Annotated in this window: 54 protein-coding genes and 1 riboswitch (2 of these 55 only partly in view); of the genes, 28 read left to right on the top strand and 26 right to left on the bottom strand. The window is 73.5% G+C overall.

Going from position 1 to position 55425, the window contains the following annotated elements; genetic code table 11:
- A protein-coding gene (locus tag ACFWVC_RS09920; protein ID WP_384281166.1) for an SCO0930 family lipoprotein crosses the window boundary here: on the top strand, positions 1-822 show its 3' portion. Its footprint begins 111 nt before the window's first position; the window shows 822 of its 933 coding nt (coding positions 112-933); the start codon falls outside the window, past its left edge; it ends in the stop codon at positions 820-822.
- A 72-nt stretch (positions 823-894) separates the two neighbouring features.
- On the opposite strand, the gene nagA is transcribed toward ACFWVC_RS09920, so the two are convergent.
- Complete coding sequence (gene nagA / locus ACFWVC_RS09915; RefSeq protein WP_384281164.1) at positions 895-2091, bottom strand: N-acetylglucosamine-6-phosphate deacetylase; 1197 nt, start codon at positions 2089-2091, stop codon at positions 895-897.
- Positions 2034-2927: an ROK family protein gene (locus ACFWVC_RS09910; RefSeq protein WP_384281161.1), complete on the bottom strand. Its 894-nt coding sequence runs from the start codon at positions 2925-2927 to the stop codon at positions 2034-2036. Before ACFWVC_RS09910 ends, nagA begins: the two co-directional genes overlap by 58 nt.
- Before the next feature lie 124 nt (positions 2928-3051).
- On the opposite strand from ACFWVC_RS09910, the gene ACFWVC_RS09905 reads away from it, so the two are divergent.
- On the top strand, positions 3052-3309 hold the full coding sequence (locus ACFWVC_RS09905; protein WP_384281158.1) for a DUF3263 domain-containing protein: 258 nt from the start codon (positions 3052-3054) through the stop codon (positions 3307-3309).
- Between the two features lie 57 nt (positions 3310-3366).
- On the opposite strand, the gene ACFWVC_RS09900 is transcribed toward ACFWVC_RS09905, so the two are convergent.
- The 3 genes from ACFWVC_RS09900 to ACFWVC_RS09890 form a co-directional block, all read right to left on the bottom strand.
- On the bottom strand, positions 3367-6096 hold the full coding sequence (locus ACFWVC_RS09900) for an FtsX-like permease family protein (protein WP_384281394.1): 2730 nt from the start codon (positions 6094-6096) through the stop codon (positions 3367-3369).
- A 176-nt stretch (positions 6097-6272) separates the two neighbouring features.
- Positions 6273-7028 carry an ABC transporter ATP-binding protein gene (locus ACFWVC_RS09895; protein ID WP_384281153.1) on the bottom strand — a complete coding sequence of 252 codons (756 nt, stop codon included), beginning with the start codon at positions 7026-7028 and terminating at the stop codon, positions 6273-6275.
- A 365-nt stretch (positions 7029-7393) separates the two neighbouring features.
- Positions 7394-10219 (bottom strand): ATP-binding protein, encoded by a 2826-nt coding sequence (locus ACFWVC_RS09890; RefSeq protein ID WP_384281149.1) that lies wholly within the window; start codon positions 10217-10219, stop codon positions 7394-7396.
- A gap of 393 nt (positions 10220-10612) precedes the next feature.
- On the opposite strand from ACFWVC_RS09890, the gene ACFWVC_RS09885 reads away from it, so the two are divergent.
- The 3 genes from ACFWVC_RS09885 (at position 10613) to ACFWVC_RS09875 (ending at position 12735) form a co-directional block, all read left to right on the top strand.
- Positions 10613-11302 carry an alpha/beta fold hydrolase gene (locus tag ACFWVC_RS09885; protein ID WP_384281145.1) on the top strand — a complete coding sequence of 230 codons (690 nt, stop codon included), beginning with the start codon at positions 10613-10615 and terminating at the stop codon, positions 11300-11302.
- A 338-nt stretch (positions 11303-11640) separates the two neighbouring features.
- Complete coding sequence (otsB, locus tag ACFWVC_RS09880) at positions 11641-12540, top strand: trehalose-phosphatase (RefSeq protein ID WP_384281139.1); 900 nt, start codon at positions 11641-11643, stop codon at positions 12538-12540.
- A 27-nt stretch (positions 12541-12567) separates the two neighbouring features.
- Positions 12568-12735 (top strand): hypothetical protein, encoded by a 168-nt coding sequence (locus ACFWVC_RS09875; RefSeq protein ID WP_384281132.1) that lies wholly within the window; start codon positions 12568-12570, stop codon positions 12733-12735.
- Here the strand turns inward: ACFWVC_RS09875 and ACFWVC_RS09870 are convergent.
- Positions 12721-13392 (bottom strand): response regulator, encoded by a 672-nt coding sequence (locus ACFWVC_RS09870; RefSeq protein ID WP_384281391.1) that lies wholly within the window; start codon positions 13390-13392, stop codon positions 12721-12723. The genes ACFWVC_RS09875 and ACFWVC_RS09870 overlap by 15 nt on opposite strands.
- A 52-nt stretch (positions 13393-13444) precedes the next feature.
- On the bottom strand, positions 13445-14557 hold the full coding sequence (locus ACFWVC_RS09865; RefSeq protein ID WP_384281126.1) for a sensor histidine kinase: 1113 nt from the start codon (positions 14555-14557) through the stop codon (positions 13445-13447).
- A gap of 135 nt (positions 14558-14692) precedes the next feature.
- Between ACFWVC_RS09865 and ACFWVC_RS09860 the strand changes: the two genes are divergently transcribed.
- Genes ACFWVC_RS09860 through ACFWVC_RS09850 form a run of 3 tightly spaced genes read left to right on the top strand, consistent with a single transcriptional unit; the run spans position 14693 to position 16740 of the window.
- Positions 14693-14920 carry a hypothetical protein gene (locus tag ACFWVC_RS09860; RefSeq protein ID WP_384281123.1) on the top strand — a complete coding sequence of 76 codons (228 nt, stop codon included), beginning with the start codon at positions 14693-14695 and terminating at the stop codon, positions 14918-14920.
- A 35-nt stretch (positions 14921-14955) separates the two neighbouring features.
- Positions 14956-16212: an SLC13 family permease gene (locus ACFWVC_RS09855; RefSeq protein ID WP_384281388.1), complete on the top strand. Its 1257-nt coding sequence runs from the start codon at positions 14956-14958 to the stop codon at positions 16210-16212.
- Positions 16213-16230: 18 nt separating this feature from the next.
- Entirely contained in the window at positions 16231-16740 is a 510-nt protein-coding gene (locus ACFWVC_RS09850) for a universal stress protein (protein WP_384281118.1), read from the top strand.
- 440 nt (positions 16741-17180) lie between these two features.
- Here ACFWVC_RS09850 and ACFWVC_RS09845 read toward each other — a convergent pair whose 3' ends face one another.
- A complete protein-coding gene (locus ACFWVC_RS09845; protein ID WP_384281111.1) occupies positions 17181-17438 on the bottom strand; it encodes a type II toxin-antitoxin system VapB family antitoxin in 258 nt (85 codons plus the stop codon).
- Between the two features lie 323 nt (positions 17439-17761).
- Between ACFWVC_RS09845 and ACFWVC_RS09840 the strand changes: the two genes are divergently transcribed.
- Entirely contained in the window at positions 17762-19735 is a 1974-nt protein-coding gene (locus ACFWVC_RS09840; RefSeq protein WP_384281104.1) for a LamG-like jellyroll fold domain-containing protein, read from the top strand.
- A 72-nt stretch (positions 19736-19807) separates the two neighbouring features.
- Here the strand turns inward: ACFWVC_RS09840 and ACFWVC_RS09835 are convergent, their stop codons facing one another.
- Entirely contained in the window at positions 19808-20695 is an 888-nt protein-coding gene (locus ACFWVC_RS09835; protein ID WP_384281098.1) for a hypothetical protein, read from the bottom strand.
- A gap of 312 nt (positions 20696-21007) precedes the next feature.
- Between ACFWVC_RS09835 and ACFWVC_RS09830 the strand changes: the two genes are divergently transcribed.
- Positions 21008-21706 carry a DUF2993 domain-containing protein gene (locus ACFWVC_RS09830; protein WP_384281096.1) on the top strand — a complete coding sequence of 233 codons (699 nt, stop codon included), beginning with the start codon at positions 21008-21010 and terminating at the stop codon, positions 21704-21706.
- Between the two features lie 2 nt (positions 21707-21708).
- Here ACFWVC_RS09830 and ACFWVC_RS09825 read toward each other — a convergent pair whose 3' ends face one another.
- Both ACFWVC_RS09825 and ACFWVC_RS09820 read right to left on the bottom strand, forming a co-directional pair.
- Positions 21709-21900, bottom strand: a complete 192-nt coding sequence (locus tag ACFWVC_RS09825; RefSeq protein WP_384281094.1) for a DUF397 domain-containing protein — start codon at positions 21898-21900, stop codon at positions 21709-21711.
- Positions 21897-22715 (bottom strand): Scr1 family TA system antitoxin-like transcriptional regulator, encoded by an 819-nt coding sequence (locus ACFWVC_RS09820; RefSeq protein WP_384281090.1) that lies wholly within the window; start codon positions 22713-22715, stop codon positions 21897-21899. Before ACFWVC_RS09820 ends, ACFWVC_RS09825 begins: the two co-directional genes overlap by 4 nt.
- A 115-nt stretch (positions 22716-22830) precedes the next feature.
- On the opposite strand from ACFWVC_RS09820, the gene ACFWVC_RS09815 reads away from it, so the two are divergent.
- Positions 22831-23223, top strand: a complete 393-nt coding sequence (locus ACFWVC_RS09815) for an ATP-binding protein (RefSeq protein ID WP_384281087.1) — start codon at positions 22831-22833, stop codon at positions 23221-23223.
- Positions 23220-23636: a hypothetical protein gene (locus ACFWVC_RS09810; protein WP_384281083.1), complete on the top strand. Its 417-nt coding sequence runs from the start codon at positions 23220-23222 to the stop codon at positions 23634-23636. Before ACFWVC_RS09815 ends, ACFWVC_RS09810 begins: the two co-directional genes overlap by 4 nt.
- Here ACFWVC_RS09810 and ACFWVC_RS09805 read toward each other — a convergent pair.
- Both ACFWVC_RS09805 and ACFWVC_RS09800 read right to left on the bottom strand, forming a co-directional pair.
- Positions 23615-24535 carry a CU044_5270 family protein gene (locus tag ACFWVC_RS09805; RefSeq protein ID WP_384281080.1) on the bottom strand — a complete coding sequence of 307 codons (921 nt, stop codon included), beginning with the start codon at positions 24533-24535 and terminating at the stop codon, positions 23615-23617. The two genes, ACFWVC_RS09810 and ACFWVC_RS09805, sit on opposite strands and share 22 nt — an antisense overlap.
- Positions 24532-25140, bottom strand: coding sequence for an RNA polymerase sigma factor (locus tag ACFWVC_RS09800; protein ID WP_384281076.1), 609 nt, complete (start codon positions 25138-25140; stop codon positions 24532-24534). The genes ACFWVC_RS09805 and ACFWVC_RS09800 overlap by 4 nt, the downstream gene beginning before the upstream one ends.
- A gap of 186 nt (positions 25141-25326) precedes the next feature.
- Between ACFWVC_RS09800 and ACFWVC_RS09795 the strand changes: the two genes are divergently transcribed.
- Entirely contained in the window at positions 25327-25914 is a 588-nt protein-coding gene (locus ACFWVC_RS09795; RefSeq protein WP_384281074.1) for a TetR/AcrR family transcriptional regulator, read from the top strand.
- 19 nt (positions 25915-25933) lie between these two features.
- Here the strand turns inward: ACFWVC_RS09795 and ACFWVC_RS09790 are convergent, their stop codons facing one another.
- Both ACFWVC_RS09790 and ACFWVC_RS09785 read right to left on the bottom strand, forming a co-directional pair.
- Complete coding sequence (locus tag ACFWVC_RS09790) at positions 25934-27394, bottom strand: trehalose-6-phosphate synthase (RefSeq protein ID WP_384281070.1); 1461 nt, start codon at positions 27392-27394, stop codon at positions 25934-25936.
- A 274-nt stretch (positions 27395-27668) separates the two neighbouring features.
- Positions 27669-28640, bottom strand: coding sequence for a glucosyl-3-phosphoglycerate synthase (locus tag ACFWVC_RS09785; RefSeq protein ID WP_384281066.1), 972 nt, complete (start codon positions 28638-28640; stop codon positions 27669-27671).
- A gap of 157 nt (positions 28641-28797) precedes the next feature.
- Positions 28798-28925, top strand: a riboswitch (SAM riboswitch).
- An 18-nt stretch (positions 28926-28943) separates the two neighbouring features.
- Here ACFWVC_RS09785 and thrC point away from each other — a divergent pair.
- The 4 genes from thrC to groL all read left to right on the top strand — a co-directional run bounded on the left by thrC (position 28944) and on the right by groL (position 33196).
- Entirely contained in the window at positions 28944-30236 is a 1293-nt protein-coding gene (thrC, locus tag ACFWVC_RS09780; protein WP_384281063.1) for a threonine synthase, read from the top strand.
- A gap of 43 nt (positions 30237-30279) precedes the next feature.
- Positions 30280-30558 carry a ubiquitin-like small modifier protein 1 gene (locus tag ACFWVC_RS09775; protein ID WP_384281059.1) on the top strand — a complete coding sequence of 93 codons (279 nt, stop codon included), beginning with the start codon at positions 30280-30282 and terminating at the stop codon, positions 30556-30558.
- Positions 30559-30984: 426 nt separating this feature from the next.
- Positions 30985-31191: a cold-shock protein gene (locus ACFWVC_RS09770; protein WP_384281057.1), complete on the top strand. Its 207-nt coding sequence runs from the start codon at positions 30985-30987 to the stop codon at positions 31189-31191.
- 382 nt (positions 31192-31573) lie between these two features.
- Complete coding sequence (gene groL, locus ACFWVC_RS09765; protein ID WP_384281054.1) at positions 31574-33196, top strand: chaperonin GroEL; 1623 nt, start codon at positions 31574-31576, stop codon at positions 33194-33196.
- Positions 33197-33472: 276 nt separating this feature from the next.
- Here the strand turns inward: groL and ACFWVC_RS09760 are convergent, their stop codons facing one another.
- A complete protein-coding gene (locus ACFWVC_RS09760; RefSeq protein ID WP_384281052.1) occupies positions 33473-34180 on the bottom strand; it encodes a copper homeostasis protein CutC in 708 nt (235 codons plus the stop codon).
- A gap of 59 nt (positions 34181-34239) precedes the next feature.
- Here ACFWVC_RS09760 and ACFWVC_RS09755 point away from each other — a divergent pair, with 59 nt between their 5' ends.
- From ACFWVC_RS09755 to ACFWVC_RS09740, 4 genes are all read left to right on the top strand, one after another.
- Positions 34240-34917, top strand: a complete 678-nt coding sequence (locus tag ACFWVC_RS09755; protein WP_384281050.1) for a hypothetical protein — start codon at positions 34240-34242, stop codon at positions 34915-34917.
- Positions 34918-34957: 40 nt separating this feature from the next.
- Complete coding sequence (locus ACFWVC_RS09750; RefSeq protein WP_384281048.1) at positions 34958-35569, top strand: maleylpyruvate isomerase family mycothiol-dependent enzyme; 612 nt, start codon at positions 34958-34960, stop codon at positions 35567-35569.
- A 135-nt stretch (positions 35570-35704) separates the two neighbouring features.
- Positions 35705-36061: a VOC family protein gene (locus ACFWVC_RS09745; protein WP_384281045.1), complete on the top strand. Its 357-nt coding sequence runs from the start codon at positions 35705-35707 to the stop codon at positions 36059-36061.
- A gap of 62 nt (positions 36062-36123) precedes the next feature.
- Positions 36124-38514: an ATP-binding cassette domain-containing protein gene (locus tag ACFWVC_RS09740; protein ID WP_384281043.1), complete on the top strand. Its 2391-nt coding sequence runs from the start codon at positions 36124-36126 to the stop codon at positions 38512-38514.
- 101 nt (positions 38515-38615) lie between these two features.
- Here ACFWVC_RS09740 and ACFWVC_RS09735 read toward each other — a convergent pair whose 3' ends face one another.
- Both ACFWVC_RS09735 and ACFWVC_RS09730 read right to left on the bottom strand, forming a co-directional pair.
- On the bottom strand, positions 38616-38897 hold the full coding sequence (locus ACFWVC_RS09735) for a DUF4031 domain-containing protein (RefSeq protein WP_384281041.1): 282 nt from the start codon (positions 38895-38897) through the stop codon (positions 38616-38618).
- A 2-nt stretch (positions 38898-38899) separates the two neighbouring features.
- Complete coding sequence (locus ACFWVC_RS09730) at positions 38900-39295, bottom strand: hypothetical protein (RefSeq protein WP_384281039.1); 396 nt, start codon at positions 39293-39295, stop codon at positions 38900-38902.
- 84 nt (positions 39296-39379) lie between these two features.
- Here ACFWVC_RS09730 and ACFWVC_RS09725 point away from each other — a divergent pair, with 84 nt between their 5' ends.
- Together ACFWVC_RS09725 and murQ are read left to right on the top strand one after the other, a co-directional pair.
- The gene (locus ACFWVC_RS09725; protein WP_384281386.1) at positions 39380-40276 is read left to right on the top strand and encodes a MurR/RpiR family transcriptional regulator; all 897 of its coding nucleotides are present in this window, start codon (positions 39380-39382) and stop codon (positions 40274-40276) included.
- Positions 40273-41202 (top strand): N-acetylmuramic acid 6-phosphate etherase, encoded by a 930-nt coding sequence (gene murQ / locus ACFWVC_RS09720; protein ID WP_384281037.1) that lies wholly within the window; start codon positions 40273-40275, stop codon positions 41200-41202. The genes ACFWVC_RS09725 and murQ overlap by 4 nt, the downstream gene beginning before the upstream one ends.
- Positions 41203-41220: 18 nt before the next feature.
- Here the strand turns inward: murQ and ACFWVC_RS09715 are convergent, their stop codons facing one another.
- The gene (locus ACFWVC_RS09715) at positions 41221-43413 is read right to left on the bottom strand and encodes a HelD family protein (protein WP_384281035.1); all 2193 of its coding nucleotides are present in this window, start codon (positions 43411-43413) and stop codon (positions 41221-41223) included.
- Between the two features lie 158 nt (positions 43414-43571).
- Between ACFWVC_RS09715 and ACFWVC_RS09710 the strand changes: the two genes are divergently transcribed.
- A complete protein-coding gene (locus ACFWVC_RS09710; RefSeq protein ID WP_384281033.1) occupies positions 43572-43739 on the top strand; it encodes a hypothetical protein in 168 nt (55 codons plus the stop codon).
- An 18-nt stretch (positions 43740-43757) separates the two neighbouring features.
- Here the strand turns inward: ACFWVC_RS09710 and ACFWVC_RS09705 are convergent, their stop codons facing one another.
- Positions 43758-45389, bottom strand: coding sequence for a DNA repair helicase XPB (locus ACFWVC_RS09705; protein WP_384281032.1), 1632 nt, complete (start codon positions 45387-45389; stop codon positions 43758-43760).
- Between the two features lie 682 nt (positions 45390-46071).
- Positions 46072-48498: a helicase-associated domain-containing protein gene (locus ACFWVC_RS09700; protein ID WP_384281031.1), complete on the bottom strand. Its 2427-nt coding sequence runs from the start codon at positions 48496-48498 to the stop codon at positions 46072-46074.
- Positions 48499-49244: 746 nt separating this feature from the next.
- Between ACFWVC_RS09700 and ACFWVC_RS09695 the strand changes: the two genes are divergently transcribed.
- On the top strand, positions 49245-50081 hold the full coding sequence (locus ACFWVC_RS09695) for an HAAS signaling domain-containing protein (protein WP_384281029.1): 837 nt from the start codon (positions 49245-49247) through the stop codon (positions 50079-50081).
- 21 nt (positions 50082-50102) lie between these two features.
- Positions 50103-50720: an HAD family hydrolase gene (locus tag ACFWVC_RS09690; protein ID WP_384281026.1), complete on the top strand. Its 618-nt coding sequence runs from the start codon at positions 50103-50105 to the stop codon at positions 50718-50720.
- On the opposite strand, the gene ACFWVC_RS09685 is transcribed toward ACFWVC_RS09690, so the two are convergent.
- Entirely contained in the window at positions 50696-50935 is a 240-nt protein-coding gene (locus tag ACFWVC_RS09685) for a hypothetical protein (protein ID WP_319662973.1), read from the bottom strand. The genes ACFWVC_RS09690 and ACFWVC_RS09685 overlap by 25 nt on opposite strands.
- 188 nt (positions 50936-51123) lie before the next feature.
- Here ACFWVC_RS09685 and ACFWVC_RS09680 point away from each other — a divergent pair, with 188 nt between their 5' ends.
- Positions 51124-51507, top strand: a complete 384-nt coding sequence (locus tag ACFWVC_RS09680) for a cold-shock protein (protein WP_384281020.1) — start codon at positions 51124-51126, stop codon at positions 51505-51507.
- A 49-nt stretch (positions 51508-51556) separates the two neighbouring features.
- On the opposite strand, the gene ACFWVC_RS09675 is transcribed toward ACFWVC_RS09680, so the two are convergent.
- The 4 genes from ACFWVC_RS09675 to ACFWVC_RS09660 all read right to left on the bottom strand — a co-directional run bounded on the left by ACFWVC_RS09675 (position 51557) and on the right by ACFWVC_RS09660 (position 55059).
- Positions 51557-52417: a 1,4-dihydroxy-6-naphthoate synthase gene (locus ACFWVC_RS09675; RefSeq protein WP_384281016.1), complete on the bottom strand. Its 861-nt coding sequence runs from the start codon at positions 52415-52417 to the stop codon at positions 51557-51559.
- Positions 52414-53115, bottom strand: coding sequence for a futalosine hydrolase (locus tag ACFWVC_RS09670; RefSeq protein ID WP_384281012.1), 702 nt, complete (start codon positions 53113-53115; stop codon positions 52414-52416). Before ACFWVC_RS09670 ends, ACFWVC_RS09675 begins: the two co-directional genes overlap by 4 nt.
- Positions 53116-53129: 14 nt before the next feature.
- Positions 53130-53600: a hypothetical protein gene (locus ACFWVC_RS09665; RefSeq protein ID WP_384281009.1), complete on the bottom strand. Its 471-nt coding sequence runs from the start codon at positions 53598-53600 to the stop codon at positions 53130-53132.
- A gap of 136 nt (positions 53601-53736) precedes the next feature.
- A complete protein-coding gene (locus ACFWVC_RS09660) occupies positions 53737-55059 on the bottom strand; it encodes an MFS transporter (protein ID WP_384281381.1) in 1323 nt (440 codons plus the stop codon).
- A 287-nt stretch (positions 55060-55346) separates the two neighbouring features.
- Between ACFWVC_RS09660 and ACFWVC_RS09655 the strand changes: the two genes are divergently transcribed.
- Positions 55347-55425 carry the beginning of a DUF3027 domain-containing protein gene (locus ACFWVC_RS09655; RefSeq protein ID WP_384281005.1) on the top strand. 824 nt of this gene lie beyond the right edge of the window, so the window shows 79 of its 903 coding nt (coding positions 1-79); the start codon lies at positions 55347-55349; its stop codon lies beyond the right edge, outside the window.

Below are 55425 nucleotides of genomic sequence, written 5' to 3'. Positions count from 1 at the left end.
GAGCAGCCGGTGGTGAACGCGGTGTCCGGCTATCCCAGCCTGGAGGACACGGAGTCGGCGGCCCCGCCGGTGACGGAGGCGGCGTCCGGACTGGCGCTGCGCACCGACGCCAAGCTCAAGACGATCGTCGTGGACGGCAAGGGCAGGACCGTCTACGTCTTCAACAAGGACACCACGCCGGGCACTTCTAGCTGCGAGGGCGACTGCGCGGTGCAGTGGCCGCCGGTCCCCGCGGACGACACGCAGACCGCGAAGGGCCTGAACCAGGACCTGCTCGGCTCCATCACCCGCACCGACGGCTCCGAGCAGCTCACCCTGGCGGGCAAGCCGCTGTACTACTTCGCCAAGGACACCCAGCCCGGCGACACCAACGGCCAGGGCGTCAAGGGTGTTTGGTGGGCCGCGGAGCCCGACGGCTGGAAGGCCGGCGTGAAGCGTCCGGCCCTCGGGGTGCTGAACGACCCGAAGCTCGGGAAGATCCTTCAGGACAAGGACGGCCGGACGCTGTACCTGTTCACCAAGGACCAGCCCTGGCCGATGAAGACCGCGTGCGACGCGGCCTGCCTGGAGAAGTGGACCCCCACCGCTCCGGTCACGGCCGCCGACGCCCAGGCCGCCGGCCTCGACCCCAAGGCGCTGTTCACCTTCAACACCCCGGGCGGCACCCAGCAGGAGGCCTTCAACTGCTGGCCCGCCTACACCTTCAAGGGCGACAGCCGGCCCGGCGACACCAACGGCCAGAACGTCAAGGGCGTGTGGTTCGCGATCAAGAAGGACATCACGATCGACCGCGGCAAGACCGTCCCGGCGGCCAAGGGCTGACGGCCCGTCCCGTCCTCGGTCGACGCGCGGGCCCTGCTGCGCCACGTTGCGCAGCCGGGCCCGCCCGCGCGGCTACGGCTCGACGACCCACTGCCCCTTGCGCATGACGCCGACCAGGTCGTACGCCTCGTTCAGCACCACCAGGTCGGCGTCCTTGCCGGGCTCCAGCGAGCCGACGCGGTCGTACGCGCCCAGCAGCCGCGCCGGGTTGACGCTCAGGGCGCGTACGGCGTCGGTGACCGGGAGCCGGTCCACCGTGACGGCCCGCTTGAAGGCGGTGTCCAGGGTCAGGGTGGAGCCGGCGATGGAGCCGCCCTCGACCAGCCGGGCCACGCCGTCGGTGACGTCGACCTCCATGGGGCCGAGCAGGTAGCGGCCGTCGCCGAAACCGGCCGCGTCCATGGCGTCGGTGATGAAGGCCACCCGGTCGGCGCCCGCGCTGCGGAAGGCCAGTTCGAGGACGGCGGGGTGCAGGTGGACGCCGTCGTTGATCAGCTCGACGGTGACCCGCTCGTCCTCCAGCAGCGCGGCGATGGGGCCGGGCCGGCGGTGCAGCAGGGTGGGCATCGCGTTGAAGAGGTGCGTGGCGACGGTGGCGCCGGCGTCGATGGCCTCCAAGGTGGCCTCGTACGCGGCGTCGGTGTGGCCGACGGCCGCGATGACGCCGTGCTCGGCCAGCAGCCGTACGGAGTCGAGCCCGCCCGGGAGTTCCGGCGCCAGGGTCACCATCTTCGCGGTACCGCGGGCGGCGTCGATGAGCTTGCGGACGTCCGAGGGGTCCGGGTCGCGCAGCAGCGACGGCTTGTGGGCCCCGCAGCGGTGCGGGGAGATGAAGGGCCCCTCGAAGTGGATGCCCGCCAGGTCGCCCTGCTCGACCAGTTCGGACAGCAGCGCGGCCTGCCGGGCGAGGTCGTCCAGCTCACCGGTGACCGTGGAGGCGACCATGGTGGTAGTGCCGTGCCGGCGGTGGGTGTCGACGCCGGTGAGGACGTCCTCCGCGCGGGCGGCCGAGAAGGACGCGCCGCCGCCGCCGTGCACGTGGATGTCCACGAAGCCGGGGACGATCCAGTGCCCGGACAGATCGCGGGCGGCCGCGGGCCGGCCCGGGTCGTCCGCGACGATCGAGGGGCCCTCGACCGTGACCCGGCCGCCGTCGACGACACCGTCCGGCAGCACTACGCGGGCACCGGTCAGCACGGTTGGTTCCGCAGTCAAGCGGTCACCTCCAGGGAGAGAAGATCCCAGGCCAGCAGCCCTGCGCCCAGGCATCCGGCGGTGTCCCCGAGGGCCGCCGGCACGATGAGGGGGAGTTTCTGGAACGTCAGCCGTTCCTCGACGGCCGCGCGCAGCGGCGCGAAGAGCGTGTCGCCGGCCTCGGCCAGCCCGCCGCCGATGATCAGCGTCTCCGGTGTGAGCAGGGTGATCCCGGTGACCAGGCCGTCCGCGAGGGCGGCGACCACCTCGTCCCACACGGCGATGGCGCGCGCGTCGCCCGCGGCGACGGCGACGGCGCACTCGGCGGCCTCGGCGCCGAAGGCGCGGGCCACGGCGGAGGCGGCCGCGATGGTCTCCAGGCAGCCGTGCTGGCCGCAGCCGCACGCCGCGCCCCCGGGGCGGACGACGATGTGCCCGAGTTCGGTGGCCTCGACCCGGCCCTCGATGCCGATGGCGCCCGCGATGCCGGTGCCCAGGGCCACGAAGAGGAAGCGCTCCGCGCCGCGCCCGGTGCCGAGCCGGCCCTCGGCCAGGCCTCCGGAACGCACGTCGTGGCCGAGGGCCACCGGCGTGCCGTCCAGGCGCCGGGAGAGCAGGTCGCGCAGCGGCAGGTCGCGCCAGCCGAGGTTGGCGGAGAACACCGCCACGCCGGCCCGCTCGTCCACGAGTCCGGGCACGGCCACGCCCGCCGCGGCGGCGGGCTCGCCGAGGACGTCCGCCCCGTACGCCCGCAGTTCCGCGGCGAAGTCGAGCACGGTGTCGACGACGGCCTCGGTCCCGCGGTCCCGGCCGGTCGCCCGGCGTGCCTCGTGGAGCAGCGTGCCGTCCGCCGCGACCAGCGCGGCCTTCATGCCGGTGCCGCCCACATCGAGGGCGATGACGTGTCTCACGAAGGACAGTCTCGCGTGAGACAGCACAAAAGGTCTAGTCCACTCGGCGAAAGAGATCGTGTCCGGCCTCCCGCCAGGCACGCGAGCGGCGCCGCGCAAGGAAAACAGGTGTGGTGCAGACCTCATGTGTCCCTCGGCACGGGGCTATCGTGACGAGGTGAGCCTCACCGACCAGGACCGCGCGGTCCTCGACATCGCCGGCCGCGCGTGGGCGGGCCCGGGCGCGAAGGAACGGGCCATACGCGAACGGCTCGGGATCTCGCCGACGCGCTTCTACCAGCTCCTGAACGCGCTCCTCGACGATCCCGAGGCGCTCGTGCACGCCCCCGTCACCGTCAACCGCCTCCGCCGCACCCGCGACACCCACCGCACCACCCGCTAGGCCGACAGGGCCCGGGTGCCCGGCGCGGTGGGCGGGCGCGGCGTGCTCCGGTCCCTCCTACGCCTGGGCCCGCCGGCCCAGGTGGCGGTGGGAGCGGGTGACCAGGGCGGCGAGCAGGGTCGCCCCCAGCGGCACCAGGACCAGCAGCATGCCGATGGTCGCCCAGGGCACCACCACGGGCACGTCCACCCGCGTGAACACGCCCCCGTGGCCCTGTTCCAGCGTCTGCCTGGCGATGTCCAGCTGCTGCCGCCGGTCGATGCGCCGCAGCGCGACCGCGGGCAGGATGCCCGCCGCCGACCCCAGCAGCACGCCCATCGTGGCGACGGCCCCGCACTGGAAGCCGGAGAGTGTGCGCCGCACCCGGCCCGGGGCCCCCACCGCGGCCAGGGTCCTGAGGTCGGCCTCGGCGTCGGCCTGGGCCAGCCCCGTCGCGACGCCCGCCGCGCCGATCGTCACCAGGCCCGCGAAGAGGGCCAGCGCCGCCAGTACGACGCCGTACTTGTCGGTGTATCCGTGTTCCAGGTAGACGTCGGCCTTGACGCCCAGCTTGGCGATGTCCTGTGCCAGCGCCTGCTGTTCGGAGTCGGAGGGCATCCGCGAGGTGCTGAAGAGCGCGCCCAGCGGCACCGTTTTCAGCCCCACGGAGGCGGCGGCCCGCTCCGGTACGACCGCCCTCACCCCGTACGACCGGGCGGTGCTCAACCGCACCGGCAGCGTCTCGACCGTGTGCGCCGTCTTCGAGGCGTCCGGAGTCACCTGGAGCTTGAGAGTGCCGTGATCGGCGTAGGTCCGGTCGAACAGCACGGTCTGCCCGCGGGCGAGCGCCCGTTGCGCGGCGGGGTCCTGGATCCCCAGCTCCCGCAGTACCTGCGGCCCGCCGACCAGGATGCCCCCCTCCCCCCAGATCGCCGGCATGGTGCCGTCCTGCCGGCACCGCCAGTCCTTGGCGAAGGCCCGCAGTCGGGCCGGGGTGAACGTCCCGGCGGCGCCCTCGACATCGGGCGGGCACTGGTTCGCCTCGGGTTGTACCGGCATGACGGCGCCGCAGCCCGCCTGCGCGCTGTACGCGTCGCAGATCCGCGTCCCGGCCATCAGCCGCGACACGTCCGCCCGCCGGCCGACCGGGAGGCGCTTGTCCACGCTCTGCCGCACCGCCGCGATGCCCCGGCCGCCCTCCGAGGGGAGGCTGACCGCGAGGACGCCGCGCGGCGCCCTGGCGACGTACGCGTTCCGGTTCTGCTGCTCCTGGCTCGCCGCGTACGTGGCCACCGCGACCGTACCGGCCACGGCCGCCAGCACCGCGGCCACGGCGGGCGCGGTGCGGCCGCGGTTGCGCACCGCGTCCCGCAGGGCCAGCCGCGGGGCGAACGGCAGCCACCCGCCGAGCCGGCCGAAGCCTCCGACCAGCAGGGGGGTCAGAGCCACCAGGCCCAGTTCGGCGACGGCGGAGCCGCCGGCCACCACGTAGGTGCTGTCGCCGCGCACCGATCCGTAGACGGCGATCAGCGTGCCCAGGCAGACCGCCACGACGCCCGCCGCCGGCAGCGCCCGCCCGGCCCGGCGCGTCCCGCGCCGCCCGGTGAGCGAGGCGAGCACGCTCTGCCGGGAGGCGGTGAACGCGGGCACGGTCGCGGCGAGCAGTCCGGTGACCACCGCGAGGGCGGCGATGCCCAGCAGCTCCGCGGGCCGCAGGGCGATCCCGCCGAACCGGGCGCCGGCGTACTCCTCCAGCCGCGTCCGCAGCAGCAGCGTCAGCGCGATGCCGGCCGCCGTGCCGACGACCGCCGCCGCGGCCCCGATCACCAGGCCGCCGGAGAGCACGATCGCCCGGATGTGCCGGCGGTCGCCCCCGTTGGCGCCGACCAGCCCGAGCTGGCGCCGCGAGCGCCGGGCGCCGACCGCGAAGGCGGGGCCCGCCAGCAGACAGACCTCCAGCAGTGCCATGACCGCGATGGTCGCCCCCGCGGTCAGCGCCGCGCGGTCCTCGACCGGAGCGCGCTTGCCGGAGTCCGGGAGGCCGTAGAGCGGTACCTGCGCGTCCGCGGGCGGCTCGAGCGTCACCGCCCGCGAATGGACCAGCACCCCGAGGGTGTTGGCGTGCCGCACCATGTCCCAGGTGAAGCCGCCCGGCACCGCGATCAGGTACGACGACGCCGGCTCGCCCATGTCCGAGCCGGCCGCCTTGCGCGCGGCGAGGTACCGGCCGATGAAAGCGCCCGGACGGAAGTCCAGTTGAGCGGTGTCGAGCTTGCCCGGCAGGTCGTAGGCCCCGACGACGCGGTAGGCGCGGTCCAGCCCGTGGGCCCGGACCTCGGAGCCGACGCCCAGCCCGCTGCGCGTCAGGAACGCGTTGGTGGCGATCACCTCGTCGGGCGAGGCGGCGAAGCGGCCCCGGGTCAGATCCATGATCCCGGCGGCGATGGGGTCGGCCGCGTCCAGTTCCCTGACCTCGGTGCCCAGGATGCCGGACGTGGTCGTGACCTCGGCGTAGGAGGTCGTGTCGGGAATGGCCCGGGCTCCCGCGGGCGCCGCCGTCCTGGGGTCGACGCCGGGCGGGGCCGCCTGCTGGGAACCGCCGGAGTCCTTCGCAGGCTCGGTCTGCCGCGCCAACGCGAAGGTGTCGCCCCGCGGTGACTGCAGTATCGCCTGACGGCCCTGGCCGGCGTCCTCCAGCCGTGCGTCGGCCGCCCCGATGTCGCGGGCGATCGTCTGCCGCGGGGTCAGTTGGGAGCTGCGAATGGTGACGTCGGCGGCGCTGACCCCGGCGACCGGTACGGCGATCATCGCCAGCACCATCAGGCTGCGGGCCTTGGCGCGCCAGGCGTCGCGCCGGGCGATCCGGATCGCGACCCGCAGGCTGTGGAAGGAACCAAAGGAGGCGGCTCCCGGAAGGCGCCGGGGAGCCGTGGGAGCCGTGGGAGCCGTGGGAGCCGGGGAGCCCGGGGCGGGCGTGGCGGCGGTCACCGGGCCGTCCCCACTGTCGGCAGCGGCTCCGCGGAGGACCGCACCGTGATGTCCACCACCGCGCCGTCGCGCACCAGGACCACGCGGTCCGCCCATGCGGCGAACCGTGACTCGTGGGTGACCAGCACACAGGCCGCACCCGCGTCGCACCGGTTCCGCAGCAGCGCCAGCACCCCCTCGCCGGTCTCCGAGTCCAGCGCGCCGGTCGGTTCGTCGGCGAGGACCAGCCGGCGGTCGCCCACCAGGGCCCGGGCGACGGCGACCCGCTGCTGCTGGCCGCCTGACATCTCGTCGGGGAAACGGTCGGCGAGCCGGTCCAGGCCCATCTCCGCGAGCAGCGCGAGCGCTTCGCGGCGGGCCGGACGGCGGCCGACGCCGTCCAGTTCACGGGGGAGCGCGACGTTCTCCGCGGCCGTGAGCGCGGGTATCAGGTTGTAGTCCTGGAAGACGTAGCCGATGCCGCGCCGGCGCAGCGCCGCCACCTGCTTGCGGCTCGCGGCGGTCAGATCCGTCCCCTCGACCACCACTCGTCCGGACGTCGGCACGTCCAGCCCGCCGGCGAGGGTCAGCAGCGAGGACTTGCCCGACCCCGACGGGCCCATGACGGCGACGAGTTCACCCGGGTACACAGCCAGGTCGACACCGCGCAGCGCGTGCACCTCGGTGGCCCCGGAGCCGTGCACCCGGGTCAGCGCTTCGAGGAGTAGTACGGGCGGTGTCGGCGGCGCCGACGATGTGTTCTGGCTGGACATGTGCTGGTCTCTTCCCCGGTTGTGAACGGCACGGTGAGCGCCGCGGATCCGCGACCCGGCGGCGCCCCCTGGGCCCGTTCACGGTGCGATCGGCATGCGATCGACGTGAGCCCGTGAGATTGCGAAACGGCAACGAATCCGGCTCATGGACGGCGGCACGCCGCCTCTCCGGTCCGGGACGGCGCGGCCTCCCGGCGGGTCGCTGCCCGCGTGCCGGGAAGGGGCCGGCCGAGTACCAATGGACCCCGGCCGAAGCCGTACCGTCGGTGAGCGCTCGGGATTCGGCAGTCACGCCTCGTTCGCCACCGCCTTTCGGCAGCGGTTCGGCATGACGCCCCGCGAGGCCAGGCACGGTGCTCCCGCGATCACCGCGGACCGCCGAGGCCGGTGAGGGCGTCGCGCAGCCCGGCACGGGAGGTGACGTTCAGTTTGGGGAAGACGCCGCGCAGGTGCGCGGCGACCGTGCGCGGGGACAGGAAGAGCTGGGCGCCGATCTGCTTGTTGGTGAGCCCTGTGGCGGCGAGTTGGGCGATCTGCCGTTCCTGCGGGGTCAGCGGCGCGCCGTGGCCCTCGGCCGGGGTGACGGGGTCGGTCGGCAGGCCGCTGGCGCGCAGCTCGGCCGCCGCGCGTGCGCTCCAGGGAGCGGCTCCCAGGCGTTCGAAGGTGGCGAGGGCGGCGTTCAGATGAGGGCGTGCCGCGAGGCCGGTATTGGCCCTGCGCAGCCGTTCCCCGTAGGCCAGGCGGATCCGGGCCAGGTCGAAGGGCCAGCGTTCCGCGTCGGGTGTGGCGATGGCGCCCTCGAAGAGATCGCGGTCGACGAAGCGCGGGTCGGCCATCGCCGTCGCGGCGTCCGTGATCATGGCCAGGCGCGGCGAGACGGAGGGGATGCCCGCGTCCCGTACGGCCGCGAGGTGCGCGGCCGCTTCGCCATGGCGGCCGGTACGGGTCGCGGCCTCCGCGAAGTCCCAGATCAGCCAGAGCACATGGGGGTTGTGGGACGCCGGCCTCCCGGCCGGGCTGACCGCGCTCAGATGCTCGTGGGCGGTGCCGAAATCGGCACGGCCCAGCGCTGACAGCGCCCTGATGTGCGAGGAGTAGACGCGCAGCAGGCCCAGTCCGCGGGGGTTGCCCCAGGAGGCGAGGCGGTCCGCGATGCCGCGTGCCGTCGTGTCGTCGCCTCGTGCGGCGGCGAGCAGACCTTGGAGCAGACGGCCCGTACCGGCCTGGAGACGGTAGTTGTAGGTGCCGCACCACCCCAGGGCCTCCTCGGTGAGTTCGGTGATCTCGTCCCACTGGCCGGTGGCGTAGGCGTCGTTGGCCAGGAGGAAGGAGGCCTCGATGGCCGAGGTGATGGCTCCGCCGCCCCGCCCGTCCTCGACGACGCGCCGCAGGGGGCCGCGGCAGCCCGGCAGGCGGTCGACGTAGGCGGCGCAGATCGCCGTGCGGATGATGCGGGTCGGGTCGGTCTCCCGGTGGAGTCCGGCGATGAGCTCGTCGAGGCGGGGCAGTACCGGCAGCGACGCGTGGGCCGGGTCGCCGAAGGTGCCGCGCAGGACCGGCAGCAGGGGGTCGGGGGTGTGCGGCCGGAGTCCGGCCAGGACCGTGTCGAAGGAGTGCCATGCTTCCGGGCGCCCGCTGAAGAAGCACACCATGACCAGGAGGTGGAGCGCTTCGCGGAGCATGGTGTCGTCGGCCCGGTGATGGGGGGCGTGGTGGCCGATCGCACCGACCAGCAGCCGGCGGGCGGTGTCCGCGTCGCCTTCGCCGTTGAGGAGCTGACTGGCCGCGGCGGCGGCCGCCGCCAGTGACTCGCTGCCCAGTGGGTCCGCGGCGGCGGCGTGGTCGAGAAGGGCGCGAACGTTGCGCAGGTCCCCGGTGACATTGGCGCCCAGGCAGGCGGCCTCGGCCAGTCTCCGGCTCCTGGCCGCGCCCGTACCGCTGAGCTCCGAGGCGCGCAGGAGGTCGGTGATGGCGCCGACGGCGTCGCCGCGGCGCAGCGTGCGGTAGGCGACGTCGTGCAGGAGGACCGCCACCTGTTCGTCCGGCCCCACGGCGGCGTCGGCCAGGTGCCGGGCGCGTCGTTCGGACCCTTCGGGGAGTTCGCCGGCCAGCGCCCGGTGCGCCCAGCGGCGCTCGGCACTGGTCGACAGTTCCATCACCGCGGAGCGGGTCAGCGGGTGCCGGAAGACCAGGCGGCCGCTGTGGATGTCGACATGTACCAGTCCGGCCCGTTCGGCCGGGCTCAGCGCGGTGAGCGCGCCCGGTCCGTGGGCGATCCGCCGCAGGGCGTGCAGGTCGCCCGAGCCTTCCAGCACCGCCAGCAGCAGCAGTTGCCGTGTGGCGTCGGGCAGGCCGCCGACGCGCTCGGAGAAGATCATCCGGAGGCGTTCGGTCAACGGCAGGACAGCCGGCAGCGGCCGTCGGTCCGTCTGCTCCGCGCTGTTCAGCGTGACGGGCAGCTCCAGCAGCGCCAGCGGGTTTCCCCGGGCCTCGGCGAGGAGCCGGCGGCGGACCCTGGGCGCCATGGCCGGGAAGCGCTCGGCCACCAGCTCCGCCGCCGACCGGTCGTCGAGGGGCTGAACCTCGTGCACGGCCGTCCCGGCGGCGGGCAGATGGGACTCGTCCCGGGTGCGGGACGCGGCCAGCAGGGCGACCGACCCGGTGCTGATGTACCGGGCGACCGTGCCCAGGACCACCGCGCTGGGCCGGTCCAGCCATGCGGCGTCGTCGATGATCAGGGCCAGGGGGCCGCTCCTGGTGCTGACCCGGGACAGCAGCACGTGCACCGCGTTCGCGACGGCCAGCAGCTCGGCCGGTTTGCCCTCGGCCAGGCCCAGGATCGCCCGCAGCGCCTGCGCCTGCCGGGGATGCAGGGAGAGGATCTCGCCGGTCAGCGGCTGGAGGACCTGGTTGAGTCCAGCGAAGCTCACGCTCTGGTCGAACTGCGATCCGGCGACGCGCAGCACCCGGAAGCCGCGCTCCCTCCCCCGCCGCGCGGCGGCGTCGAGCAGCGCGCTCTTGCCCACCCCGGGAGCACCGGTGAGCATCAGCGCGGTACCTCGTGTGGCGGCCTGGGTGAAGAGCGCGTCGACCAGGGCCAGTTCTCCGGACCGCCCGACAAGACGGCCGGGGGCGGCCGTGAGTTCCGCCGCGCCGCCGAGGACATCGTGTGCCTGGGGGATCGAGGTCATGCGAGGCCCTTCGCTGCTCTCACCGTGACACCCGCGGGCGCAAAGCGCGTTCTGCCCGCGGGGCACGGTTCCGGTCCGGTGCGTCGCGTCCGCCGACGTGTCCGGCCCGCCGCCGCGGCGTACGCCACGCTGTTCACCATCGGTCACCGCGGCCGGGTCGTCTTTCGCCTGGGCGCACGGCGCTTGCCCGCAGGTGCAATCCGAAGCGGCGCGGTGCGGAGGGGTGGTCTCGGTCGGCGGCCATCGCCGTGAACGCCCAAGGCAATTGGAGGGCTCCTGTGCCCGGTGAGCTGCGGATCTAGGCCATCTGACCGAAGCAGTACGCGCGTACGGATCCATACGGTGGGCCGGTCCGAAAGACACGCAATCCCTTGATGGAGGGAAGGCACCGAAATGACAACGCACACTCCGATCCGGAACGTGGTTCTCGTGCACGGCGGATTCGTGGACGGATCCGGCTGGCAGGCCGTTCACGAGCGTCTGGTCGCGGCGGGATACCGCGTCAGCGTCGTGCAGAACCCGACCGATTCCCTCGCCGGTGACGTGGCGGCGACGCTGCGGGTCGTCGCTGAGCAGGACGGCCCGGTCGCCCTGGTGGGGCACTCCTACGGGGGTGTCGTGATCACCGAGGCCGGCCGTGACCCGAAGGTCTCCGCGCTCGTCTACATCGCGGCCTTCGCCCCGGACAAGGGCGAGTCGGTCAGCACGCTGATCGCCGACCCGCCGCCCGGCGCGCCCGTTCCGCCGATCCTTCCGCCCCAGGACGGCTACCTCTTCCTCGACCGGGAGCAGTTCCACGCCTCCTTCGCCGGCGATCTGCCCGAGGCGCAGGGCCGGTTCATGGCCGACTCGCAGGTCCCGTGGGGCCTGGAGGCCCTGGGCGGCGCCGTCGGCGAGGCCGCGTGGCGGACCAAGCCGAGCTGGTACCTGGTCGCCGCCGACGACCGCATGATCCCCCCGCCGGCCCAGCGCGCCATGGCCGAGCGTGCCGGCGCCACGGTCGCCGAGAGCCCGGGCAGCCACTCCGTCTACCTGTCGCAGCCCGACGCGGTGGCCGACCTCATCAAGCAGGCCACCGCCTAGTCCGGCGGCCCCCTCGTGGCGACCCGAGGCATGCCGCCGCGCCTTTCACTCCCGGCGCCGGCGGCATGCCGGCCCGCCCGGCCGCCCGTCCGGGGACCGCCGCAGGCGCGACGGCGCCGCACACGGCGACGGCGGCCGGTCCCGCGCGGCGGTTCGCCGGGGCGTCCGGCCGACGGTCCGGGGTGACGGGCGGGTGGGTGGGAGACCGCCCGCCGCAGGCGCGACGGCGCCGCACACGACGACGGCGGGCAGCCCCCGCCACACCGGAAGGCCCCCCTGGGAAGGCGATGCTTCCGTACGCCCGCCATGCCCCCCGCGCCGCTGGGTAGGGTCGGGGCATGACCCCCAGGGACCCCAGGGACGAACTGCCCGAGCCGACGACGCCCGAGGGCGGGGACGGCCTGACCGCGCTGCTGGCTGAGCCCCGCAGGGCCGTCGTGGCGCTGGACTTCGACGGAACGCTGGCACCGATCGTGCCGGACCCGGACAGCGCGCGGGCGCATCCGGAGGCGGCGCGGGTGCTGGCCCGCCTGGCGCCGCGCATCGGATCGGTGGTGGTCGTGACGGGCCGCCCCGCGGGGGTCGCCGTGCGCTACGGCGGCTTCGCCGGGGTGCCGGGCCTGGAGCACCTGGTGGTGCTCGGCCACTACGGCGCCGAGCGCTGGGACGCGCGCTCCGGCGAGGTGCGGGCGCCCGGCGCGCATCCGGGGGTGGACGCGCTGCGCGCGGAACTGCCCGGGGTGCTGGACGGGATCGGCGCGTGGCACGGCACGTGGGTGGAGGACAAGGGCCGTGCCGTGGCGGTGCACACGCGCCGCACGGAGGATCCGCAGGCCGCCTTCGAGGCGCTGCGCGGACCGTTGGAGGATCTGGCGGAGCGGCACGGACTGATCGTGGAGCCGGGCCGGATGGTGCTGGAGCTGCGTCCGCCGGGGATGGACAAGGGCGTGGCGCTGGGCGACTACCTGCGCGAGGTCGGGGCCGGCCCGGTGCTGTACGCGGGCGACGACCTGGGCGATCTGGCGGCGTTCGGCGCGGTGGAGAAGCGCCGCGCGGACGGCCTGCCGGGCGTGCTGGTGTGCAGCGGCAGCCCGGAGGTGGCGGAGCTGGCCGCCCGCGCGGATCTGGTGGTGGACGGTCCGGAGGGCGTGGTGCGTCTGCTGGACACCCTCGCGGCCGTACTCGAAGGGCTCGAAGAGCCCGGAGCTCAGGCGACCCAGGACCGCGTGAGCGACTGAACGGCCGAGCCGTCGAGGTCCGCGAGCTTGGCGCCGACGAAGGCGCGGGCGTTCGCGGACAGGTTCGACGCGGCCGACGCCACTCGCCGCGAGGCGCCGGCGGACGGGTTCGACGACCGCTTGGACGAGGCCGACATACAGGCACTCAACGCCATCTGGGCCGAGCTCAAGCGGAAGGCCTCAGACGCGGCCTGACCCCGCGCCGCCGGCGCCGCCTTCGGCGTCGTGCACGATCAGGGCGATCTGCACGCGGTTGTTGAGGCCGAGTTTGCTCAGGACGCGGGAGACGTGCGTCTTGACCGTGGGCACGCTCATGTGGAGCCCCGCCGCGATCTCCGCGTTCGACCTGCCCTCCCCGATGGCCAGGGCCACTTCGTGCTCCCGCTCGCCCAGCGAGGCGAGTTGGCGCCGGGCTCGCGCGCCCGCGCTCCGCTCCGCAGCCGCCCCGCCGGACACCTGCGCGATCAACTGCCGTGTCACGGCGGGCGACAGCACCGGTTCCCCGGCCGCCACCTTCCGTACCGCCTCGACGATCTCGCGCGGCGCGGTGTCCTTGAGCACGAAGCCCGCCGCCCCGGCGCGCAGCGCGCGCAGCACGTGTTCGTCGGTGTGGAACGTGGTCAGCACGATGACCTCCGGGGCCCCGGGCCGGGCCCGCAGTTCCTCCGTGGCGGCCAGGCCGTCCACCGAGGGCATCCGGATGTCCATCAGCACCACGTCGGGGGCGTGCGCCGCGACCAGCGCGGATACCTCCGCGCCGTCGCCGGCCTCGGCCACCACCTCGATGTCGGGGGCCCCGCCCAGCATCAGGCGCAGCCCGGCGCGGACGAGGGGGTCGTCGTCGACGAGCATCAGACGCAGCACGGTCACGCCGCCCACCGTAGCCAGTCCCCCGGTCCCCTGGTCACCCCGTCCACGGCAGCCAGGCACGGACCCGGAAACCGCCCCCGGCCACGCCGTGTTCGAGCCGGCCGCCGGTGAGGGCGGCGCGTTCGGTGAGACCGAGCAGTCCCTGCCCGGCGCCGGGGATGGCCGCGGGGCGCGGCACGCCGGGCGGTGCCGCGTCCGGCGCCGGGTTGCTGACCTCGACCGTCACCCCGCGTGCCGGGCCGCCGGTGAGGCGTACGGTCACCTCGGCGCCGGGTGCGTGCTTGCGGGCGTTGGTCAGCCCCTCCTGCACGATGCGGTACACGGTGCGCCCGGTGGCGGCCCCACCCTCCCCTGCCTCCCCCGCCTCGTAATCCGTCTCCAGCACGACCCGCATCCCCGCCTCCCGCGCCTCCGCCACCAGTCGGGGCACATCGGCGAGCGTCGCCTGCGGACGCGCGCCCGCGCCGCCCGCGGTGGTGCCGCCCGGCTCCCGCAGGACGCCGATGATCCCGCGCAGGTCCTCCAGCGCCTGGTGCGCGGCGTCGCGGATCACGCCGGCGGCCCGCTCGATCTCGGCGGGCGGCGCCCCCGGGTGGAACTCCAGCGCGCCCGCGTGAACGCTCAGCAGCGTCAGCCGGTGCGCCAGCACGTCGTGCATCTCGCGGGCGATCTCCTCGCGGGCCTGCCGCCGCCCCCGTTCGGCGTGGGAGGCGAGCAACTGCCGCCGGGAGCGCACGAACAGGCCCCAGCCGATCGCACCCGCCATGATCGCGAAGAAGGTGAGCGCCGAGCCGGTCTCCGGCAGGTCCGGGTCGGGCCCGTGGGCGAGGAACACCGGGAGCGGCGCGAAGGCGAGCGCCGCGATCCACGCCGTGGTCCGCAGCGGCCGGTACGCCGCCACCGTGAAGACGGCCACCGCCGTGGGCCCGCCCACCAGGTGCGCGAACCATCCGGTCACCAGCAGCGCCACCGCCAGGTGCACCGGCCACCGCCGCCGCAGGAACAGCGCGGCGCACGCGGCCGCGCTCACCGCCTGCTCCGCGACGCCGGTCCCGGCGCCCGTCCCGCCCGCGGACAGCACGGAGAAGGCCGCCGCGCCGAGGAAGACCGCGATGTCGGCGCCGATGCCCTTCGGTATGCGTCGCATGTCCCCGAATCTACGGACCGCGGGCGCCGCCACCACCACCCGCGTCGCAAGTCGGGACCTTCGGACGACAGGAGGGGGCCGATCGCCTACTTAGGACGACAGCCCGGCCGCGGCGCCGCTCCCTAGCCTGCGGGCATGAAGGCTCTTCGCGGGTTCATCGGCTTCATCGGTTTCATCCTGCTCTCCCAGGGCGTCGGCGGCATCGTCTACGAGCTCACCGGCGGCTGGTTCCGCGTGTGGGCGCTGACCCAGCGGATCGGTTTCCTGGACGGCTACCGGATCTACGTGTGTGTCGTGCTGGTCGCATTGGGCCTGGCGGTGTGCGTGGCGGCAGACTCGGTGGGCAAGGCGGAGAAGGAGTAGTCCGCCGGCAGTCCGCCCACCCCGAGGAGCATGTCCTGAGCACGTCGTACGCGGAGGCGCTGTCCGCCCTGCTGCTGGTGGTGGTGCTGGTCTGCGCCGTGGTGCGGCCCTGGGGGTGGCCGGAGGCGGTGGTCGCCGTCCCGGCGGCGGGGATCGTCATCGCGGCCGGGGCGATCTCCCTGGAGCACGCCGGGGAGGAGGCCGCCCGGCTGGGGCCGGTGATCGGCTTCCTGGCGGCCGTGCTGGTGCTGGCCCAACTCTGCGACGACGAGGGACTGTTCCGCTTCTGCGGGGCCTGGATGGCGCGGACGGCGGCAGGCCGTCCGCGCCGGCTGCTGGCCCAGGTCTTCGTCGTCGCCTCCGTGATCACGGCGGCGCTCAGCCTGGACGCGACCGTGGTGCTGCTCACGCCCGTGGTCTTCGCGACCGCCGCGCGGCTCGGGGCGCGGGCCAAGCCGCACGTCTACGCCTGCACGCACCTGTCGAACACGGCGTCGCTGCTGCTGCCCGTCTCCAACCTCACCAATCTGCTGGCCTTCGCCTCCAGCGGGCTGTCCTTCGCCCGCTTCGCCGCGCTCATGACGCTGCCGTGGCTGGTGGCGATCGGGGTGGAGTACGTGGTGCTGCGGCGCTTCTTCGCCGGGGATCTGGACGCGGGGGCCGCCACCCGGACGGCCGGGGACGCGCCCGAGGTGCCGCTGTTCGCCCTGGTGACGGTCGTCTGCACGCTCGCCGGCTTCGTCGCCACCTCCGCGTTCGGGCTGAACCCGGCGTGGGCGGCGCTGGCCGGCGCGCTGGCGCTCGCGGTGCGCGCGCTGGCGCGGCGCCGGACCACGGTCCGCGCGATCGGCCGGTCGGCGGCCGTGCCCTTCCTCGCGTTCGTGCTCGCGCTCGGCGTGGTGGTGCGCGCGGTCGTGGACAACGGACTCGCCTCGGTGCTCGCGCACGTCGTCCCCGACGGCACGGGCCTGCTCGCGCTGCTCGGGCTCGCGGCGCTGGCGGCGGTGCTGGCCAACGTCATCAACAACCTGCCCGCGGTGCTGGTGCTGCTGCCGCTGGCGGCGCCGGGCGGTCCGGGCGCGGTGCTCGCCGTCCTGCTCGGGGTGAACATCGGCCCCAACCTGACCTACGCCGGTTCGCTGGCCACCCTGTTGTGGCGGCGCATCGTGCACGCGCACGACGCGGCGGTGGACCTGCGGGAGTTCACGCTCCTCGGGCTGCTCGTCGTGCCCGCTGCGCTGGTGCTGTCGGTGGTGGCACTGTGGGTGTCACTGCCGGTCTTCGGAGGCTGAGTCGGAAGGGGGAACGCGGTGACCGTCGTCGTCTGGACCGTCGAGGGCACCTGGCCCGCGTGCGTGGACGCCGCCCGCGCCCACGCGCTGGAGGGCGCCGAGATCGTACTGCTCCACGTCAGCGGCCAGGACGTGCCGGACGCCGCCCACGGCGCGTTCGCGGGTCTGCTGGGCCGCGGGCACGGATCGGGACACGGCCACGGTTGGGGCCGGGACCCGGGGACGCGGATGGAGGAGCAGGCCGCCATCTCGGGCCGGGAGTTGCTGGCGGCGGCGGCCGACCGGCTGGGCCGGCCGTGCGTCCGGCGCGAGTTGACCGGCCGGGTCGAGCGGGAGGTGGTGGCCGCGGTGGAGGGCGCCGACCTGCTCGTCCTCGCCCGTGACGGCGACCGGAGCCACCTCGGCCCGCACAGCCTGGGCCCCGCGGCGCGCTTCGTCGTGGACCACGCCCCCTGCCCGGTCCTCCTGGTCTGGCCCGAACCGGCCCCCGACCTCACCACGATCCCGCCTCCGCCGCCGCATCCCTAGGGTGATGCCGCACGGTCCGGCCGGTGCCCCACCCTGGCTAGGACTCGTCCAGGCGATCAGGTGCTGCCGGGCGTTGTGCCCGTTGGCCCGGGTGCCTCTTCTCTGTCAGCGAGCGAGCCTTGCGCCGCCGGTGGCTTTTCGGCAGCCTCCCACCCGGCCCTCGCTTGCCGGTGACCTGCGCCTGGCTCCGTTGACGTGCGGGAACATCGCTGTCAGCCGGTGGCACGACACTTGGGCCCTGCCCCCGCAACCGCCGCCGAATCGCGCCGGCCTTCCGGCCTGTCCGGTCGTTCGCCGGGGTGCCGACGCTTGCGTCCACGAAGAGGTCGAGTATCGGCTGTATCACCCAGTTCCAGATCGGATCTCCCATACGCCCTCCAGCAGCTTCGAAGTCCGCGATGCACCATAAACCGGGCGTCGGCGCGATCTCCCACCCGCGATCAGTCGGGCCGCGAACCGCGCCTCTCGTCGCGGGTGCGTCCGGCATCGGCCCGGTCCGGGTCGTCCGTGCCGGTGACGGGGCCGGTCAGGCCGGGCAGCCCGCCTTGGGCCGGCCACTCCAGGAATGACGCGCGCTTCCGGCGCTTGATCGCGTCAGCCAAGGCCGCGTGTACGGTGGCGGCCTTCGTCGTCGTGCCGAAGATCTCGGCCGCCTCCGCGAGCATCCGGTCATCGACGTCGATGACGGTGCGGGCCAACTGCGCCTCCAGGTGTGTTCGAGATCAGGCGTCCTCGAACGCTACCGGGCCTCCCGGGGGCAGCGGTCCGAGCCCCGCGGGCGGCCCGCGCGCCGTTGCCCGGGCCGCGCGGATATTCCCGGCCGGCGGCGGCCGGGGGGTATCGACTTCTCGTGGCTACTCTGCGCTCATCGAGCGATTGACTTCCGGCCGCTAATTGACGTGCGTCATAAACCTTGGCAAGACACTCGATCGGCGTTTGTCATCTGGCGTATGCCCAGCTAGGGCCCCTTCTGAGTAGCGTCGATGGCGTTTGAAACCATCCAACCGGGAAGGGCCCCCATATGTGCACTCATGGTGACAATCCGTCACAGGAGCCGGCCGGGCACAATCGGAGAGGTTTTCTGCGGAACGCGGCGCTGGCCGGCGCGGGAGCGGCGGCCGTAAGTGTCGGCGGGGCCGCGCTCGGCGCGGCGCCCGCGTTCGCCACGGGCTCCGGGGACGCCGCGGACGCCGCCAGGCACGGCGGCAAGAGCGGTACGTGGAACCCGGACCCGACCTCGCTCCAGTTCACCCTCGCGGTCATGCCGGACACCCAGTTCCTCTACTGGGGCAGCCAGGACAGCGTGAACCGGACTCCGCAGGAGGAGTCGTTCCGCTACATCATCAACAACAGCGGGAACCCCGACAACAACATCGTGTTCATGGCGCACCTCGGCGACATGACGCAGGACGCCGACCCGTCGTCGTTCGAGCAGGTCGACAAGGCGTTCGCGGTGCTGGACCAGCACGGCGCCGCGTACAGCGTGCTCGCCGGCAACCACGACGTCTCGGGCGACGACACCCGCGGTGACACGCCGTACCTGCAGACCATGGGCCCGCAGCGGTTCCGGCACTCGAAGACGTTCGCCGGGGCGGACGAGACCGGCTACAACACCGCGCACATCTTCCAGGCCGCCGGCCGCTCGTGGCTGCTGCTGGCCCTGGACTGGCGGACCACCGACCAGGGTTACGCGTGGGCCAACAAGGTCATCAAGGCCCACCCGAAGATGCCGGTGATCGTCACGTCGCACGACATCGTCGCCTCGCCCTACGATGACAACGTTTTCCCTTACGAGTCCGGCGACCCCGAGAACAACGCCGTGATCGTGGGCAACGGTCAGGCGATGTGGGACAAGCTGATCAATGAGAACGACCAGGTCTTCATGACCCTCAACGGCCACTACTGGCCGCCCGGGCGCATGACCCAGAAGAACGCCGCCGGCAACGACGTGCACATGCACATCACGAACTACCAGAACCGGTACTTCGGCGGTGGCGGCATGATCCGCCTGTACCACTTCGACCTGGTCCGCAACACGATCGACGTCGAGACGATCAACCCGTGGATCCTGGCCCAGGAGCCGGAGTCCCGCAACGAGCTGGCGGCCGAGATCGCCCAGGTCACCGGCCCGGTCGACAATTTCTCGATGCCGATCGACTTCGACGAGCGGTTCGCGAGCTTCGCCCCGATCGCGGTCCGGCCGGCCCGCCCGGCGAGCCGGGAGCTGGTCAAGGGCACGCAGGCGTACTGGCGTTTCGACGGGCAGGGCGCGCCCGGCACCGCGCTCACCGCGGGCCAGACGATCCGCGACCTGTCCGGCAAGGGCAACGACCTGACGGTGGTGACCCTGCCCGGCACCGCCGCCGACGCGCTGACCTGGTCCGCCGACCACCACCCCGACCAGCCCGCGCACGCCAGCCTGAAGTTCGCCGGCGGCCGGAACCCGGTCCACGGCACTTACCTGACCACCGGGCCGAAGGCTCCGCTGAACACCGAGACGTTCAGGAGCGGCTACACGATCGAGTCGTTCGTCATGATGCCGCTCGACTGGGACTCCGGCAGGAACGGCAACGCGTCGTTCCTCAGCCGCCGGGGTGCGGCCGGCGCCGCGGGCAAGCACGGCAAGAACACCGACCCGAACGAGCCCCTGGCCCAGTTCAACATCACGAACAACGGCCGCGAGCCGCAGTTCAACCACTACCCGCAGAACACCACCTACCCGACGACCAACTGGGGTCACGGCCTGGTGGAGCTCAAGTGGTGGCACCTGGCCGTCGTCAACGACGGCCGCTACACCCGGCTCTACGTCGACGGCGCCCCCGTCGTCGACAACCCGAACCGGATCTCGCAGGGCCTCACCTCGCTCGGCCTGCCGTGGCTGGTGGGCGCCCACGAGTACGCGGGCGCCATCGACGTCGTCTTCCACGGCAACGTCGGTGACATCCGCATAGTGAACCGTCCGCTGTCCCACGACGAGTTCCTGACCGCCAAGTAGGGCGGCCGATCCCGTCTCCCGCCTCCGGCCCATCCGCCGGAGGCGGGAGACCGCCCGGCGTCCGCGCCGTGCTCAGGCCCGCACGGCCGGCCGGGCGACCGCCAGCGCGGCCCGTACCCGTTCCGCGCCGCACGGCGCGGGCACGGGAACGGCCACAGGCACAGCCACAGCCACAGGCACGGCCCCCGTGCACGGCGTGCACACCCCGGTGGCCTGCCCGCGCGGCAACGGGTCGCCGCAGCCCGCGCATTCGGGCAGCGGCGCGGCGGGGGCCGCCGGATCGGCGCAGGTGCGGGGCGGGGGGAGCTTGTCGCGCAGGCGGCGGGCGATGAAGCCGGCGGGGGAGTGCACGGCGGCCGGCAGCCCGGCGGTGACGGCGGTGCGCAGTTCGAGTTCGCTCGCGCCGTTCGCCAGCCAGCGCGCTGCCAGCGGCGCCAGTTTGGCCGCCTCGGCGACGCCCAGGGCGAGCCTGGCCTCCATCCGGCCGACCCGGTGCAGCACGGCCGCCGCGCGGGCGACCAGCGGCGCGGCGGGGTGGGGGGTGTTCACCTCTTCGGTGTTCTTCCCCTTGGGTGATGTGCCGACGGCCCGTACGGCCGGTGCGCCGACCGTCGGCATCCGGTCGCCCGGCGGCGCGAAGGCCGCCTCGACTTCCTCCGGAGTCCGCAACGCGACGTTGGAGACCAGCACTTGGGTCGTCCAGCGCCCCGTGCGCGGGCACTGGCTGCGCCGCGTGTGGACGTAGCCCTCGGCCTCCAGTTGCTGCCGGGCACGGCGCAGGGCGATACGCCCCTCGGGCATCTTCTCGCCGATGGTCTGCAGGGTCTCCCGCGATTCCTCGGGCAGGGAGAGCGCCCATTGCAGCAGTCGTACGGCCGTTCCGTTCAGCCGCGGATGGCGGATGAGGTCGTTCGGCGTCTGGGAGAAGAAACGGGCCGGCGGGATAGCATGGCGCATCATTTACGGGGCTCCAGTTAAGCCTCGGAGGTGTAGGCCCCCGGCCGGTGTTGGCGCACCACTGGGGGCCGCTTCATGCGGTAGGCACGAAGCGTGATCGGGCGGTTACTCTACCGCCACCGCGACGGCCTTCGCGACGAACGCCCGCCACCGCCCGGCCGTGAGCACGAGCGCGGGCCCCGGCGGGGTCCCGGGAACCCGGTCGATCTAGGCTGATGCCGAATTCCGCGACAGGTGCCTGCCTGATCACATCGCACGCACCTCGTCGACGGCGGCATCGCAACGCATGGGGGGATCGGCGTGGGACGTCGATGGGTGAGGGTTCTGGTCGTCACGGTCGTTGCGCTGGCCGTGCTGTTCGTGACCGCCGACCGGGTGGCCGTGCACTTCGCGGACAAGGAGGCTCTCCAGCTCGCGAAGGAGAAGTACGGCTACGCGAACACCACGGACGGCCATATGAGCGTGGCGATCCAGGGCTTTCCGTTCGTGACGCAGGCGATCGGCGGCGACTTCCGCCATGTCACGCTGGACGCCGAGCACTTCTACATCGACACCGCGGACAACAGGCGGGGCGGCTATCTGTACGTCGCCCGGCTCCGCATCGACCTGCGCGGCGTGAGCGTGACCTCACTGACGGCGCGCAGCGCCGAGGCCAATCTCGCCACCGGCACGCTGACCCTCTCCTACAAGGACCTGTCCGGCGTGGTGACTCGGCTGGCGAGGGGCGGCGGCCCCGTGCAGGTCTCGCAGGCCCCGGGATCGGAGGGTCAGGCGGCACGCCTCCGGGTCTCGGGAACGGTCGGCGGGGCACCCCTGACCAGCACGGGAACGCTCCTCGCGCAGGGCTCGGAGCTGACGCTGACCGTTCCCGGTGCGCCAGGCGCCGGCTGCGAGTGGAAGATGAGTCTCCCGGTGGGCCTCGGCTTCACCGCGGCGCGCGCCACCGCCGACGGCATCGAGATCAGCCTGGTCGGTCATCAAGTGATTCTCGGCTCATCCCGCTTCGACGCCTGAAGTCACTCCACCGGTACGGCGGTCGCGTACGCGACGAACGCCGACCACTGCTCGGCCGGGAACGCGAGCGCGGGCCCCGCGGGGTCCTTGGAGTCCCGGACATGGACGGCGGCCGGGCCGACGGCGACCTCGACGCACGCCCCGCCCTCACTGCCGCTGTAGCTGCTCTTGAACCATGCGAGTTCGGCGGTCATAGCTCCCCTGCAATCTGCTCGATCACCTTCGCGGAGTCCCCGACGCTGAGGGCCTGCGACCGGATCATCGCATAGCGCTGGTGGAGTTTGCTGACCTCATTTCGCTCGCTCATCAGCACGCTGCGGCCCTGGACTTCGAGGTAGGCGAGCAGCCGCAGATCGGGGGTCTCCAGCAGATGCATGGGCCCGTCGAAACCGGCGTGCGTCTCGTGCGCGAGCGGCATGACCTGGACGGTGACGTTCCGCAGCGCGCCCGCCTCCAGCAGCCGTTCCAGCTGGCGGCGGTTGACCTCCCGCCCGCCCACCGGGCGGCGCAGCACCCACTCCTCGATGACGAAGGCGAGCTGCGGCGCCGGGGCCCGGGTCAGCAGCGACTGCCGGGCCAGCCGGGCCCGCACCCGGCGCTCGACCTCCTCCGCCTCCAGGGTCGGGCAGTGGGCGCCGAGCACCACACGGGCGTAGTCCTCGGTCTGGAGCAGGCCGTTGATGACATGTGTGTCGTACGTGTAGAGGCAGACCGCCGTGCGCTCAAGCTCCGCGTACTCCTCGAACCACGAGGGGAACTCGCCGCGCTCCAGATGCCGCGCCGCGGCCCGCAGCACCCCGCCCGTGTCGCCGAGCAGCGCCTCCGCGCTCTCCACGAACGCCGGCGGCGGCATCCGCTCGCCCCGCTCGACCTTGATCACCAGGGACTTCGAGTACCCGACGTGCGCGGCCAGTTCGTCCGTCGTCAGCCCCCGCGCCTCCCGCAGCGACCGCGCGACCGAGCCGAACATCCGCATGCTGGCCGAGCCCCCGCCCTTCGTCGCCGACACGCCACCACCTCCCCGATACACAGCGCGTACACACCGGCCCGGCCGCCCCGACACAGCTGATCCGGGGTCAGGTCGTCCCTGGTCAGGCTAGCCACGGCACGGAACCGTTGACTCCATGACGCAGGAATCCCCACCCGGAACGGCGATGCGCGTCGTCGCCGAGCCCGCCCGTATCGCCGCCGTGCGAACCGCCGTACGCGAACAGCTCCGCGCCTGGGGCCGCGAGGACCTCGCGCACGCCGCCGCGCTGTGCGTCACCGAGATACTCGCCAACGTGCACCGCCACGCGGGCTCCCCCGAGTGCGAACTGACCCTGCACGACCTCGCCGACGAGGGAGTGCGGGCCACGGTCAGCGACCGCTCGCACCGGCTGCCCGTGCCCGCGCCGCTGCCGCTCGACTGGTCCGCCGAACGCGGGCGCGGCATGCACCTGATCGCGACGGCCGCCCACCGCTGGGGCGCGCGCCCGACCCCCACCGGCAAGCAGGTCTGGGTGGTGCTGCGGTGAGGCCCGCCACCTGGGCCTGGCTCGACGACACCGCCTTCGGGCCGGTGGCCTTCCTGCTGCTGGCGCATCCGCGCGGGCACGGCGCGGCCGGGCTCGCCGCCCTGCTCGGCCTGACCGAGCCCGGGCGGCGGCTGCCTGAGCTGGGCGAGCGCGTCACCGTGGCCGCTCCCGGCCGGGCGATCGTGCACGGCGACGGGGGCGGGTGCCTGCTCGAAGTGGCCGTGGGGGAGCGGTGGTCCGCCTTCGTGGCGGACGGCGGCCCGGTCGCGCTCGTCGTCGGACTGGAACCGCTGGCCCGCCGCGCCCCGCTCGCGGAAGTGGAGGGCTATCTCGTCACCGGCGCGCTGACCGCCCGCATCCGGCTGGGGATCAGCCGGCGGCGGGCGGCCGGTCAGCCGCGCACCGGGGGCTGACCGGCGCGGTCGGCGATCCCCACCTCGATCACCGCCGTCCTGGTCGTCCCCAGAAAGGCGAGGGTGGACGGGTCGAAGACCCACGTCGTCCCCTGCCGTGCACCCGGGAACGTCAGGCCCACCCCGAGGCGGCCCGCGCCGTCCGCGGCGCGGTCCACGACGGACATGCCGGGCAGCCGTGAAGCGGCCAGGTACAGCGCGGAGTTCAGATCGGGGACGAGGAGGGACTCGGGGAGCATCGCGCCGATCGACTCGAAGACCGCCTCCTCGTGCGTCGGCCCCTGGCCCGCGGTTCGCGCGTACAGCGTGCGCAGCAGCACACCCGGATCGGTGGGCAGGGCCGTCAGCTCGCGGTAGGTGGTGCCGTTCGGATCGGCGTCCAGGGTCATGTCGATGTGGCCGGTGGCGCCGCCGCCCGCGGAGATCGCACGGATGCGGGCCAGGCCTTTTCGGCTGCCGTCCACGGCCTGCCAGTCCTCGCGCTGGGCGAGGTCGTCGGCGCCCAGCGGCAGGAAGTCGGCGAAGTACCTCTTGGCGCCCCGGACCTGGGTGTAGATGTACTGGTCGTCGCGGACCGCGGCCGCCGGCCTGGAGTCCGCCGCCCGCGCGATCCGGGTCAGCAGCGCCTCGGCCCGGTGCTCCTGGGCGGCGGTGACGGCCGGGCCGCGCTCGAGGACCCCGCTCGCGCCGGCGCCGGCCAGCACGGCGAGCGCCGCCGCCGCGGGGATGCCCACGCCCAGCGCCCTGCGCCGCATGCGGGAGCGCGGCGGCTGGGGTTCGTGGGCCTCCCGGGTGATCTCGCGGAGCAGGTGGTCCTTGAGCATCCGCTCGCGGGCGGGCGGCAGGACCGGGTCACCCGGCGGCGGCAGCGGTCCGGCCGGTTCGGCGTGCTCGTTCATCGGGCCTCCCTCCCGGCGCCGTCGACGGCGGTGACGGTGGCGGCCGCGGCCGCCCGGCCCCGCGCCAGCTCGCACTCCGTCAGCTTCCGCAGCCGCGCCCGGGCCCGGGACAGCCGGGAGCGGACCGTGCCGACCGTGACGTCCAGGGCCTCGGCGGCCGCGGCGGAGTCCAGCCCCGCCCACACGCACAGCGCGAACACCTCGCGCTCCGGCCGGCGCAGTTGCTCCAGCGCCCGGCGGGCGGCACCGAGCTGCTCCGCGTCCGCGAGCCGGTCCGCCAGTTCGTCCGCGAAGTCCGGCACCGCGTCGCGCAGGGGCAGTCGCGCCAGCGCCCCCTGGTGGCGCCGGGCGGCGCGCGCCGTGTTGCGCATCACATTCGTCGCGATGCCCAGCAGCCAGGGCTGCAGGCTGCCGCCGTCCACGCGCACGCGCTCCCGGGTCCGCCAGGCCTCCAGGAACGTGAGCGACACGATGTCCTCGGCCGTCGCCCAGTTGCCCAGCACGCGCACGGCGTGGCGGTAGACCACGCCCGCGTGGTCGTCGAAGAGCCGGCCGAACGCGGCCGGATCCCCGGCCCGCACCCGGGCTCGCAGTGAAAGCTCCACGTCAATTCCTGTCCGGCCGCCGCCCCGCGTCGCGGTGACGTGTGTCACATGGAAGAACGCAACGCCGGCCCCAGTCTCTCAATGCCCGCCCGGCCGGTTCGCGGGACCGTTCGGTTCGCGCCGGACCTGCACACCTGGTAAACCGATCTGTTTCCTGCTCTCGGCCTCCCGCGTTACATTGGCCGCATGACGATCGACACCAAGGCACCGGACGCCGTCCGCGAGCGCGTGCTCGCCGCCGCGTGCGACCTGTTCACCACCAGGGGCATCAACACCACGGGAGTGGACCTGGTGTCGGAGTCGGCCGGGGTGTCCAAGCGCAGCCTCTACCAGCGCTTCCCCAGCAAGGACCACCTGATCGCGGCCTATCTGCCGCTGGCCACCGACCGCTTCATGGCGGGGCTGATCCCGCCGGAGGACAGCGGCCTGTCACCGGCCGAAAAGATGATCGAGGTCTTCGCCGCGGCCCGGCGCGCCTCGGGCGAACCCGGCTTCCGCGGCTGCCCGGTGCTCAACGCCGCGGCCGAGATCCCCGACACCGCGCATCCCATGCGCGGTGTGGCTCTCTCCTACAAGGAGCGCCTGCAGGAGTACTTCACCGAGCAGGCCCGCGCCGCCGGCGCCGCGGAACCCGCTCTGCTCGCCGAGCAGTTGGCCATGTTCTTCGACGGGGCCATGTCCTACGCCTCGGTGCGCAACGAGCCCCTGCCCGACACCGTGACCACGACGGTCCGCACCCTGCTGGCGGCCCAGTCGGTCGTACTGCCCGACTGACCCGGACCGACCCGACCGATCAGTCCAGGGCGCGGAGCTGGTCCAGGAACCACTGGTGCGGCGGCAGCGCGGTGGCCGCCGCCGCCAGCCGCTTGGTGGCCTCGGCGCGCTCCCCGTGGGAGACCGAGAGGGCCTGGTGCAGCGCGCGGGCGGTGGCCAGGATGTCGTAGGGGTTGACCACGAAGGCGTCGTCGCCCAGCTCCTCGTAGGCGCCCGCCTCGCGGGACAGCACCAGGGCGACGCCGTCGTCGGTGACGACCGGGATCTCCTTGGCCACCAGGTTCATACCGTCGCGGATCGGGTTGACCAGGGCCACGTCGGCCAGCCGGTACGCGGCGAGCGAGCGTGCGAAGTCGTCCTTGACGTGCAGGATCACCGGCTCCCAGCCCGGGGTGCCGAACTCCTCGTTGATCTCCTCCGCCAGGTCGGAGACCTCGTCGGTGTACTCGCGGTAGATCGCCAGGTCGGTGCGCGAGGGGTAGGCGAACGCGACGTGCACCACGCGGCCCTGCCACTCGGGCCGGTCGCGCAGCAGCTGCGCGTACGACAGCAGGCCGCGCACGATGTTCTTCGACAGCTCGGTGCGGTCGACCCGGACGATGACCTTGCGGTCCGGGCCGCCGACGGCCTCCCGGAGCACCGCCAGGCGCTCCTCCACGTCCGGGCGGTGCGCCCGCTCCCGCAGGAAGTCCGCGTCGGCGCCGAGCCCGTGCACCCCGATCCGGGTGGTGCGGCCCTGGTACGTCACCGTCAGCACGCCGTCGTCCCGGCTGACCGTCGCGCCGAGCACGTCGGAGCAGCACGCGGCGAACGCCTCCGCCCAGCGCCGGGTCAGGAACGCCGCACGGTCCGCGCCCAGGACGCCGGTCAGCACCTCGGCCGCCACGTCGTCCGGCAGCAGCCGGAAGTACTCCGGCGGCGCCCACGGCGTGTGCGAGAAGTGGCCGATCCGCAGGTCGGGGCGGCGCGAGCGGAGCAGCTGCGGCACCAGCGTCAGGTGGTAGTCCTGCACCAGGACGGCCGCGCCCTCCCCGGCCTCCTCCGCCAGCGCGTCCGCGAAGGCGCTGTTGTACGCCACGTACGCGGCCCACTGCTCGCGGAAGTCCTCGTCGAAGACGGGCTCCAGCGGCGTCTGGAAGAGCAGGTGGTGCACGAACCACAGCACGGAGTTCGCGATCCCGTTGTAGGCGGACGCGAACGTGTCCGCCGGGATGTCCAGCATGCGTACCCGCTGGTCACCGGTGTCCTCCGCGGCCAGCCGCCCGCTCCGCTCCGGGGTCCGCAGCACGGCCGCGCGATCGCCCTCGCCGAGCGCTGCGCACACCCACACGGCGTCCGTGTCCGGCCCGATCGCGCTCAGCCCCGACACGAGACCGCCGCCCCCGCGGCGGGACTCCAGCGTCCCGTCCTCCCTGAGGCTGTACGAGACGGGCCCGCGATTCGACGCCACCAGAACCCGCGCGCCATCCGATGCGACCATGCGGCCAGCCTAGCCACGCATCCCCACCCGCAAACGTGTGCGCTACGCCACCCGAGCGTTCCGGTGCCGCCGCGTGCCCCATGAGGGCCGCGGCGAACCGCGCGCGTCGCGGTGCCGCCGTGCCCGGCGCGACAGCGTGCCTCGTAAGGGGCGCGGGGAACTTAGCGATCAGCCACGACGTACCCGCGCGGGGCAGCCGGCCGCAGCCCAACAGGGGCGCGGGGAACTGCGCGACCAGCGCAAACGCACCCGCACCCGAACGCCAAGCGGAGCGTCACGCCACAGCGCGGCGGCGCGCATACTCCGGCACCGTGATCATCGGCGGCCGCTCCTCCGTCACGACGTCGTGGACGCGCGGCTCGAAGCCCCCGTCCGCGGTGCGGTCGAACTGCGTCAGGACGGGCCGCACCAGATGCCCCCGCGCCAGCCGCGTCTGCGCCGTGCGGTAGATCGTCGCGGCCATGCGCCCGAGCGCCTGCCCGTCCTGGTGCCGATGGTGCCGCACCCCGACATCGACCTGCGCGAGCGCGTCGAGCCCGACCGTGTTGAGCGCGTCGATGAGAATCCCCAGCTCGACGCCGTACCCCACAGGGAACGGCAGCCGCTCCAGCAGCGACCGGCGCGCCGCGTACTCCCCGCCGAGGGGTTGCACGAAGCCCGCGAGCTGCGGCCAGTGCAGATTGAGCAGCGGCCGGGCGACCAGCTCCGTGACCCGCCCGCCGCCCGCCGGTACCACCGTGCCACCGGTCTCCAGGGGCCGGTCGTACATCGCCTTGACCAACTGGACGCCCGCGTCCGTCAGCAGCGGCCCGACGATCCCGGAGACGAAGCGCGCGTCGAACTCCCGCAGGTCGGCGTCGACGAAGCAGACGATCTCGCCGCGCGTCGCGAGCAGCGAGCGCCACAGCACCTCGCCCTTGCCGGGCACGGCCGGCAGCCGCGGCAGGATCGCGTCCCGGTGGACCACCGTCGCGCCCGCCTCCGCCGCGACCGCGGCCGTGCGGTCCGTGGACCCGGAGTCCAGCACGACGAGCTCGTCGACCAGCGGCACGGCCTCGGACATCAGCTCGCGGCGGATCTCCGCCACGATCGCCCCGACCGTGGCCTCCTCGTCGAGCGCGGGCAGCACCACGCTGACCGTCCCTCGCGGGCCCGCGGCCCGCTTCGCGGCGAGGAGCTGGGACAGCGGGCGGCACTCGGCGGTCCAGGACCGCCTCCGCAGCCAGCCGGCCACCTCGTCGAGCACTGCGCTGCTCCGTTTCTGCCCGTCTCGAGGGACGGACGGCCTGTGACCAGGTTCGAGGTCGTCGGTTACAGTCTTGAACACGAGGCATGACCATCGTATGTCCGCGGTGATCGCGCCTCGTCCGACAAATGCACGGGCCCTGGGCCCGGTGCCATACCGCTCATCCAGAGGGGCAGAGGGAACGGCCCGTTGAAGCCCCGGCAACCCTCCCGCCGACCGCGAGGTCCAGGTGGGGAAGGTGCCAATTCCGTCTCGTGGCGAGATTCGCCGTGAGGAAGATGAGGAGAAAGGGCCTCGCCTGACATGGCTGCGCAGACTGTTGTCACCGACGTCGCGTCCACGGATTCCCCCTTCGGACCCGCTTCCGCGTTGTCCTGCCGCGAGTGCGGCGAACGCTTCCCGCTGAGCCCGGTCTTCGCCTGCGAGATCTGTTTCGGGCCGCTCGAAGTGGCCTACGACCTCCCCGCCGGCGATCCCGAGACGCTCCGCAAGCGCATCGAGTCCGGGCCGAACAACATCTGGCGCTACGCGCCGCTGCTGCCCGTCCCCGCCGACGTGGCCTCCAAGCCCAATCTGAACCCCGGCTTCACCAAGCTGGTCAAGGCCGACAACCTCGCCCGCGAACTGGGCGTCACCGGCGGCCTGCACATCAAGGACGACTCCGGCAACCCCACGCACTCCTTCAAGGACCGCGTCGTCGCCATCGCCCTGGAGGCCGCCCGCACCTTCGGCCTCACCACCCTGTCCTGCTCCTCCACCGGCAACCTCGCGGGCGCGGTCGGCGCCGCGGCGGCCCGCGCCGGCTTCCGGTCCTGCGTGTTCATCCCGCACGACCTGGAGGAGGGCAAGGTCGTCATGGCCGCCGTCTACGGCGGTGAACTGGTCGGCATCGAGGGCAACTACGACGACGTCAACCGCTTCTGCAGCGAGCTGATCGGCGACCCGATCGGCGAGGGCTGGGGCTTCGTCAACGTCAACCTCCGCCCCTACTACGGCGAGGGCTCCAAGACGCTCGCGTACGAGATCTGCGAGCAGCTCGGCTGGCGCCTGCCGGACAACCTCGTCATCCCGATCGCCTCCGGCTCCCAGTTGACGAAGATCGACAAGGGGCTGCAGGAGCTGATCAAGCTCGGCCTGGTGGAGGACAAGCCGTACCGCATCTACGGCGCCCAGGCCGAGGGGTGCTCCCCCGTGTCCACCGCCTACAAGGCCGGGCACGACGTCGTGCGCCCGCAGAAGCCGAACACGATCGCCAAGTCCCTCGCCATCGGGAACCCGGCGGACGGCCCCTACGTGCTGGACATCGCCCGGCGCACCGGCGGCGCGGTCGAGGACGTCACCGACGAGCAGATCGTGGACGCCATCAAGCTGCTCGCCCGCACCGAGGGCATCTTCGCGGAGACGGCGGGCGGCGTGACCGTCGGCGTCCTGAAGAAGCTGATCGAGAGCGGGCAGTTGGACCCGGCCGCCGAGACGGTCGTCCTCAACACCGGTGACGGGCTGAAGACGTTGGACGCCGTCGCCGCGACCTCCCGCCCCACGGCCACCATCCGCCCGAGCGTCGACGCGTTCCGTGCCGCCGGCCTGGCCGGCTGACCCCGATCGCCGACCGTCCCAGATCGAAGGTGAACCCCGCATCATGAGCGCGAACGTCCGCATTCCCACCATCCTTCGGCCCTACACCGGCGGCCGGGCCGAGGTGCCCGCCGACGGCGGCACGCTGGCCGAGGTCATCGAGTCGCTGGAGAAGGACCACCCCGGCATCTCGGCGCGCGTCCTGGACGACACGGGCAAGCTGCGCCGCTTCGTGAACGTGTATGTCAACGACGACGACGTCCGCTTCTCGGAGGGCCTGCAGACCGCCGTGGCCGAGGGCGCGTCAGTCTCGATCATCCCGGCGGTCGCCGGGGGCTGTTGAGCCGCGTGCGCCGCGGAACGGCCAGGGGTGCCGGGACTCGCTCCCGGCACCCCTGTGTGCTTGAGAGGTAGTTGAAGGGCTGTACAGTTGCCCTGACGGCTCGCAACTCCCTGCAACGCTCTGCGCAAACCCTCTTCCGTGGGCGTCGTTGTCGGCGATTTATCGCCAAATTCACGCGGTGATTGTCGTGTTGGCGACATATGTCCCGCCCGAGTTGCCCCGGTTCATTGGCCGTTGGAGCCGTTCTTCCCTTTCTCCGTGCCCGGATTTCTCGTCTGATTGACCTGTTGCAGACAGCGTCCGGGCAGATACATTCAGCCGCGGTCGACGCGTTCCGGCGCACGCCCCCTTGGCTGTAGGGGGTGAGGTCTGACCCGGGTCCGCGAGGTGCGGGTCTGTGAAAGGCCAGCAATAGGGGAGTTAGGAATGGCTCAGGGCACCGTCAAGTGGTTCAACGCGGAGAAGGGCTACGGCTTCATCGCGGTCGACGGTGGTGCGGACGTCTTCGTGCACTACAGCGCGATACAGATGGACGGCTACCGCACCCTCGAGGAAGGTCAGCGGGTCGAGTTCGAGATCTCGCAGGGCCAGAAGGGGCCGCAGGCGGACATGGTCCGCCACGCCGCCGGCTGACACGCCGCGCATCGGCCACGGAGCGCATCGCGTACGAACGCGCTCAAACGCACGTATCAAGGGCCCGCCCTCTCGCAGGGGGCGGGCCTTCGTGCTGTCCGCCCGCCCCTGGCGGGCCCCAGCGGATCCCTGGCGAGCCCCGGCGGGCCCGCGGCGGACCGGCCGAGCAGCTTGCACTCTCCTAGGGCGAGTGCTAATCATTGGCGTTAGCACTCTGACGTTGAGAGTGACAAAGGACCGAGTGGGTGAGGCCCGTTCGACCGCCGGAAAGGAACCGGCGGGAGGCAGGCCGTCCGTCGCGGGCGCCGGCGCGGTCCTGGAGTAATCCTTCCCCGCAGCCGAGTGCCGCGGGGGGACCCCAAGTCCGGGAGGACCACTTCACATGGCCAAGATCATCGCGTTCGACGAGGAGGCACGGCGCGGTCTCGAGCGCGGGATGAACCAGCTCGCCGACGCCGTCAAGGTCACCCTCGGCCCCAAGGGCCGCAACGTCGTCCTCGAGAAGAAGTGGGGCGCCCCCACGATCACCAACGATGGTGTGTCCATCGCCAAGGAGATCGAGCTCGAGGACCCGTACGAGAAGATCGGCGCGGAGCTGGTCAAGGAGGTCGCGAAGAAGACGGACGACGTCGCCGGTGACGGCACGACGACCGCGACCGTCCTCGCCCAGGCGCTGGTCCGCGAGGGCCTGCGCAACGTGGCCGCGGGTGCCAACCCGATGGCCCTGAAGCGCGGTATCGAGGCGGCCGTCGAGGCCGTTTCCGCTGCTCTGCTTGAGCAGGCCAAGGACGTGGAGACCAAGGAGCAGATCGCCTCCACCGCCTCCATCTCCGCCGCTGACCCCCAGATCGGCGAGCTCATCGCCGAGGCGATGGACAAGGTCGGCAAGGAAGGCGTCATCACCGTCGAGGAGTCCCAGACCTTCGGTCTGGAGCTGGAGCTCACCGAGGGTATGCGCTTCGACAAGGGCTACATCTCGGCGTACTTCGCCACCGACCTGGAGCGTATGGAGACCGTCTTCGACGACCCGTACATCCTGATCGTCAACTCCAAGATCTCCGCGGTCAAGGACCTGCTCCCGCTGCTGGAGAAGGTCATGCAGAGCGGCAAGCCGCTGCTGATCATCGCCGAGGACGTGGACGGCGAGGCGCTGTCGACCCTGGTGGTCAACAAGATCCGCGGCACCTTCAAGTCCGTCGCCGTCAAGGCCCCGGGCTTCGGCGACCGCCGCAAGGCCATGCTCCAGGACATCGCCATCCTCACCGGTGGCACCGTGGTGTCCGAGGAGGTCGGCCTCAAGCTGGAGAACGCCGGTCTGGAGCTGCTGGGCCGCGCCCGCAAGGTCGTCGTCACCAAGGACGAGACCACCATCGTGGACGGCTCCGGCGACGCCGACCAGATCCAGGGCCGGGTCAACCAGATCCGTGCCGAGATCGAGAACAGCGACTCGGACTACGACCGCGAGAAGCTCCAGGAGCGCCTCGCCAAGCTGGCCGGCGGCGTGGCCGTCATCAAGGCCGGCGCGGCCACCGAGGTCGAGCTCAAGGAGCGCAAGCACCGCATCGAGGACGCGGTGCGCAACGCCAAGGCCGCCGTCGAGGAGGGCATCGTCGCCGGTGGTGGCGTGGCTCTGCTCCAGGCGTCCAACGTCTTCGAGAAGCTCGAGCTCGAGGGCGACGAGGCCACCGGTGCGGCGATCGTGAAGCTGGCCCTGGAGGCCCCGCTGAAGCAGATCGCGGTCAACGCCGGCCTCGAGGGTGGCGTCGTGGTGGAGAAGGTCCGCAACCTCACCCCGGGTCACGGCCTCAACGCCGCGACCGGCGAGTACGTCGACCTGGTCGCCGAGGGCATCATCGACCCGGCCAAGGTGACGCGCTCCGCGCTGCAGAACGCGGCCTCCATCGCCGCGCTCTTCCTCACCACCGAGGCCGTCATCGCCGACAAGCCGGAGAAGGCCGCGGCCCCGGCCGGCGGCGGCATGCCGGGCGGTGACATGGACTTCTGATCCCGCGAGGGTTCAGCGGTACACGATCGAGGGCGGCACCCCCTGCGGGGTGCCGCCCTCGGGCGTTTTCCGGCCGATGCCACCCGGTCCCGGACCGGCCGACCGGCGAACGCCCCGTCCAGGCAAGGCCCCTGGCCGACCCGGCCGGCGGGGTGGGCGGCCCTGCGGCCCCGGGATGCCGGACCGGTCCACCGACCAGGACGGACGCGTCGAGCGTATTGAGCCAAGTTCGTGCGGCCTCGGCCTGTCCTCCGGCGGGCGGGGGAGGAAGCGGGTCTAGCCGACGGCGACTGACGCGTCGAGGAGATCGCGCCAGGTGCGGACGGCTTCCGCGTCGACGGGGCCGGCCCAGCCGTCGGGGCGGACCGCACCGCCGACGTGGAAGGCGTCGATGCCCGCGGCGAGCAGTCGGGGCAGGTGTTCGGCGCGCAGGCCGCCGCCGACCATCAGTTGCGGATCGCCGGGCGCGCCCCCCGCGGCCTCCGCGACCAGGACGTCCAGGCCGGTGTCGACGCCGCGGGCCGATCCCGCGGTCAGGTACGTGTCGTGCCCGGGCAGTCCGCGCAGCGCCGCGCGCAGTGTCGTGCGGTCGGCGCAGTGGTCGATGGCGCGGTGGAACGTCCAGCGCGCACCGGAGCCCACCGCGTCGGTCAGCAGCCGCACCGCCCGCAGGTCGGGCCCGCCGCCGGAGTCCAGGAAGCCGAGCACGAACTCGTCCGCGCCCTCCGTGCGCAGGGCGGCCGCCGCCGCGCACAGCGCCTCGACCTCGTGGGCGTCGCCCGCCGAGAAGTCGGCCCGGCCGCGCAGCATCACGCGTACCGGTACGTCCACGGCGGCGCGCACGGCCGCGAAGACCTCCCGGCGCGGGGTGAGGCCGTCGGCGGACATGTCGGTGACCAGTTCGAGGCGGTCCGCACCCCCCGCCTGGGCCGCGCGTGCGTCGTCGGCGTCGAGCGCGATCACTTCGAAAATTGGTCTAGACATATATCCAGGATCCCACATGCCTCCGCCGGCCCGCGACCCCCGTACTCCACAATGGCCAGATGGCCGCCACTGATCCCGAGCTGCTGACGCACTGGAGCGCGCTGCTGCGCCGCTGCCAGACCGAGTCCGTCGACCCGACGCCCTACGGCGAGGATCTGCTCGCCCGCTGGGCCGAGCCGCAGCGCCGCTACCACACCACCGACCACCTGGCCGCGGTGCTCGTCCACGTCGACTCCCTGGCCGAGTACGCCGAGGACATCGACGCGGTGCTGCTCGCCGCCTGGTTCCACGACGCCGTCTACCGCCCCGACCGCTCGGAGAACGAGGAGCGCAGCGCCCGTCTCGCCGAACGCGCGCTGCCCGAGGCGGCCGTCCCCGACACCATCACCGCCGAGGTCGCGCGCCTCGTCCGGCTGACCGTCACCCACCACCCCGGCGACGGCGACCGCAACGGCCAGGTGCTGTGCGACGCCGACCTCGCGGTCCTGGCCGGCGACCCCGTCGCGTACGCCGCCTACGCGGCCGCCGTCCGCGACGAGTACGGCTTCGTCCCCGACGACGCCTTCCGCGCCGGCCGCGCCGGGGTACTGCGCCAGCTCCTCGCGCTGCCGCGGTTGTTCCGCACCACCATCGGCTACGAGCGGTGGGAGGACACCGCCCGCCGCAACCTCACCACCGAGCTGGAACTCCTGCTCTCCGCCGATGACTCCGCGCCGCGGGACCGGTCTGCCCCTTGAGAAGTGCCGTTCACCGCACCCACCGGAAGGCAGAACCGCCATGACCGATGACGCCGCACTGCGATCCGCGGTCACCGCCGCGTACCTCTCCCTCGCAGGCCTGCTCGACGGAGCCGGCAAGGAGCGGTGGGACACCCCCTCGCTCTGCGCGGGCTGGCGGGTGCGCGAGGTGGTCGCCCACATGACCATGGCGGCGCGCTACACCGAGGAGGCGTTCATGTCCGAACTGCGCGCCTGCGACTACGACTTCACCCGGCTGTCCGACGCCGTCGCCGCCCGCGACGGCGCGCTGCCGGAGGACTCCCTCGTCGCCGGGCTGCGCTCGGAGGTCCTGCACCACTGGACCCCGCCGGGCGGCGGGGTCCGTGGCGCCCTCAACCATGTGGTGATCCACGGCCTCGACATCACCGTGCCGCTCGGCGCGGAGCGCGGCGCCCCGGAGGCGGCCGTCACCACCGTGCTGAACGACCTGACGTACGGGGGCGGCCACGCCCACTTCGGTGTGGCGATCGACGGCCGCGCACTGCGGGCCACCGACCTGGACTGGTCCTACGGCTCCGGCCCCGGCCTGTCCGGGGAGGCCGGCGACCTGGCGTCGGCGCTGTGCGGGCGCCGGCTCCCCGCAGGGCGGCTCCAGGGCGATCCGCTCTGACCGGCGCGGTGCGGCCGGGCGGACCGGTCAGGATTCGAGAAGCCCCGGCCGCCGGGTCGCGGCTAGCGTGGCAGGCAGAGCGACGGCGACACCGCCGCCGCCCCGGCAGGACCCACGACCTCAGGAGTGACCAACATGAGCGGCTCTTCCACCCAGGGCATCAAGACCGTGCTGCACCCCGTCTCCGACCTGGCGAAGGCCAAGGAGGTCTACGCCGCCCTGCTCGGCATGGCGCCGCAGCACGACGGGGACTACTACGTCGGTTTCGAGGCCGAGGGCCAGCACATCGGTCTGGTCCCGAACGGCGGACCGCAGGGCATGGCCTCGCCGGTGACCTACTGGCACGTCGCGGACATCGAGGCGAAGCTCGCCGAGGTGACCGCCGCGGGCGGCGCCGTGAAGGAGCCCGTGCACGACGTCGGCGGCGGCCGCCTGGTGGCCACCTTCACCGACCCCGACGGAAATGTCCTCGGGCTGCTCCAGGACCGCTGAGCGACGTACTGTTCGATGCCGGTGGGGCATCCGACCCGAGGACCAGAGGGAGACGAGACGCGATGAGCACGGACACGAGGACGGACCCGCGGTCGGCGGCGCAGCCGCACGGTGCCGACAGCCACGATCTGATCCGCGTGCTCGGCGCGCGAGTGAACAACCTCAAGGACGTCAGCGTCGAGATCCCCAAGCGCCGGCTGACGGTGTTCACCGGCGTCTCCGGCTCGGGCAAGAGCTCGCTGGTCTTCGGGACGGTCGCCGCGGAGTCGCAGCGGCTGATCAACGAGACCTACAGCTCCTTCGTGCAGGGCTTCATGCCGACGCTGGCCCGTCCCGAGGTCGACGTCCTCGAGGGCCTGACGACCGCGATCATCGTCGACCAGCAGCGGCTGGGCGCCGACCCCCGCTCCACGGTCGGCACCGCCACCGACGCCAACGCGATGCTGCGCATCCTCTTCAGCCGGCTCGGGCAGCCGCACATCGGCTCGCCCAACGCGTTCTCCTTCAACGTCGCCTCGGTCCGGGCGAGCGGCGCGATCACCGTCGAGCGCGGCGCCAAGAAGACGGTGAAGGCGACCTTCAACCGCCTCGGCGGCATGTGCCCGCGCTGCGAGGGCCGGGGCACGGTCACCGACATCGACCTGTCGCAGCTGTACGACGACAGCAAGTCGCTCAACGAGGGCGCGCTCACGATCCCCGGGTACAGCATGGACGGCTGGTACGGCCGGATCTTCAAGGGCAGCGGCTTCTTCGACCCGGACAAGCCGATCCGCAAGTACACCAAGAAGGAGCTTCACGACCTCCTGCACAAGGAGCCGACCAAGATCAAGGTCGAGGGCATCAACCTGACGTACGAGGGGCTGATCCCGAAGATCCAGAAGTCGATGCTCTCCAAGGACGTCGACGCGCTGCAGCCGCACGTCCGCGCGTTCGTGGAGCGGGCGATGACGTTCACCGTCTGCCCCGAGTGCGACGGCACCCGGCTGAGCGATTCGGCCCGGTCCTCGAAGATCGGCGGGATCAGCATCGCCGACGCCTGCGCGATGCAGGTCAGCGACCTCGCCGAGTGGGTGCGGGGGCTGGACGAACCGTCCGTCGCGCCGCTGCTCACGGCCCTGGCGGACACGTTCGACTCGTTCGCCGAGATCGGCCTCGGCTACCTCTCGCTGGACCGGCCCTCGGGCACGCTGTCCGGCGGTGAGGCGCAGCGCGTCAAGATGATCCGCCACCTCGGCTCCTCGCTCACCGACGTCACCTACGTCTTCGACGAGCCCACCGTCGGCCTGCACCCCCACGACATCCAGCGCATGAACGGGCTGCTGCTGCGGCTGCGGGACAAAGGCAACACGGTGCTCGTCGTGGAGCACAAGCCGGAGGTGATCGCGATCGCCGACCACGTCATCGACCTCGGCCCCGGCGCCGGCACGGCGGGCGGCACCGTCTGCTTCGAGGGCACGGTCGACGGGCTGCGGGCGGCCGGCACCGTCACCGGCCGCCACTTCGACGACCGGGCCACCCTCAAGGAGAGCGTGCGCAAGCCCACCGGCGCGCTGGAGATCCGCGGCGCGACGGCGCACAACCTGCGGGGCGTCGACGTCGACATCCCGCTCGGGGTGCTGGCCGTCGTCACCGGCGTCGCCGGTTCCGGCAAGAGCTCCCTCGTGCACGGCTCGATCCCGCCCGGCGAGGGCGTGGTCTCGGTCGACCAGAGCGCGATCCGCGGCTCGCGGCGCAGCAACCCGGCGACCTACACCGGGCTGCTCGAGCCGATCCGCAAGGCGTTCGCCAAGGCCAACGGCGTGAAGCCGGCGCTGTTCAGCGCCAACTCCGAGGGCGCCTGCCCGGTCTGCAACGGCGCCGGCGTCATCTACACCGACCTGGCGATGATGGCCGGGGTCGCCACCACGTGCGAGGAGTGCGAGGGGAAGCGGTTCCAGGCGGCGGTGCTGGACTACCACCTCGGCGGCCGCGACATCAGCGAGGTGCTGGCGATGTCGGTGGCCGAGGCCGAGGAGTTCTTCGGGGCGGGCGAGGCCCGCATCCCGGCCGCACACGCCATCCTCGGCCGCCTCGCCGACGTCGGACTCGGCTACCTCAGCCTCGGGCAGCCGCTCACGACGCTGTCCGGCGGTGAGCGCCAGCGCCTCAAGCTGGCCACGCACATGGCCGACAAGGGCGGCGTCTACGTCCTGGACGAGCCGACCGCGGGGCTGCACCTCGCCGACGTCGAGCAGTTGCTCGGCCTGCTCGACCGGCTCGTCGACTCCGGCAAGTCGGTGATCGTGGTCGAGCACCACCAGGCGGTCATGGCCCACGCCGACTGGATCATCGACCTCGGCCCGGGCGCCGGCCACGACGGCGGCCGCATCGTCTTCGAGGGCACCCCCGCGGACCTCGTAGCCTCCCGCACCACCCTCACCGGCACCCACCTCGCCCAATACGTCAGCGCCTGACCCCGCCCCAGACACCCGCACGGGGCCCGCGACATCGGGCCCCGGTAGGGGCGCGGGGAACTGCGCGCTCAGCCCCCACAGTCCCGCACCCGCAAGAAAACCTACGCACCCGCATCCGAAGGCCGCCGCCGCTTGGGCACACGCAGCCCCGCCTCCGTCAGCCTGCGCAGCAACTCCTTGCTGCCCACCTCGATCGCCCCCGCCGCCACCGCGGACGCGTACCGCTCGCTCGGCAGGTCGTAGTGGTCCCCGTCGAACGCCCGCCGCGGCGATCCGATCGCCGCGGCGAACGCGTGCAGCTCCTCGTAGGAGGCGTCGCTGACCAGGTGGGACCACAGCCGGCCGTGGCCCGGCCAGGTCGGCGGGTCGATGTAGAGCGCCACGGTCAGCGGGCCCCGCCCAGCGCGGCGCCCAGGGAGCCGACGGGGGCCACGGCCTCCCCCAGCGATTCGCAGACCCAGTGCGGATCGGGGCCCAGTTCGGGCTCGACGTCCAGCGCGTGCGGGTCCGCGCAGCGCGGGCACAGCGGCCACCGCCCCATCCGCTCCAGCAGGGCGTCCTTGACGTCCTGCGCGACCAGGCCCGCGACGAACGCCGCGCCGTCCGGCCACTGCTCCACCCACCACCGGCGCTGCGCGACGGTGTCCTCGACGAGCGAGACGATCCCGGCATCGGTCACGTCGGTGGCGGTGAGGTCGGCGAGGATGAGCGCGCGGGCGCCGTGCAGCGCGGCTTCCAGTTCGGCGGGGGCGCCCGGGGTGCCGGGGACGTCGGGATCCATGCCCCCTATTGTCGCCCAGCCGCCGTCCGGGCGTCCTTGACGCCGTCCGGCCGTGAAAATAGCTTTCGCGATGTGGCCGAGAAGATGAAGGAAACCTTCAACGCCGGGGGGCTGGCCGCCAAGGTCCGGACCCTGGCACCCTCCATGACCCGCTCCATGCAGCGCGTCGCGGAGGCCGTCGCCGCCGACCCGGCGGGCTGCTCCCGGCTCACCGTCACCGCGCTGGCCGTCCGTACCGGGACCAGCGAGGCCACCGTCGTCCGCACGGCACGGCTGCTCGGCTACCCCGGCTACCGCGATCTGCGCCTCGCCCTGGCCGCGTTCGCCGCCCGCGAGGAGGCCGGCGGCTCACCCGCCGTGACCCCGGACATCGCCGTGGGCGACCCGCTCTCCGATGTCGTCGCCAAACTCGCCCTGGACGAGCAGCGTTGCCTCGCCGACACCGCCGCGCAGCTGGACGTCGTCCAGTTGGAGGCCGCGGTCGGCGCGCTGGCCGCCGCCCGCCGCATCGACGTCTACGGGATAGGGGCCTCCAGCCTGGTCGCCCAGGACCTGGTGCAGAAGCTGCTGCGGATCGGCCTCATCGCGCACGCCCTCGGCGACCCCCATCTGACCGTCACCAACGCCGTGCAGCTCCGCCAGGGTGACGTGGCCGTGGCCATCACCCACTCCGGGCACACCCACGATGTGGTCGAACCGCTGCGCGCCGCCTTCGACCGGGGCGCCACCACGATCGCGATCACCGGCCGCGCCGACGGCACGGCCACCCAGTACGCCGACCACGTGCTGCTCACCTCCAGCAGCCGGGAGAGCGAGTTCCGCCCGGCCGCCATGTCCAGCCGCACCAGTCAACTGCTGGTCGTGGACTGCCTGTTCGTCGGTGTCGCGCAGCGCACCTATGACACCGCGGGACCGGCCCTGGCAGCCTCGTACGAAGCCCTGGCCCATCGTCACAGCCCCCGAAGGAACCACCCGTCATGACGCACGCCGAGCTCCGCCGCGAACTGGACCGGTTGACCACCGAGGCCTTCCGCCCCGAACTCGCCGACATCGACCGGCTCGCGACCCTCGACATCGCCCGCCTGATGAACACCGAGGACGGATCGGTACCGGCCGCCGTCGCCGGCCGGCTCCCGGCCATCGCCGCCGCGATCGACGGCATCGCCGCCCGGATGGCGCGCGGCGGCCGCCTCGTCTACGCGGGCGCGGGCACCGCGGGGCGCCTCGGCGTCCTGGACGCCAGCGAGTGCCCGCCGACCTTCAACACCACGCCCGGCCAGGTCACCGGGCTCATCGCGGGCGGCCCGCGCGCGATGTCCGACGCCGTCGAGGGCGCGGAGGACAGCCGCGAGCTGGCCGCCGCCGACCTCGACGCACTCGCCGTCGGCCCGGACGACGCGGTCGTCGGCGTCTCCGCCTCCGGCCGCACCCCCTACGCGGTCGGCGCCGTCGAGCACGCCCGTGCCCGCGGCGCCCTGACGGTCGGCCTGTCCTGCAACGCCGGCTCCCCGCTCGCCGCCGCCGCCGACCACGGCATCGAGGTCGTCACGGGCCCGGAGTTCCTCACCGGTTCCACCCGGCTCAAGGCGGGCACCGCCCAGAAGCTCGTCCTCAACATGCTCTCGACCATCACGATGATCAGGCTGGGCAAGACCTACGGGAACCTGATGGTCGACGTCCGCGCCTCCAACGAGAAGCTGCGCGCCCGCTCCCGAGGCATCGTCGCCCTCGCCACCGGCGCCCCCGACGACGAGATCGAGGCCGCCCTCACCGCCACCGGCGGCGAGGTGAAGCACGCCATCCTCGTGCTGCTCGCCGGGGTCGACGCGGCGACGGCCGCCCGCCTCCTCGCGGACGCGGACGGCCACCTGCGGGCGGCCCTCCTCGCGGCGGCGCCCTCGGACTGAACCCGCTCGCGCGGGGCCCTACCGGAGCGCCTCCGGCAGCGGCGCGGAGTGCAGGACCGCGAGCCCGGAGACGGCGCGGGTGAGGGAGACGTACAGGCGCCGCAGGCCCGTGCGCTCGTCGGGTTCGCCGTCGACGACGGCGGCGGGCTCGTCGAGGACGACGTAGTCGTACTCCAGGCCCTTGGCCAGCGAGGCCGGGACGAGGGTGAGCCGGATGTCGGGCGTGGTCTCCTGACCCGGGGAGAGGTACGGCAGCCCGGCCGCGGACAGGGCCTCGGCCAGCAGCGGGATGCGGGCGTCGGCGGCGATGAGGCCCGTGGAGCCCTCGCGTTCCAGCGCCTCGCGGCAGGCGGTGACCACGGCGCCGGTCAGCGCCTCGGCGGGTACCTCGGTGACGGAGAAGGCGCCGGGGCTGTCGCGCACGGACGTGGCCTCGGTGAGGCCGGGGGCGATGGCGGGCAGCAGCCGGGAGGCGTAGGCGATGACCTCCAGCGGCACGCGGAAGCCCTGGGTCAGCTCCTCGACCTGGGAGCCCGGTTTGCCGAGGTGGGTCAGCGCCTCCTCCCAGGTGGCGGTGGCCCAGGGGGTCGTGCCCTGGGCCAGGTCGCCCAGCACGGTCGCCGAACCGGTGGAGCAGCGCCGCCCGACGGCCCGGTACTGCATGGGGGAGAGGTCCTGGGCCTCGTCCAGGACGACGTGGCCGAGCGAGCCGGTGCGCTGCACCAGGTCGTGGGCCTCGTCGATCAGCACGGCGTCGGCCGCCGACCACTTCGCGGAGGCGATGCCCCGGGCCGGCTTCGCCCAGAGGATCCGCTTCTGCTCCTCGTCCGTGAGCAGGCCCTCCGCGCACCGCGCCAGGAACTCCGGGTCGGACAGCAGCCGCAGCACCGTCTTCGCCGGGTCCACCGGCGGCCAGACCTCCTTCACGACGGCCTTGACCGCCGCGTTGCGGGCCACCGCGTCCTGCACGCGGTCGTCCGGCGCCTCGCCCGCGGCCTCCATCTGCACCAGCACGGCGTGCGCGATGCGCTGCGGCAGGGCCTCGCGGGCGGCGCCGTAGCGGATGTCGCGGTCCATCAGCTCGCGGACCAGCTCCTCCACCGCGTACGCGGGGACCCGCCAGCGCCGCGAGCCGCGCACCACGACGACGGGCTCGGTGGGCATCGCGATGCCCGAGCGGACCGCCCGCCGCAGCACCTCCGCCATGCGCGCGTCACCCTTCACCCGGGCGGCGTCCGCGCTGTCGATGCCCCTGACCGGGACGTGCGCGACCAGGTCGTCGACCGTGGCCTGCTTCACGCTGAGCTCGCCGAGCGCGGGCAGCACCTGCTCGATGTAGTGCAGGAAGGACGCGTTCGGGCCGATGACGAGCGTGCCCGTGCGGGCCAGCCGTTCGCGGTGCGCGTACAGCAGGTACGCCACCCGGTGCAGGCCGACGGCGGTCTTCCCGGTGCCGGGCGCGCCCTGCACACAGACCGTGCCGCCGATGCCGGCCCGGACGATCTCGTCCTGCTCGGGCTGGATCGTGGCGACGATGTCCCGCATCGGGCCGACGCGGGGCCGCTCGATCTCCTGCTGGAGCAGCTTGCTGGAGGTCTGCGCCTCGCTCGGGTCGGTGAGGTGCTCGTCCTCGTACGCGGTCAGGTCGCCGCCGGTGTAGCCGAAGCGGCGGCGCAGTGCGACGTCCTGCGGGTCCTTGCGCGAGGCGCGGTAGAAGGGCTGGGAGACCGGCGCCCGCCAGTCGATGACCATCGGGTCGCCGTCGGCGTCGTGGACATGGCGGCGGCCGATGTAGAAGCGGTGCTCGGCGTCCTCGTCGCGCTCGGCGTTTTTGGGGTTCTCGGCGTCCCTGCCGTCCAGGTAGTCGAGGCGGCCGAAGAAGAGCGGGGTGTGGACGAGGTCCGCGAGGGCCTTGATCCGGGCGTCGATGTCCGCCTGCAGCACCTCCGCGTTCACCCAGTTGGCGGTCACGTCCTTGATGTCGAGCGCCTCGACGTCGGCGCGCATGGCGCGCAGGGCGGAGCGGGACGCGGTGAGGTGGGCGCGTTCGCGGTCGAGCGGATTGTCGGTGGTGACGGTGGTGAGGGATTGTTCCCCGGGCACGGGTTGCCTCCGGCGGCACGTAGGGCATGGCTCAGCCGGCCCCGGACCGGCGCGCGCGGGGGCGCGGGGGGCGGGGCGCTGTCCTGATACGAATGCGAGTAACACCATGGCCCGGCCGGTTTCCGTCCGGCCGGCGGCACCGTCCCCTGAGGGGCGGGCGGCAAGACGAGGGATCCTACGCCGCCGGGACGGAGGGCGCGAATGGATTTCCCGTCGCACCTAGGCACAGCTCTCCCCAAAGCATCACATGTGCGTACATTGGGGGCATGGCACGAGCCCGCACCTCCCGCGTCCGGGGCAGCACCGCCTTGACGGCGGACGCGGCGCACCGCCGTCCGCGGTATCTGCTCGGCAACGCGCTGCGTGCCGCCAAGGTCTACGTGACGAGCGCCTGTCGCGTCGTCCTGCTCGGCCCCGACGGCACGCGCTACTGACGGCCCCGACAGCTGCCGTCAGAGCAGTTCGTCCGCGTCGACGATGCGGTACGCGTAGCCCTGCTCGGCCAGGAAGCGCTGCCGGTGGGCGGCGAAGTCCTGGTCGATGGTGTCGCGGGCGACCACCGAGTAGAAGCGCGCCTCGTGACCGTCCGCCTTCGGCCGCAGCACGCGGCCGAGGCGCTGCGCCTCCTCCTGGCGGGAGCCGAAGGTGCCCGAGACCTGGATGGCGACCGTTGCCTCGGGCAGGTCGATGGAGAAGTTGGCGACCTTGGAGACCACCAGCACCGAGATCTCGCCCTGCCGGAAGGCCTCGAAGAGCTTCTCGCGCTGCGTGTTGGTCGTCTCGCCCTTGATGACCGGGGCGTTCAGGTGCTCGCCCAGCTCGTCCAGCTGGTCGATGTACTGCCCGATGACCAGCGTCTGCTCGCCCTGGTGCTTGGCCACCAGCGCCTCGGTGACCTTGCGCTTGGTCGCGGTGGTGGCGCAGTAGCGGTACTTCTCCTCGGCCTCGGCGGTGGCGTACGCCAGCCGCTCGGAGTCGGTGAGGTTGACCCGCACCTCCACGCAGTCCGCGGGCGCGATGTAGCCCTGCGCCTCGATCTCCTTCCACGGCGCGTCGAAGCGCTTGGGGCCGATCAGCGAGAAGACGTCCGACTCCCGGCCGTCCTCGCGCACCAGCGTCGCGGTCAGGCCGAGCCGGCGGCGGGCCTGCAGGTCGGCGGTGAACTTGAAGACCGGGGCGGGCAGCAGGTGCACCTCGTCGTAGACGATCAGGCCCCAGTCGCGGGAGTCGAAGAGCTCCAGGTGCGGGTAGACGCCCTTCCGCCTGGTCGTCAGCACCTGGTAGGTGGCGATGGTGACCGGGCGGATCTCCTTGCGGGTGCCGCTGTACTCGCCGATCTCGTCCTCGGTCAGCGAGGTCCGCTTCACCAACTCGTGCTTCCACTGCCGGGCCGAGACGGTGTTCGTCACCAGGATCAGCGTCGTGGCCTTCGCCTCGGCCATCGCGCCCGCCCCGACCAGCGTCTTCCCGGCGCCGCAGGGCAGCACGACCACGCCCGAGCCGCCGTGCCAGAAGCCCTCGACGGCCTGCTTCTGGTACGGGCGCAGCGCCCAGCCGTTCTCCGCCAGCTCGATGGGGTGCGCCTCGCCGTCCACGTACCCGGCCAGGTCCTCGGCGGGCCAGCCCAGCTTCAGCAGCACCTGCTTGATCTGGCCCCGCTCGGAGGGGTGCACGGCCACGGTGTCCGGGTCGATCCGGGCGCCCACCAGAGGGGCCACCTTCTTCGAGCGGAGGATCTCCTCCAGCACCGGCCGGTCCGTGGAGCTCAGCACCAGGCCGTGCGCCGGGTGCTTGCTCAGCGTCAGCCGGCCGTACCGGTCCATGGTCTCGGCGATGTCCACCAGCAGCGCGTGCGGCACGGGGTAGCGGGAGAACTTCACCAGCGCGTCCACCACCTGCTCCGCGTCGTGCCCGGCGGCCCGGGCGTTCCACAGGCCGAGCGGCGTGAGGCGGTAGGTGTGGATGTGCTCCGGCGCGCGCTCCAGCTCGGCGAAGGGGGCGATGGCCCGGCGGCACTCGTCGGCCAGCTCGTGGTCGACCTCCAGGAGCAGGGTCTTGTCGCTCTGGACGATCAGACAGGACACACAAACCTCCGCATAGGGGCGGGCCGGGGCCGGGACCGGTGCCGGACTGAACTACCCATGGTCCCTCATCGCCCCGCAGTAACGCGCCGGTCCCCGCATTCCATGCCCCGGCGGCCTGTGGGCCGCCTCTACCGCCCCGGCGGACTGGGGGGAACGGGTCTGCGGCGCGCGACGGCCGCGCCGGGCCGCCGGGCTCGCGGGTTGCTGCGGGGGCGAGTGCCCGATGCGGTGGCGGGGCTGCCTGGGGTGTGCGTGGCGGAGGGCTGCCGGTGCGGTGGGTCGGTGGGCGCCGCGCCGCCCACCGGTCGCCGGGGCGAGTGTTCCGCCCCCGCGGACGGGGGTCCCGTTTGGGCGGGGTGGGATACCGGCGTGCAGCGACCGCGCCGACGCGGTGGTGGAACCGGGCTGCGCCAGGTGCTCGTGTCGAGCGATCAGTTCCTCGCGCCCCTGGGGGGCCTGACGTCGCGGGTCACGTGCGGGTGCTTCGGGGCTTACGGGGCGCCTCCACCGCGTATGGGGGAGCGGCCGGCTGTGCCGCGGCCGCGAGCAGGCGGTGGTGGCATGTGGTTGCGGAGCCGCCTGTGGGCGTTCAGGGCTCCGAGGGCAGTGCCCCGACGCGGTCGCGGCCGCGTGCGAGAGCGCTCCGAGGCCGTGGCGGGCCGACCGGGAGACACCGGGGACGCTACGCCAGGTCGTCGGCCAGTTCGGAGACGCCCGTGATGCGGTGCAGCGCGAAGGTGCGGACCTCGTCGGCGGTGTGGTCGTAGGCGGTGACGAAGCCGCCCTCGACGCGCAGCGGGCCGATGACGCGCTGGCTGGCGGCGCCGTCCGCGTTGACGTAGCCGATCCACACCGATTCGCCGGTGAGCACCGCGGCCTGCATCGTGGCCAGGGTCTCCGCGGCGGCCGTGCGGGGCAGCCCCCGGTCGCCGCCCGCGGCGGGCCGCGGCACGCTCTCCCTGCGCACCGCCGTGGAGGCGCGGTCGCCGGCCCTTATCGCCTTCACCGCGGCCCCGAGCAGCGTGTCGTCCGGGACCGGCGGGCCGTCGGTCACGGGGACGGGGGCGCTCCGCGGCGGCGTCCTGCGGGCGTCGGCGCGGGTGATCAGCACGTCCCCCTCGGCGGACTCCGCCGCCGGGGCCAGCCCCATCGCCCGCAGCCGCTCCAGCAGCGTGCCCGGGTCCGCCTGCGCGGCCAGCACGGTCGGCGCGAGGCGGCGCAGGCCGAGGCCCGCCGACCGGCGGTCCGCCAGCACCTCGCTGAGCAGGGCGTCGTCGTCGCACCGCAGATACGCCGAGGCCGCGCCCACCCGCAGGCGGCCGTGGCGGCGGGCCACGTCGTCGACGAGATAGCTGAGCGGCTGCGGCACCGGGGTGCGCGAGTGCGCCGCCAGGAAGGCGTGCAGCTCGGCCGCCGTGCGCCCGGCGTCCAGGGCGCGCCGCACGGATTCGGGCGTGAAGCGGTAGACGGTCGCGCCGCCCTTGGACTCGATGTCGGCCAGCACGTGCAGCGTCTCCGCCAAGTGCGGCTGCAGCGGGCCCGGTGCGACGGCGGTGAGGTCGGCCTGGAGCAGCACGTGGTCCAGCGGCTCGGGCAGCAGCGGCCGCAGCAGCGCCGCGGCCTTCGCGGCGCGGTCGCCGGCCGCCGACAGCAGCGCCCGGCCGTGCGTGGCCAGCGCGCCGCGGCCCGTCACCCCCAGCAGTTCCGCCTCCGAGGCCGTCCACCGCACGAGGTCGGCGCGGAGCGCGTCCATCGACACCCCGCCGCGCAGCGGACGTTCCCAGCGCAGTCGCGCCAGCAGGGCGTCGGGCGTGGCGGAGGCGCCGGCCGGCAGCGCGGCGAGGAAGTCCAGCACCTGGCGGCGGATCTCGGGCGCGAGCGAGCGGTCCAGATCGGGGCCGAGCGCGGCCAGGGCGCGGCCCTTGGCGTCCCGGGTGCCCACCACGCCGGAGGTGCGGGTGGCCGTCAGCCAGGCCGTGACCAGCGCGGCCCAGCGCAACTCGGCCGGCAGCAGCAGCCATTCGTCGTACTCGGGCGTGGGCGCGTACGCCTCGTCCACCTCGCCGTCCGGGGCGACCAGCCCCGCGGCGTAGGCCAGTTCCAGCCAGAACGCGGCGACCGGCTCCGCCACGTCCAGGGCCGTCGCCACCCGCTTCAGGTCGCGCACGCTCAGGCCGCCCGCGCGCAGTATCTGCGGGCCGCCGGTCTCCCACTGCTTGACCAGTTCCTCGACCGTGCGGATCGCCGTGAACGCCTGACCGGCGGCGGTCGCGTCCACAGCCTGTGGATCGTGCGCCCGCGGCTCCACCGCCGGCGGCACCGGCTCGGGCGTGCGGTGCGCGCGGCCGTCCCGCAGATGCAGGGCCACCTCACGGGGGAGTACGACATTGCGGGCACCGGCGGGCAGCAGCAGCCCGCGCTCCAGCAGCCACCGCACCGGCGCCGGCGGGGCGCCGACGTCCGCCACCTCGCCGTACGGCGGCCCCCAGGTCAGCCGGCCCAGCACCGCGGTGGCCTCCGCCGGGGCCGCCTCCAGCAGCGCGGTCATCCGCGGCCGGTCCGCGAAGAGCGCGGTCAGCGCGTCCACCGCGCTCACCGGGTCGTGCGTCGGCGGCAGCCCGGCCGTCTCCAGGATCTGCTGCAAGCGGCCGGGCGACATCCCCGACGTCGCCTCGGCCACGCTCGGGCCCAGCCCGGTCGGCGAGACGCTGCCCGCGGCCGGCGCCAGGATGTCCCGCGCGGTCCGCACCAGCCGCAGCCGGTCGTCCCCGCCCCACAGCAGAGCCTGCGTTCGCAGCGTCTCCAGGGCCCCGGGCAGCGCCTCGGCCGCCTCCGGCCCCATCAGCGCCGTCAGCGTCCCGAGCGGCGCGCCGTCCGGTGCGAGGGCGAGCGCTTCCGCCACCTGCAACGTGAACCGGTCCAGCCGCTCCAGCGCCCGCACGACCGACGCCCGCGTCCCGGCGCGCGTCGCCAGCTGCGACAAGTCGTTCGGTACGGGACTCAGCAGGTCCGGACGCGCCCTGAGCAGCGCGGACAACGCCCCGTCGCCACGGGCGCGGAGATCCTCCGCCAGCGTGCGCGGCTCCGCCGCGGGCCCTTCGGTGGTCATCTCACCCACATTAGCCGCGCCGCCCCCGCCCGTAATCCCCCAGCCCGCCCCACGACCCCTCCCGCGGGCGTTTCGGCTGCGCCTGCGGCAGCCGTGGCGGCCGGCGAGGTGCCGCGGGTGCGGGGTGCGGGCTCTGGCCGCGCCGCGCCGTTGTGTTGGGCGCCGCCTGCGGCCCGCGACTGCGGCGGCTGCCGGCTCCCCCGCGCCCGTCGCGAGTGGGCGCGCCGGTCTGCGGGGGCCGGTGCTTCGCGCGGTCCGATGGCGGCTCGGGCCCGGCCAGGTGCTGCGGGTGCCGGTGGGGCCTGCGTCGTGCAGCGCCGCTGCAGGGCTCATGTCCGGCCGCCCGGCGCTGCCGTGTTCCGTGCTTTGGGCTGCCGGCGCGCTCCTGTCCGGCTGGGTGCGCCTGCGGCGGCTGCCGGGCTCCCTCGCACCCGGCACGGGTGGGCGTGCCGGTCTGCGCGGGGCGGGTGCTTCGCGCGGCCTGGTGCCGCCCGGTGCTGCGGATGCCGGGGTGCGGGCTCTCGCCGCACGGCGCGCCAGGCTCGGGTCCGGCCGCTCGGTCGGCTGCGCGCGCCTGCGGTGGCCGCTGGGTGCGTGCCATCGCTGCTGCGGCGTCACTCCCCGGGCGCCGCACGGCGACGGGGGTGCGTTGGGTGCGCCCTGGGCGGACAGGGCGCTCCGGCCTGTGTCGGGTCCGGGGGCGGCGGGAGGGCCAACACCGGGGTCGGGGCGGTAGTTTCGGGGGCATGGGTGCGGAGGGCGACCGGTTGGTGCTGGATTACCTGAGCAGGGTGGGGGACCTGGCGCAGACGGCGCTGCCCGCGGATCGCAGGGCGGAGCTGGTGGCGCGGCTGCGGGAGGACATCGACAAGGAGCGCGGGCGGAGCGACGCGGCGGTGCGGCGGATCCTGAAGCGGCTGGGGTCGCCGGACGATGTGGTGCGGGACGCCGCGGGGCTGCCGCACCAGCGGAGCGAGCCGGCGCCGGAGCCGGCGACGCCGCCGCGGCCCGCCGCGCAGCCGGACTGGTGGCGGCTCGCCGAGGCGCGGCAGCCGGCGCTGCGTCCGGTGGTGCCGGGGGACGAACTGGCGGGGCTGCCCGGGATGACGGGCGGGGTGACGATCCCGATGACGCCTCCGGAGCCCGAGCCGAAGCCCGAGCCGGAGGAGGAGCAAGAGCAAGGGGAGGAGCAGGGGGAGCCCGAGCAGGCCGAGGCGCCGCGGAGGCGACCGTGGCGGCCGTCGGCCGTGCTGGAGACGGCGGCCGCGCTGCTGCTGCTCGCCGGGGCGGTCCTCGGTTCCTGGATCGCCCTCCTCGCGGGGTGGGCGATCGCGTACTCCTCGCGCCGGCTGTCCCGCCGCGCGGCCCGGTTCGCCGCGCTGGGCCTGCCCGGGGCGGTGGCGGCCGGGGCACTGGTATGGCTGTGGGGGCGGCTCGACGGCCGCTGGGGCGAGCCGATCCCGCAGGGGCACATGAGGGACGCGATCGGCGACGCGTTCCCCGTCGTGCTGCGGATCGCGGCCGTGGCCTCGGCGCTGTTCCTGCTGTGGCGGGGACACCGGGCGGGCCGTTCGCGCCGGTAGCCGCTGGTTAGGGTGTCTGCTATGCCCATAACCGTCGGCTTCGACCTCGACATGACCCTGATCGACTCCCGGCCCGGCATCCAGGCCGCCTTCGACCGCCTCTCCCGGGAGACCGGCGTCGCCATCGACTCCGCGCTCGCCGTCACCCGCCTCGGGCCGCCCCTGGAGCTGGAGCTGGCCCACTGGTTCCCCGCCGAGGACATCCCGGCGGTGGCCGACCGCTACCGCGCGCTGTACCCCGAGTACGCCATCGGCCCCACCCCCGCCCTGCCCGGTGCCCGGGAGGCCGTGGCCGCCGTGCGCGCGGGCGGCGGGCGGGTCGTCGTGGTCACCGCGAAGCACGCGCCGAACGCCCGGCTGCACCTGGACCACCTCGGCATCGCCGTCGACGCGCTGCGCGGCTCACTGTGGGCCGAGGCGAAGGCCGAAGCCCTCACCGAGTACGGGGCGACCGTCTACGTCGGCGACCACGTCGGCGACGTCGTGGGGGCCCGTACGGCGGGTGCGCTGTCCGTGGCGGTCCCCACGGGGCCGGTCGGCGCAGACGAACTGCGTGCCGCCGGCGCGGACGTCGTCCTGGCCGATCTGACGGAGTTCCCCGCCTGGTTCGCCGGCTACGTCCCGGACGTCGTGGCCTGACGGCTCTGCGCCCGGGCCGAGCGCAGCAGCCCGGCCAGCGCCAGCGCGAAGCCCACGCCCATCAGCATGGACACCAGGTAGGCGGCGGTCGGCAGCGGGTCCGAGCCGAGCAGGAGAGGTGCCACGGTGGCGAGTGTGGCCAGCGCTCCGACGGCGAAGACCACGCCGCCGACGCGCACCAGCACATCGCCCGGTTTCCGGGTTTCGTTACTCACCGCACCAGGGTAGATCGCGGAAGGAAGACGCAGCGCACCGGCCGGATGACGACCACCCGGGGAGAGAGGCCGGCGGCGTCTTGTCACACGCCCCGGGGCCATTAGCCTTGGGGCAGCGGGTCTGTGAAGGGACCCGCTGTCTTGCTATCCAAGTGCTTTTCTCCTTCTACAGCGAGGACAGGTCGGACGTGCCTACCGGCAAGGTGAAGTGGTTCAACAGCGAGAAGGGCTTCGGCTTCCTCTCCCGCGACGACGGCGGTGACGTCTTCGTCCACTCCTCCGTGCTGCCGGACGGGGTCGACGTGCTCAAGCCGGGCCAGCGCGTGGAGTTCGGGGTGGTCGCCGGACAGCGTGGCGACCAGGCACTCTCGGTGGTCCTGCTCGATCCCGCGCCGTCCGTGGCCGCCGCCCAGCGCCGCAAGCCCGACGAACTGGCGCCGATCGTCCAGGACCTCACGACCCTGCTGGAGGACGTCGTCCGCTCGCTGCAGCGCGGCCGCTACCCGGACAAGGAGCACGGCCACAAGATCGCGTCCGTGCTGCGGGTCGTCGCCGACCAGCTCGACGTCTGACCGACGCGCCGATCGACCGGCGGCCTGCCGGTCGATCGACCGGCCGGCGTCAGAAGTCCAGTGCGCCGGGGCCGAGGGGCGGTACCAGTCCCTCGGCCGCCGCCCGGGTGAGCAGGCCGCGGATCGCGGCGTAGCCGTCCTCGCCGAGCGCCGAGGTGAACTCGTTGACGTACAGCCCGATGTGCTGGTCCGCCACCGCCGGGTCCATCTCTTGTGCGTGCTCCATGACGTAGGAGCGGGAGGCGTCCGGGTCGTCCCAGGCCATGTGCACGGAGGTGTGTATCGCGCCGGCGAGTTCACCCAGCCGGTCCTCGCCCAGCGAGCGCTTGGCGATGATCGCGCCCAGCGGGATCGGCAGGCCGGTGGTCTGCTCCCAGTGCTCGCCCATGTCGGCGAGCTTGTGCAGGCCGTAGTTCTGATAGGTGAAGCGCGCCTCGTGGATGACCAGGCCCGCGTCCACCCGGCCGTCGCGCACCGCCGGCATGATCTCGTGGAACGGCAGGACGACGATCTCGCCCACGCCGCCCGGTACTTCGGCCGCCGCCCAGAGCCGGAAGAGCAGGTAAGCCGTCGAGCGCTCGCTCGGCACCGCGACCGTGCGCCCGCTGAGGTCGGCGCCCTTGCCGGAGCCCTCCTCCGCGGTCAGTACCAGCGGGCCGCAGCCCCGGCCGAGGGCGCCGCCACCGGGCAGCAGCGCGTACTCGTCGAGGACGTACGGCAGTACGGCGTAGGACACCTTGAGCACGTCGAGCTCGCCGCGCTCGGCCATGCCGTTGGTGATGTCGATGTCCGCGAACGTCACGTCCACGTCCGGCGCGTCCGGCACGAGGCCGTGCGCGAGGGCGTGGAAGACGAACGTGTCGTTGGGGCAGGGGGAGTACGCGATGCGCAGCGCGCCGGTTTCGCTCATGTCGGAACTCCAACGTCCAGCAGGCCCGGCTGCTTCCGCAGCAGCGTGAACGCCTCCGTGAGCGCGTCGAGCGCGTCGGGCACCCGCCAGGCCGCGCGGTCGCGCGGCCCGACCGGATTGGCGACGGTGCGGATCTCCAGCACCGGGACCCGGTGCGCCATGGTCGCCTCGGCGACCCCGAAGCCCTCCATGGCCTCGCCCACCGCACCGGGGTGACGTTTGACCAGCTCTGCGGCCCGTTCGGCGGACCCGGTCACCGTGGAGACGGTCAGCAGCGGCCCGTACTCGGCGCCCAGTGCCTCCGCGACGCGCCGCGACAGTTCCGCCGGCGGCAGGTGGGTGGAGGTGCCGTAGCCCAGCTCCGCGACCGGGATGAAGCCCTCCGGTCCGTCGGCGCCGAGGTCGGCCGCGACGATCGACTCGGCGACCAGGGTCGAACCGATCCGCGCGACGGGCTCGAACCCGCCGGCGATGCCGGCCGAGACCACGAGGTCGTACGGGGCGCTGGCCAGTGCCGCCGCCGTCCCGGCGGCCGCGGCCGCCGGGCCCACGCCCGCGGCCAGCACCGTGGCCATCGGGGTGCGCAGGGCCATCCGCCGGCCGGGCAGCGGGTGCTCGGACGGACGGCTGCTGAGGGCGCGTACGACCGCGTCCCTTTCCGCCGCGACGGCGGTGACGACCAGAAGGCGGGGAGTCATCCGCGGCGCGCCGGTCAGTCCGCCATCTTCAGCTTGAACTGCCAGACGCCCAGATAGTCCTGGGTCTTGGCAGTCTCGATGATGTTCAGCGTGACCTGGTCGGCGGTCTGCCCGGTCTGGGAGTCCGAGAACAGCGTCTCCGCGTCGAAGGAGCGGTAGGTCACGTCCTTCAGCAGGCCGGACTTGCCGGAGGTGCCGGTCGCCACGACCCAGCCCTTCTCGGCGATCGCCGGGTCGACGCCGACCCGCACCTTGTCGCCGGGGTGAACCGTGAGCGTCTTCTTCGGCGCGCTGCTCAGGCAGGCCAGGAAGACCTTCTCCGTCAGCTTGTCACCATCGGCGTAGCAGTTGCCGGTTGCCTCGGTGGTGACGGTATCGCCGCCGACGGTGACCGTCGCCAGGGGCGTCGGCTTCTCGCAGGCGGAGAGGGCCAGCAGCCCCAGGGACACGGCACCGAGGGCGGCGGCACGGCGGCGAATGCTCATGGGGGTGAGGCTACCGGGCGGCCGCGTCCGCGCTGCGCGGGGGTCGGCCCGTGTCCCCGTCACCTCGGGTTTCCGTCGCCCGCCCGGCGCCCGGTCTTCCGCGGCGCGCGGCCGCCGGGGGAAAACGCCGGGCCCTTTACACCGTCCGGGGGCGCGTCGCCCGGCCGCGCGAGGCGGAGAGCAGTCCGCGGACGGAGAAGACGAAGCCGACCGCGACCAGGCAGGCCGCCACGGACATCCCCAGGGTGCCGTTGAGGGGGAGCACGATGCCGATGGCACCGCCGATCACCCACGCGAGCTGAAGGGCGGTCTCGGACCGGGCGAAGGCCGAGGTGCGCACCTCCTCGGGCACGTCGCGCTGGATCATCGCGTCCAGGGAGAGCTTGCTCAGCGCCTGGGCGACACCGGCCGCCGCCGCGACCAGCACGATGGTCAGCAGCCCGTACCGGGCCGCCGCCACGCAGGCCGCCGTCAGCGCGCCGACCAGCGCGAACATGATGATCCGCTCCGGGCCGCGGGCCCGCAGCCACGAGCCCAGAGCCGTGCCGAACGCGTTGCCCACGCCGGCGGCGACGGCCGCGACACCGAGCGAGACCGGACCGGACAGGCCGCCCAGCGGGTGGTCGCGCAGCAGGAACGCCAGGAAGAGCGTCAGGAAGCCGGACAGCGCGCGCAGCGCCGCGTTCGCCTGCAGGGCGAGCAGCACAGGACCGCCGACGCTGCCCAGGCCCGGCCGCCGCCCCTTGCCCCACGCGCGCCCCGCCTTGTCCGGGTCCGGGCCGCCGGCCGCGGCCGCCGCGCCCGCCGTGAGTTCCGCGCGGGCCTCGCCCTTGGCGGAGTCGACCTTGTGGGGGAGCGAGAAGGACAGCAGCGTGCCGCAGGCGAAGACCACGAAGGCGCCGTACAGCGGCGCGCCCGGCCCCAGCAGATGCAGCAGACCGCCGATGGGCGCGGCGACGGCCGTGGCCAGCAGCCCGGCCAGCGTCACGCGCGAGTTCGCCTTCACCAGCGTCGTACGGGCCGGCAGCAGACGCGGCACGACCGCGCTGCGCACCACCCCGTACGCCTTCGAGGCGACGAGCACCCCCAGCGCGGCCGGGTACAACTCCAGCCCCGCCGTGGCCACGACGCTCGCCATCGTCCAGGCGAGGATCGCCCGCACGAGCATCGACACCGCCATCGCCGCGCGCCGCCCGTGCGGCACCCGGTCCAGCAGCGGGCCGATGACCGGCGCGAGGAGGGCGAACGGCGCCATGGTCACCAGCAGGTAGAGCGCGACCCGCCCGCGGGCCTCGCCCGTCGGCACCGAGAAAAAGATCGTGCTGGCGAGCGCGACCGTGATCAGCATGTCGCCCGCGCTGTTCACCGCGTGCAACTCGATCAGCTTCGCCAGGCCCGACTCGCCCGCGCCCCCGGCGTGCGTGTGACGCCGGACGCGGCGCACCACGGAGCCCGACATACGCTGCGCGGCACGGCCGACAGCGGTCCCCGCCCTGCGGACCGGACCGGGGCCGGACGTCACTCTGCGTGCCACGCTCGCCAGTCTGCCCTACCGGGCGGCTTTCCGAACGGGGTGCGCACCGATAGCGTGCGATCGCGCAGAATGGAGTCAACAGGTGCGCCCGAGTCCGTTCGGGCCGGCAGCGTTGAAGCGGTCCTCGGGTCCGCTCCGCCACCGCCCGCCCGATCCTCGGCGGCGTACGCGTGAAACGGCGTAGGAGAGAATCGATTCTTGTGAGTGCTGCGATGCGAAGCCGTACCCCTGACCGCCTGTGCGCCGAGGCGATCGACGTCGCCTTCGAGGCGGCCGTCGAGGCCTTCGGCC

The organism is Streptomyces sp. NPDC058691, assembly GCF_042714775.1.
Lineage (GTDB): Bacteria > Actinomycetota > Actinomycetes > Streptomycetales > Streptomycetaceae > Actinacidiphila.
The sequence above is the reverse complement of the archived record's forward strand: the minus strand, read 5'-3'. Positions and strand labels throughout refer to the sequence as shown.

Coding starts and splice junctions, on each gene's coding strand:
- ACFWVC_RS09835 (WP_384281098.1), bottom strand. CDS start 20,695: ATGATGCGCCATGCTATCCCGCCGGCCCGTTTCTTCTCCCAGACGCCG.
- ACFWVC_RS09660 (WP_384281381.1), bottom strand. CDS start 55,059: ATGTCGGGCTCCGTGGTGCGCCGCGTCCGGCGTCACACGCACGCCGGG.
- ACFWVC_RS09710 (WP_384281033.1), top strand. CDS start 43,572: ATGGCACGAGCCCGCACCTCCCGCGTCCGGGGCAGCACCGCCTTGACG.
- ACFWVC_RS09770 (WP_384281057.1), top strand. CDS start 30,985: ATGGCTCAGGGCACCGTCAAGTGGTTCAACGCGGAGAAGGGCTACGGC.
- ACFWVC_RS09740 (WP_384281043.1), top strand. CDS start 36,124: ATGAGCACGGACACGAGGACGGACCCGCGGTCGGCGGCGCAGCCGCAC.
- ACFWVC_RS09665 (WP_384281009.1), bottom strand. CDS start 53,600: ATGAGCATTCGCCGCCGTGCCGCCGCCCTCGGTGCCGTGTCCCTGGGG.
- ACFWVC_RS09805 (WP_384281080.1), bottom strand. CDS start 24,535: ATGAACGAGCACGCCGAACCGGCCGGACCGCTGCCGCCGCCGGGTGAC.
- nagA (WP_384281164.1), bottom strand. CDS start 2,091: ATGCCTGGGCGCAGGGCTGCTGGCCTGGGATCTTCTCTCCCTGGAGGT.
- ACFWVC_RS09700 (WP_384281031.1), bottom strand. CDS start 48,498: ATGACCACCGAAGGGCCCGCGGCGGAGCCGCGCACGCTGGCGGAGGAT.
- ACFWVC_RS09900 (WP_384281394.1), bottom strand. CDS start 6,096: ATGATCGCCGTACCGGTCGCCGGGGTCAGCGCCGCCGACGTCACCATT.
- ACFWVC_RS09905 (WP_384281158.1), top strand. CDS start 3,052: ATGTGTCCCTCGGCACGGGGCTATCGTGACGAGGTGAGCCTCACCGAC.
- ACFWVC_RS09715 (WP_384281035.1), bottom strand. CDS start 43,413: ATGGTGTTACTCGCATTCGTATCAGGACAGCGCCCCGCCCCCCGCGCC.
- ACFWVC_RS09860 (WP_384281123.1), top strand. CDS start 14,693: ATGAAGGCTCTTCGCGGGTTCATCGGCTTCATCGGTTTCATCCTGCTC.
- ACFWVC_RS09895 (WP_384281153.1), bottom strand. CDS start 7,028: ATGTCCAGCCAGAACACATCGTCGGCGCCGCCGACACCGCCCGTACTA.
- ACFWVC_RS09745 (WP_384281045.1), top strand. CDS start 35,705: ATGAGCGGCTCTTCCACCCAGGGCATCAAGACCGTGCTGCACCCCGTC.
- ACFWVC_RS09670 (WP_384281012.1), bottom strand. CDS start 53,115: ATGACTCCCCGCCTTCTGGTCGTCACCGCCGTCGCGGCGGAAAGGGAC.
- ACFWVC_RS09775 (WP_384281059.1), top strand. CDS start 30,280: ATGAGCGCGAACGTCCGCATTCCCACCATCCTTCGGCCCTACACCGGC.
- groL (WP_384281054.1), top strand. CDS start 31,574: ATGGCCAAGATCATCGCGTTCGACGAGGAGGCACGGCGCGGTCTCGAG.
- ACFWVC_RS09690 (WP_384281026.1), top strand. CDS start 50,103: ATGCCCATAACCGTCGGCTTCGACCTCGACATGACCCTGATCGACTCC.
- ACFWVC_RS09750 (WP_384281048.1), top strand. CDS start 34,958: ATGACCGATGACGCCGCACTGCGATCCGCGGTCACCGCCGCGTACCTC.
- ACFWVC_RS09790 (WP_384281070.1), bottom strand. CDS start 27,394: ATGGTCGCATCGGATGGCGCGCGGGTTCTGGTGGCGTCGAATCGCGGG.
- ACFWVC_RS09865 (WP_384281126.1), bottom strand. CDS start 14,557: ATGCGACGCATACCGAAGGGCATCGGCGCCGACATCGCGGTCTTCCTC.
- ACFWVC_RS09795 (WP_384281074.1), top strand. CDS start 25,327: ATGACGATCGACACCAAGGCACCGGACGCCGTCCGCGAGCGCGTGCTC.
- ACFWVC_RS09725 (WP_384281386.1), top strand. CDS start 39,380: ATGAAGGAAACCTTCAACGCCGGGGGGCTGGCCGCCAAGGTCCGGACC.
- ACFWVC_RS09840 (WP_384281104.1), top strand. CDS start 17,762: ATGTGCACTCATGGTGACAATCCGTCACAGGAGCCGGCCGGGCACAAT.
- ACFWVC_RS09885 (WP_384281145.1), top strand. CDS start 10,613: ATGACAACGCACACTCCGATCCGGAACGTGGTTCTCGTGCACGGCGGA.
- ACFWVC_RS09825 (WP_384281094.1), bottom strand. CDS start 21,900: ATGACCGCCGAACTCGCATGGTTCAAGAGCAGCTACAGCGGCAGTGAG.
- ACFWVC_RS09760 (WP_384281052.1), bottom strand. CDS start 34,180: ATGTCTAGACCAATTTTCGAAGTGATCGCGCTCGACGCCGACGACGCA.
- ACFWVC_RS09675 (WP_384281016.1), bottom strand. CDS start 52,417: ATGAGCGAAACCGGCGCGCTGCGCATCGCGTACTCCCCCTGCCCCAAC.
- ACFWVC_RS09815 (WP_384281087.1), top strand. CDS start 22,831: ATGACGCAGGAATCCCCACCCGGAACGGCGATGCGCGTCGTCGCCGAG.
- thrC (WP_384281063.1), top strand. CDS start 28,944: ATGGCTGCGCAGACTGTTGTCACCGACGTCGCGTCCACGGATTCCCCC.
- ACFWVC_RS09890 (WP_384281149.1), bottom strand. CDS start 10,219: ATGACCTCGATCCCCCAGGCACACGATGTCCTCGGCGGCGCGGCGGAA.
- ACFWVC_RS09870 (WP_384281391.1), bottom strand. CDS start 13,392: ATGCTCGTCGACGACGACCCCCTCGTCCGCGCCGGGCTGCGCCTGATG.
- ACFWVC_RS09730 (WP_384281039.1), bottom strand. CDS start 39,295: ATGGATCCCGACGTCCCCGGCACCCCGGGCGCCCCCGCCGAACTGGAA.
- ACFWVC_RS09695 (WP_384281029.1), top strand. CDS start 49,245: ATGGGTGCGGAGGGCGACCGGTTGGTGCTGGATTACCTGAGCAGGGTG.
- murQ (WP_384281037.1), top strand. CDS start 40,273: ATGACGCACGCCGAGCTCCGCCGCGAACTGGACCGGTTGACCACCGAG.
- otsB (WP_384281139.1), top strand. CDS start 11,641: ATGACCCCCAGGGACCCCAGGGACGAACTGCCCGAGCCGACGACGCCC.
- ACFWVC_RS09755 (WP_384281050.1), top strand. CDS start 34,240: ATGGCCGCCACTGATCCCGAGCTGCTGACGCACTGGAGCGCGCTGCTG.